This is a genomic window from Streptomyces actinomycinicus, assembly GCF_016741775.1.
GTDB classification, from domain to species: domain Bacteria; phylum Actinomycetota; class Actinomycetes; order Streptomycetales; family Streptomycetaceae; genus Streptomyces; species Streptomyces actinomycinicus.
Genome location: NZ_JAERRK010000002.1, coordinates 511,988 through 567,046 on the forward strand (window position 1 = coordinate 511,988; position 55,059 = coordinate 567,046).

General features: G+C 70.6%; 57 protein-coding genes and 4 pseudogenes (2 of these 61 only partly in view). 18 read left to right on the top strand and 43 right to left on the bottom strand.

Going from position 1 to position 55,059, the window contains the following annotated elements; genetic code table 11:
* The 12 genes in view from nuoL to JK359_RS06420 are tightly spaced (at most 15 nt apart) and all read right to left on the bottom strand, a layout consistent with a single transcriptional unit that may run on beyond the window.
* Positions 1–467, bottom strand: the start of a protein-coding gene (nuoL, locus tag JK359_RS06365; protein ID WP_201832449.1) for an NADH-quinone oxidoreductase subunit L. Its footprint begins 1,480 nt before the window's first position; 467 of the gene's 1,947 nt are visible here — the first part of the coding sequence; its start codon is at positions 465–467; its stop codon lies beyond the left edge, outside the window.
* A 15-nt stretch (positions 468–482) separates the two neighbouring features.
* Positions 483–782, bottom strand: a complete 300-nt coding sequence (gene nuoK / locus JK359_RS06370) for an NADH-quinone oxidoreductase subunit NuoK (protein ID WP_028420845.1) — start codon at positions 780–782, stop codon at positions 483–485.
* Positions 779–1,621 carry an NADH-quinone oxidoreductase subunit J gene (locus JK359_RS06375; RefSeq protein ID WP_201832451.1) on the bottom strand — a complete coding sequence of 281 codons (843 nt, stop codon included), beginning with the start codon at positions 1,619–1,621 and terminating at the stop codon, positions 779–781. The genes nuoK and JK359_RS06375 overlap by 4 nt, the downstream gene beginning before the upstream one ends.
* On the bottom strand, positions 1,618–2,268 hold the full coding sequence (gene nuoI, locus JK359_RS06380; RefSeq protein WP_201832452.1) for an NADH-quinone oxidoreductase subunit NuoI: 651 nt from the start codon (positions 2,266–2,268) through the stop codon (positions 1,618–1,620). The genes JK359_RS06375 and nuoI overlap by 4 nt, the downstream gene beginning before the upstream one ends.
* Positions 2,261–3,625: an NADH-quinone oxidoreductase subunit NuoH gene (nuoH, locus tag JK359_RS06385; protein ID WP_201832454.1), complete on the bottom strand. Its 1,365-nt coding sequence runs from the start codon at positions 3,623–3,625 to the stop codon at positions 2,261–2,263. Before nuoH ends, nuoI begins: the two co-directional genes overlap by 8 nt.
* Entirely contained in the window at positions 3,622–6,126 is a 2,505-nt protein-coding gene (locus tag JK359_RS06390) for an NADH-quinone oxidoreductase subunit G (RefSeq protein WP_201832457.1), read from the bottom strand. Before JK359_RS06390 ends, nuoH begins: the two co-directional genes overlap by 4 nt.
* Positions 6,123–7,472 (bottom strand): NADH-quinone oxidoreductase subunit NuoF, encoded by a 1,350-nt coding sequence (gene nuoF / locus JK359_RS06395; protein WP_201832459.1) that lies wholly within the window; start codon positions 7,470–7,472, stop codon positions 6,123–6,125. Before nuoF ends, JK359_RS06390 begins: the two co-directional genes overlap by 4 nt.
* Positions 7,469–8,338, bottom strand: a complete 870-nt coding sequence (gene nuoE / locus JK359_RS06400; protein WP_201832460.1) for an NADH-quinone oxidoreductase subunit NuoE — start codon at positions 8,336–8,338, stop codon at positions 7,469–7,471. Before nuoE ends, nuoF begins: the two co-directional genes overlap by 4 nt.
* A complete protein-coding gene (locus tag JK359_RS06405; RefSeq protein WP_201832461.1) occupies positions 8,335–9,675 on the bottom strand; it encodes an NADH-quinone oxidoreductase subunit D in 1,341 nt (446 codons plus the stop codon). Before JK359_RS06405 ends, nuoE begins: the two co-directional genes overlap by 4 nt.
* On the bottom strand, positions 9,672–10,445 hold the full coding sequence (locus JK359_RS06410) for an NADH-quinone oxidoreductase subunit C (protein WP_201832462.1): 774 nt from the start codon (positions 10,443–10,445) through the stop codon (positions 9,672–9,674). Before JK359_RS06410 ends, JK359_RS06405 begins: the two co-directional genes overlap by 4 nt.
* A complete protein-coding gene (locus JK359_RS06415; protein ID WP_007383964.1) occupies positions 10,442–10,996 on the bottom strand; it encodes a NuoB/complex I 20 kDa subunit family protein in 555 nt (184 codons plus the stop codon). Before JK359_RS06415 ends, JK359_RS06410 begins: the two co-directional genes overlap by 4 nt.
* Positions 10,997–11,011: 15 nt before the next feature.
* Positions 11,012–11,371, bottom strand: a complete 360-nt coding sequence (locus tag JK359_RS06420) for an NADH-quinone oxidoreductase subunit A (protein WP_003992243.1) — start codon at positions 11,369–11,371, stop codon at positions 11,012–11,014.
* Between the two features lie 744 nt (positions 11,372–12,115).
* Between JK359_RS06420 and JK359_RS06425 the strand changes: the two genes are divergently transcribed.
* Entirely contained in the window at positions 12,116–12,940 is an 825-nt protein-coding gene (locus JK359_RS06425) for a C40 family peptidase (RefSeq protein WP_201832463.1), read from the top strand.
* 322 nt (positions 12,941–13,262) lie between these two features.
* On the opposite strand, the gene JK359_RS06430 is transcribed toward JK359_RS06425, so the two are convergent.
* Positions 13,263–14,597 carry a geranylgeranyl reductase family protein gene (locus tag JK359_RS06430; RefSeq protein ID WP_201832464.1) on the bottom strand — a complete coding sequence of 445 codons (1,335 nt, stop codon included), beginning with the start codon at positions 14,595–14,597 and terminating at the stop codon, positions 13,263–13,265.
* 47 nt (positions 14,598–14,644) lie between these two features.
* Between JK359_RS06430 and JK359_RS06435 the strand changes: the two genes are divergently transcribed.
* Together JK359_RS06435 and JK359_RS06440 are read left to right on the top strand one after the other, a co-directional pair.
* The gene (locus JK359_RS06435) at positions 14,645–15,163 is read left to right on the top strand and encodes a GNAT family N-acetyltransferase (protein WP_201832466.1); all 519 of its coding nucleotides are present in this window, start codon (positions 14,645–14,647) and stop codon (positions 15,161–15,163) included.
* Positions 15,164–15,272: 109 nt separating this feature from the next.
* Positions 15,273–15,590 carry a PASTA domain-containing protein gene (locus tag JK359_RS06440; RefSeq protein WP_201832467.1) on the top strand — a complete coding sequence of 106 codons (318 nt, stop codon included), beginning with the start codon at positions 15,273–15,275 and terminating at the stop codon, positions 15,588–15,590.
* A 40-nt stretch (positions 15,591–15,630) separates the two neighbouring features.
* Here the strand turns inward: JK359_RS06440 and JK359_RS06445 are convergent, their stop codons facing one another.
* Positions 15,631–16,326, bottom strand: coding sequence for a demethylmenaquinone methyltransferase (locus JK359_RS06445; RefSeq protein ID WP_201832469.1), 696 nt, complete (start codon positions 16,324–16,326; stop codon positions 15,631–15,633).
* Positions 16,327–16,541: 215 nt separating this feature from the next.
* Between JK359_RS06445 and JK359_RS06450 the strand changes: the two are divergent.
* A pseudogene (locus JK359_RS06450) lies at positions 16,542–16,685 on the top strand (hydrolase); the annotation flags it as partial.
* 71 nt (positions 16,686–16,756) lie between these two features.
* On the opposite strand, the gene JK359_RS06455 reads toward JK359_RS06450, so the two are convergent.
* From JK359_RS06455 to JK359_RS06470, 4 genes are all read right to left on the bottom strand, one after another.
* A complete protein-coding gene (locus JK359_RS06455) occupies positions 16,757–17,206 on the bottom strand; it encodes an imidazolonepropionase-like domain-containing protein (RefSeq protein ID WP_201832471.1) in 450 nt (149 codons plus the stop codon).
* A 7-nt stretch (positions 17,207–17,213) separates the two neighbouring features.
* Positions 17,214–18,413 carry a cyclic dehypoxanthinyl futalosine synthase gene (mqnC, locus tag JK359_RS06460; RefSeq protein WP_201832478.1) on the bottom strand — a complete coding sequence of 400 codons (1,200 nt, stop codon included), beginning with the start codon at positions 18,411–18,413 and terminating at the stop codon, positions 17,214–17,216.
* A gap of 71 nt (positions 18,414–18,484) precedes the next feature.
* Positions 18,485–19,231 carry a prepilin peptidase gene (locus JK359_RS06465; protein ID WP_307787985.1) on the bottom strand — a complete coding sequence of 249 codons (747 nt, stop codon included), beginning with the start codon at positions 19,229–19,231 and terminating at the stop codon, positions 18,485–18,487.
* 102 nt (positions 19,232–19,333) lie between these two features.
* Positions 19,334–20,182, bottom strand: coding sequence for a menaquinone biosynthetic enzyme MqnA/MqnD family protein (locus tag JK359_RS06470; protein WP_201832480.1), 849 nt, complete (start codon positions 20,180–20,182; stop codon positions 19,334–19,336).
* Positions 20,183–20,469: 287 nt separating this feature from the next.
* Between JK359_RS06470 and JK359_RS06475 the strand changes: the two genes are divergently transcribed.
* The 4 genes from JK359_RS06475 to JK359_RS06490 all read left to right on the top strand — a co-directional run bounded on the left by JK359_RS06475 (position 20,470) and on the right by JK359_RS06490 (position 22,478).
* Positions 20,470–20,673, top strand: coding sequence for a cold-shock protein (locus JK359_RS06475; RefSeq protein ID WP_003974443.1), 204 nt, complete (start codon positions 20,470–20,472; stop codon positions 20,671–20,673).
* 343 nt (positions 20,674–21,016) lie between these two features.
* Positions 21,017–21,298 carry a hypothetical protein gene (locus tag JK359_RS06480; RefSeq protein WP_201832482.1) on the top strand — a complete coding sequence of 94 codons (282 nt, stop codon included), beginning with the start codon at positions 21,017–21,019 and terminating at the stop codon, positions 21,296–21,298.
* 11 nt (positions 21,299–21,309) lie between these two features.
* Positions 21,310–22,161 carry a DUF2637 domain-containing protein gene (locus JK359_RS06485; protein ID WP_201832484.1) on the top strand — a complete coding sequence of 284 codons (852 nt, stop codon included), beginning with the start codon at positions 21,310–21,312 and terminating at the stop codon, positions 22,159–22,161.
* Positions 22,158–22,478, top strand: coding sequence for a hypothetical protein (locus JK359_RS06490; RefSeq protein WP_201832492.1), 321 nt, complete (start codon positions 22,158–22,160; stop codon positions 22,476–22,478). Before JK359_RS06485 ends, JK359_RS06490 begins: the two co-directional genes overlap by 4 nt.
* Here JK359_RS06490 and JK359_RS06495 read toward each other — a convergent pair.
* Positions 22,438–24,125: pseudogene (locus JK359_RS06495) on the bottom strand (serine/threonine-protein kinase). The gene JK359_RS06490 and the pseudogene JK359_RS06495 overlap by 41 nt on opposite strands.
* Positions 24,126–24,211: 86 nt before the next feature.
* Here JK359_RS06495 and JK359_RS06500 point away from each other — a divergent pair.
* Positions 24,212–24,862, top strand: coding sequence for a class I SAM-dependent methyltransferase (locus JK359_RS06500; RefSeq protein WP_201832494.1), 651 nt, complete (start codon positions 24,212–24,214; stop codon positions 24,860–24,862).
* A gap of 185 nt (positions 24,863–25,047) precedes the next feature.
* Here JK359_RS06500 and JK359_RS06505 read toward each other — a convergent pair whose 3' ends face one another.
* Positions 25,048–25,950, bottom strand: coding sequence for a LysR family transcriptional regulator (locus JK359_RS06505; RefSeq protein ID WP_201832496.1), 903 nt, complete (start codon positions 25,948–25,950; stop codon positions 25,048–25,050).
* Positions 25,951–26,130: 180 nt separating this feature from the next.
* Positions 26,131–28,071 (bottom strand): AMP-dependent synthetase/ligase, encoded by a 1,941-nt coding sequence (locus JK359_RS06510; RefSeq protein WP_201832498.1) that lies wholly within the window; start codon positions 28,069–28,071, stop codon positions 26,131–26,133.
* Positions 28,072–28,358: 287 nt separating this feature from the next.
* Here JK359_RS06510 and JK359_RS06515 point away from each other — a divergent pair, with 287 nt between their 5' ends.
* Positions 28,359–29,345, top strand: a complete 987-nt coding sequence (locus JK359_RS06515) for a MaoC family dehydratase (RefSeq protein ID WP_201832500.1) — start codon at positions 28,359–28,361, stop codon at positions 29,343–29,345.
* Positions 29,346–29,371: 26 nt separating this feature from the next.
* Here the strand turns inward: JK359_RS06515 and JK359_RS06520 are convergent, their stop codons facing one another.
* From JK359_RS06520 to JK359_RS06560, 9 genes are all read right to left on the bottom strand, one after another.
* Positions 29,372–30,013 carry a TetR/AcrR family transcriptional regulator gene (locus tag JK359_RS06520; RefSeq protein WP_201832509.1) on the bottom strand — a complete coding sequence of 214 codons (642 nt, stop codon included), beginning with the start codon at positions 30,011–30,013 and terminating at the stop codon, positions 29,372–29,374.
* 68 nt (positions 30,014–30,081) lie between these two features.
* Complete coding sequence (locus JK359_RS06525) at positions 30,082–30,381, bottom strand: DUF4229 domain-containing protein (protein ID WP_201832511.1); 300 nt, start codon at positions 30,379–30,381, stop codon at positions 30,082–30,084.
* Between the two features lie 237 nt (positions 30,382–30,618).
* Positions 30,619–31,143: a GNAT family N-acetyltransferase gene (locus JK359_RS06530; protein ID WP_201832513.1), complete on the bottom strand. Its 525-nt coding sequence runs from the start codon at positions 31,141–31,143 to the stop codon at positions 30,619–30,621.
* 16 nt (positions 31,144–31,159) lie between these two features.
* The gene (locus tag JK359_RS06535) at positions 31,160–31,810 is read right to left on the bottom strand and encodes a UdgX family uracil-DNA binding protein (RefSeq protein ID WP_201832521.1); all 651 of its coding nucleotides are present in this window, start codon (positions 31,808–31,810) and stop codon (positions 31,160–31,162) included.
* Positions 31,811–31,874: 64 nt separating this feature from the next.
* The gene (mqnE, locus tag JK359_RS06540; protein WP_201832529.1) at positions 31,875–33,038 is read right to left on the bottom strand and encodes an aminofutalosine synthase MqnE; all 1,164 of its coding nucleotides are present in this window, start codon (positions 33,036–33,038) and stop codon (positions 31,875–31,877) included.
* Between the two features lie 38 nt (positions 33,039–33,076).
* Entirely contained in the window at positions 33,077–33,532 is a 456-nt protein-coding gene (locus tag JK359_RS06545) for an Lrp/AsnC family transcriptional regulator (protein ID WP_061928809.1), read from the bottom strand.
* A gap of 64 nt (positions 33,533–33,596) precedes the next feature.
* Positions 33,597–34,247, bottom strand: coding sequence for a UbiX family flavin prenyltransferase (locus tag JK359_RS06550; RefSeq protein ID WP_201832825.1), 651 nt, complete (start codon positions 34,245–34,247; stop codon positions 33,597–33,599).
* Between the two features lie 80 nt (positions 34,248–34,327).
* Positions 34,328–35,230, bottom strand: a complete 903-nt coding sequence (gene mqnP, locus JK359_RS06555) for a menaquinone biosynthesis prenyltransferase MqnP (protein WP_201832531.1) — start codon at positions 35,228–35,230, stop codon at positions 34,328–34,330.
* Positions 35,227–36,678: a menaquinone biosynthesis decarboxylase gene (locus tag JK359_RS06560; protein ID WP_201832546.1), complete on the bottom strand. Its 1,452-nt coding sequence runs from the start codon at positions 36,676–36,678 to the stop codon at positions 35,227–35,229. The genes mqnP and JK359_RS06560 overlap by 4 nt, the downstream gene beginning before the upstream one ends.
* Positions 36,679–36,754: 76 nt before the next feature.
* Here JK359_RS06560 and JK359_RS06565 point away from each other — a divergent pair.
* From JK359_RS06565 to JK359_RS06575, 4 genes and pseudogenes are all read left to right on the top strand, one after another.
* Positions 36,755–37,060 (top strand): annotated as a pseudogene (locus JK359_RS06565) (PLD nuclease N-terminal domain-containing protein); the annotation flags it as partial.
* 143 nt (positions 37,061–37,203) lie between these two features.
* The gene (locus tag JK359_RS39785) at positions 37,204–37,338 is read left to right on the top strand and encodes a hypothetical protein (protein ID WP_269138963.1); all 135 of its coding nucleotides are present in this window, start codon (positions 37,204–37,206) and stop codon (positions 37,336–37,338) included.
* Entirely contained in the window at positions 37,331–38,296 is a 966-nt protein-coding gene (locus JK359_RS06570) for an isopenicillin N synthase family dioxygenase (RefSeq protein WP_201832550.1), read from the top strand. The genes JK359_RS39785 and JK359_RS06570 overlap by 8 nt, the downstream gene beginning before the upstream one ends.
* A 266-nt stretch (positions 38,297–38,562) precedes the next feature.
* Positions 38,563–39,978: a condensation domain-containing protein gene (locus JK359_RS06575; protein ID WP_201832552.1), complete on the top strand. Its 1,416-nt coding sequence runs from the start codon at positions 38,563–38,565 to the stop codon at positions 39,976–39,978.
* A gap of 32 nt (positions 39,979–40,010) precedes the next feature.
* Here the strand turns inward: JK359_RS06575 and JK359_RS06580 are convergent, their stop codons facing one another.
* The 8 genes from JK359_RS06580 to hemL all read right to left on the bottom strand — a co-directional run bounded on the left by JK359_RS06580 (position 40,011) and on the right by hemL (position 48,212).
* Positions 40,011–40,418: an SRPBCC domain-containing protein gene (locus JK359_RS06580; RefSeq protein ID WP_201832554.1), complete on the bottom strand. Its 408-nt coding sequence runs from the start codon at positions 40,416–40,418 to the stop codon at positions 40,011–40,013.
* A gap of 61 nt (positions 40,419–40,479) precedes the next feature.
* Complete coding sequence (gene ccsB / locus JK359_RS06585; RefSeq protein WP_201832556.1) at positions 40,480–41,580, bottom strand: c-type cytochrome biogenesis protein CcsB; 1,101 nt, start codon at positions 41,578–41,580, stop codon at positions 40,480–40,482.
* Positions 41,577–43,286: a cytochrome c biogenesis protein ResB gene (gene resB / locus JK359_RS06590; protein ID WP_201832558.1), complete on the bottom strand. Its 1,710-nt coding sequence runs from the start codon at positions 43,284–43,286 to the stop codon at positions 41,577–41,579. The genes ccsB and resB overlap by 4 nt, the downstream gene beginning before the upstream one ends.
* A 3-nt stretch (positions 43,287–43,289) precedes the next feature.
* Positions 43,290–44,054, bottom strand: coding sequence for a cytochrome c biogenesis CcdA family protein (locus JK359_RS06595; RefSeq protein WP_201832560.1), 765 nt, complete (start codon positions 44,052–44,054; stop codon positions 43,290–43,292).
* Position 44,055: 1 nt separating this feature from the next.
* Positions 44,056–44,646: a TlpA family protein disulfide reductase gene (locus tag JK359_RS06600; RefSeq protein WP_201832562.1), complete on the bottom strand. Its 591-nt coding sequence runs from the start codon at positions 44,644–44,646 to the stop codon at positions 44,056–44,058.
* Positions 44,647–44,755: 109 nt separating this feature from the next.
* A complete protein-coding gene (locus JK359_RS06605) occupies positions 44,756–46,048 on the bottom strand; it encodes a polysaccharide deacetylase family protein (protein ID WP_201832564.1) in 1,293 nt (430 codons plus the stop codon).
* A gap of 152 nt (positions 46,049–46,200) precedes the next feature.
* The gene (locus JK359_RS06610; protein WP_201832566.1) at positions 46,201–46,896 is read right to left on the bottom strand and encodes a histidine phosphatase family protein; all 696 of its coding nucleotides are present in this window, start codon (positions 46,894–46,896) and stop codon (positions 46,201–46,203) included.
* Positions 46,893–48,212 (bottom strand): glutamate-1-semialdehyde 2,1-aminomutase, encoded by a 1,320-nt coding sequence (hemL, locus tag JK359_RS06615; protein WP_201832567.1) that lies wholly within the window; start codon positions 48,210–48,212, stop codon positions 46,893–46,895. Before hemL ends, JK359_RS06610 begins: the two co-directional genes overlap by 4 nt.
* A 664-nt stretch (positions 48,213–48,876) precedes the next feature.
* Between hemL and JK359_RS06620 the strand changes: the two genes are divergently transcribed.
* A complete protein-coding gene (locus tag JK359_RS06620; RefSeq protein ID WP_003974483.1) occupies positions 48,877–49,314 on the top strand; it encodes a hypothetical protein in 438 nt (145 codons plus the stop codon).
* A 51-nt stretch (positions 49,315–49,365) separates the two neighbouring features.
* Here JK359_RS06620 and JK359_RS06625 read toward each other — a convergent pair whose 3' ends face one another.
* From JK359_RS06625 to JK359_RS06640, 4 genes are all read right to left on the bottom strand, one after another.
* On the bottom strand, positions 49,366–49,989 hold the full coding sequence (locus tag JK359_RS06625; RefSeq protein ID WP_201832569.1) for a hypothetical protein: 624 nt from the start codon (positions 49,987–49,989) through the stop codon (positions 49,366–49,368).
* Positions 49,990–50,045: 56 nt separating this feature from the next.
* On the bottom strand, positions 50,046–50,750 hold the full coding sequence (locus tag JK359_RS06630; RefSeq protein ID WP_201832576.1) for a hypothetical protein: 705 nt from the start codon (positions 50,748–50,750) through the stop codon (positions 50,046–50,048).
* The gene (locus tag JK359_RS06635; RefSeq protein ID WP_201832578.1) at positions 50,747–51,268 is read right to left on the bottom strand and encodes a sigma-70 family RNA polymerase sigma factor; all 522 of its coding nucleotides are present in this window, start codon (positions 51,266–51,268) and stop codon (positions 50,747–50,749) included. The genes JK359_RS06630 and JK359_RS06635 overlap by 4 nt, the downstream gene beginning before the upstream one ends.
* Before the next feature lie 301 nt (positions 51,269–51,569).
* Positions 51,570–52,004, bottom strand: a complete 435-nt coding sequence (locus JK359_RS06640; protein ID WP_201832580.1) for a hypothetical protein — start codon at positions 52,002–52,004, stop codon at positions 51,570–51,572.
* A gap of 246 nt (positions 52,005–52,250) precedes the next feature.
* Here JK359_RS06640 and JK359_RS06645 point away from each other — a divergent pair.
* Positions 52,251–52,535 (top strand): annotated as a pseudogene (locus JK359_RS06645) (phosphorothioated DNA-binding restriction endonuclease family protein); the annotation flags it as partial.
* A gap of 112 nt (positions 52,536–52,647) precedes the next feature.
* On the opposite strand, the gene JK359_RS06650 reads toward JK359_RS06645, so the two are convergent.
* Positions 52,648–53,397: an MBL fold metallo-hydrolase gene (locus tag JK359_RS06650; protein ID WP_201832581.1), complete on the bottom strand. Its 750-nt coding sequence runs from the start codon at positions 53,395–53,397 to the stop codon at positions 52,648–52,650.
* Between the two features lie 88 nt (positions 53,398–53,485).
* Here JK359_RS06650 and JK359_RS06655 point away from each other — a divergent pair, with 88 nt between their 5' ends.
* Both JK359_RS06655 and pstC read left to right on the top strand, forming a co-directional pair.
* Positions 53,486–54,124 carry a CGNR zinc finger domain-containing protein gene (locus JK359_RS06655; RefSeq protein ID WP_372445358.1) on the top strand — a complete coding sequence of 213 codons (639 nt, stop codon included), beginning with the start codon at positions 53,486–53,488 and terminating at the stop codon, positions 54,122–54,124.
* Positions 54,125–54,407: 283 nt separating this feature from the next.
* Positions 54,408–55,059: the 5' portion of a phosphate ABC transporter permease subunit PstC gene (pstC, locus tag JK359_RS06660; protein WP_269138964.1), read on the top strand. Its footprint extends 410 nt past the window's final position; 652 of the gene's 1,062 nt are visible here — the first part of the coding sequence; the start codon lies at positions 54,408–54,410; the stop codon falls past the right edge of the window.

Genomic DNA, 55,059 nt, shown 5'->3' on the forward strand with positions numbered 1-55,059 from the left:
ATGAGCAGGTACGAGGCGAGACCGACGCCCTCCCAGCCGACGTACAGCAGCAGGTAGTTGTCGGCGAGGACGAGCAGCAGCATCGCCGCGAGGAACAGGTTCAGGTAGCCGAAGAAGCGGCGACGCCGCTCGTCGTGCTCCATGTACCCGACCGAGTACAGGTGGATGAGTGAGCCGACGCCCGTGATGAGCAGGACGAACGTCATCGACAGCTGGTCGAGGCGGAAGGTGACGTCCGCCTGGAAGCTGCCGACCGAGATCCACGTCCACAGGTGCTGGGTCAGCGTGCGGTGTTCGGCGTCCTTGCCGAGCAGGTCGGCGAAGAGGATCAGGCCGAACACGAAGGAAGTGGCCGACAGGAGCGTGCCGACCCAGTGGCCGACGCGGTCGAGCCGCCGGCCGCCGAGCAGGAGGACGGCCGCTCCGAGCAGGGGCGCCGCGATGAGCGGCGCGATCAGGTTCTCCACGATTCTTCCGACCCCTTACAGCTTCATCAGGCTGGCGTCGTCGACCGAGGCCGAGTGGCGGGTACGGAACAGCGACACGATGATCGCGAGGCCCACCACGACCTCTGCGGCGGCGACGACCATCGTGAAGAAGGCGATGATCTGGCCGTCGAGATTGCCGTGCATCCGGGAGAAGGCGACGAACGCGAGGTTGCAGGCGTTCAGCATCAGCTCGATACACATGAAGACCACGATGGCGTTGCGCCGGATGAGTACGCCGGTCGCGCCGATGGTGAACAGCAAGGCGGCGAGGTAGAGGTAGTTGACCGGGTTCACTTCGACGCCTCCTCGGGCCGCTTGAACGTCTCCGGTTCGATGGCCGTGCGCTCCAGGCGTTCCTCCGCGCGCTGTTCCAGCGCCCGCAGGTCGTTGAGCGCCTCGGTGGACACGTCGCGGATCTGGCCGCGCTCGCGCAGCGTCTTGCTGACGGTCAGCTCCGACGGGGTGCCGTCGGGCAGCAGGCCCGCGATGTCCACGGCGTTGTGCCGGGCGTAGACACCGGGGGCGGGCAGCGGCGGGATGTGCGCGCCCTCGCGGATGCGCTGCTCGGACAGCTCGCGCTGCGTTTTGGCGCGCTCGGTGCGCTCGCGGTGGGTGAGCACCATCGCGCCGACGGCGGCCGTGATGAGCAGGGCGCCGGTGATTTCGAAGGCGAAGACGTACTTGGTGAAGATGAGGGCCGCGAGGCCCTCCACGTTGCCGTTGGCGTTGGCCTGGCCGGTGCCGTTGAACTCCTTGAGGGAGGCGTTGCCGATGCCGGCGAGGAGCAGGGCGCCGAAGCCGAGCCCACACAGAAGGGCCAGCCAGCGCTGGCCCTTGATGGTCTCCTTCAGGGAGTCCGCGGCCGTGACACCGACGAGCATCACCACGAAGAGGAACAGCATCATGATCGCGCCGGTGTAGACGACGATCTGCACGATCCCGAGGAAGTAGGCGCCGTTGGCGAGGTAGAACACCGCCAGGACGATCATGGTGCCGGCGAGGCAGAGCGCGCTGTGCACGGCCTTCTTCATGAAGACGGTGCACAGGGCGCCGATCACCGCGACCGTGCCCAGGACCCAGAACTGGAAGGCCTCACCGGTGGAGGTGGTGTAGGCGGCGAGGTGCGTCATCATCGGCCGATCACCTTCTCCGAGGCCGGTTCCTCCTCGCCGAAGGTGGACGCGGCCTCCTGCGGCACCTCGCCCCGGGAGACGGCGACCTGCGGGACCGTGCCGGGCGCGGCCTGGGTCACCAGGCCCCGGTAGTAGTCCTGTTCGTCGGTGCCGGGGAAGATCGCGTGCGGTGTGTCGACCATGCCCTCCTCGAGACCGGCGAGCAGCTGCTCCTTGGTGTAGATGAGGTTGGCGCGGCTGGAGTCGGCCAGTTCGAACTCGTTGGTCATCGTCAGCGCGCGCGTGGGGCACGCCTCGATGCACAGCCCGCACAGGATGCAGCGGGCGTAGTTGATCTGGTAGACGCGGCCGTACCGCTCGCCCGGCGAGTAGCGTTCCTCGTCGGTGTTGTCGGCGCCCTCCACGTAGATGGCGTCGGCGGGGCAGGCCCAGGCGCACAGCTCGCAGCCGACGCACTTCTCCAGGCCGTCCGGATGGCGGTTGAGCTGGTGCCGTCCGTGGAACCGCGGAGCCGTGGTCTTCTTCTGCTCCGGGTACTGCTCGGTCAGCCGCTTCTTGAACATGGCCTTGAAGGTCACGCCGAAGCCGGCCACGGGGTTCTGGAAGCCGGGCGTGCTCTGCCCGGACTCCTGAGGCTCCTCAGCCATCGGACGCCTCCTTTCCATCCGAAGATCCGTCACTGACAGTGTCCGGTCCACCACTGACAATCAGCTCCCGGTCGCGGCGCGAGCGGCGCCTCGGCACCGCCGGAAGCTCCTGTCCGGGCAGCGGCGGTACGGGGAATCCGCCTGCCGTCGCGTCGAAGGCCGCCTGCCCGCCGGCGGGCTCCTCGGCCGTCTTCGCCTTCTCGCGGAACATGTCGGCGATGAAGGAGATCAGCAGCAGGGCGAGGACGCCGCCGCCGACGTAGAGGGCGATGTCGGCGAAGTCGTAGTTCTCGTTGCGCAGGGCTCGTACGGTCGCGACGAGCATCAGCCAGGTCACGGAGACCGGGATGAGGACCTTCCAGCCGAGCTTCATCAGCTGGTCGTAGCGGACGCGGGGCAGCGTGCCGCGCAGCCAGATGAAGAAGAACAACAGCAGCTGGACCTTGATGACGAACCAGAGCAGCGGCCACCAGCCGTGGTTCGCGCCCTCCCAGAAGGTGCTGATCGGCCAGGGGGCGCGCCAGCCGCCGAGGAACAGGGTGGTCGAGACGGCCGAGACGGTCACCATGTTGACGTACTCGGCGAGCATGAACATCGCGAACTTGATCGACGAGTACTCGGTGTTGAAGCCGCCTACCAGGTCGCCCTCGGACTCCGGCATGTCGAAGGGGGCGCGGTTCGTCTCGCCGACCATGGTGACGATGTAGATGATGAAGGAGACCGGCAGGAGCAGGATGTACCAGCGGTCGTGCTGCTGCTCGACGATCGTAGACGTCGACATCGACCCCGAGTACAGGAACACGGAGGCGAACGCGGCGCCCATGGCGATCTCGTACGAGATCATCTGCGCGCAGGAGCGCAGGCCGCCCAGCAGCGGGTAGGTGGATCCGGAACTCCAGCCCGCCAGGACGATGCCGTAGATGCCGACGGAGGCGACCGCGAGGATGTAGAGCATCGCGATCGGCAGGTCGGTCAGCTGCATCGTGGTGCGGTGGCCGAAGATCGAGATCTCGTTGCCGGCCGGGCCGAAGGGGATCACCGCGATCGCCATGAACGCGGGGATGGCCGCGACGATCGGCGCGAGGATGTAGACCACCTTGTCCGCGCGCTTGACGACGAGGTCTTCCTTGAGCATGAGCTTCACGCCGTCGGCGAGCGACTGGAGCATTCCCCAGGGGCCGTGCCGGTTGGGGCCGATGCGCAGCTGCATCCAGGCGACGACCTTGCGCTCCCAGACGATGGAGAACAGCACGGTCACCATCAGGAAGGCGAAGCAGAAGACGGCCTTGACGACCACCAGCCACCACGGGTCGCGGCCGAACAGCGAGAGGTCTTCAGCGGCGAGGTACGTGGTCATGCCTCCACCTCCTTGGGGGTCTCTTCGGCGAGTGCCGCCGGGCCGATGCGGACGAGGGAGCCGGGCCGTGCCCCGGTGTCGGAGGCGACGCCGGTACCGACGGAGTTCAGCGGGAGCCAGACCACCCGGTCGGGCATCTCGGTGATCTGGACGGGGAGTCCGACGGAGCCTGCGGGTCCGGTGACGGCGAGGATTCCGCCGTCCCGGACGCCCACTTCGGCGGCGGTCGCCGCGGACACGCGCGCGCGTGCGGCGTGCCGGGTGCCGGCGAGCGCTTCGTCGCCCTCCTGGAGGACGCCCTGGTCGAGCAGCAGCCGGTGCCCGGCGAGCACGGCCTCGCCGGCGGCCGGGCGGGGCAGTACGCCCGCCAACTCCGCGGGTGCGCCGGCCCGCGGGCCGTCCCAGGGGCCGAGCCGGTCGATCTCCGCGCGCGCGGTGCGCAGATCCGGCAGGCCCAGGTGTACGTCCATGGCGTCGGCGAGCATCTGCAGCACGCGCGTGTCGGTCGGTGCCAGCCGGCGGGTCATCTGGTCGGGCTTGAGCGCGGCCTCGAAGAAGCGGACGCGTCCTTCCCAGTTGAGGAAGGTGCCCGCCTTCTCGGCGACCGCGGCGACCGGCAGGACGACGTCGGCGTGCTCGGTGACCTCGCTGGGCCGCAGTTCCAGCGAGACCAGGAAGCCGACGTTCTCCAGTGCCTCGCGCGCGCGTGCCGGTTCGGGGAGGTCGCCGACCTCCACGCCGGCGACCACGAGTGCCGACAGTTCGCCGTTGCCGGCGGCCTCGACGATCTGGTTCGTGTCACGGCCGTAGCGGAGCGGGAGTTCGGCGAGGCCCCAGACGGCGGCGACCTCTTCCCGCGCGCGCGGGTCGGTCGCCGGGCGCCCGCCCGGCAGCAGCGAGGGCAGCGCGCCCGCCTCGACGGCGCCGCGTTCCCCGGCCCGGCGCGGGATCCACACCAGCGCGGCACCGGTCGAGGTGGCGGCGCGCAGGGCTGCGGTGAGACCGCCCGGGACGCCGGCCAGCCGCTCGCCGACGACGATGACCGCGCCCTCGGCGCGCAGCGCCTCCGCGGCCCGCGTACCGGGGTCCTCCAGGCCGACGCCGCTCGCGAGGGCGTCCAGCCACTCCGTCTCGGTGCCCGGCGCGGCCGGCAGCAGGATGCCGCCCGCCTTCTCCAGACCCCGGGTGGCGTGCGTGGCCAGCGCGAACACCTGCTGCTTGTGCTTGCGCCAGGCCTTGCGCAGCCGCAGGAAGACGCCGGGGGCCTCCTCCTCCGACTCGAAGCCGACGAGCAGCACGGCGGGTGCCTTCTCCAGGGAGGTGTACGTGACGCCCGTACCGTCGAGGTCACGTCCGCGGCCGGCCACCTGGGCGGCCAGGAAGTCGGCCTCCTCGCCGCTGTGCACGCGCGCGCGGAAGTCGATGTCGTTGGTGTCGAGGGCCACGCGCGCGAACTTGCTGTACGCGTAGGCGTCCTCGACGGTGAGCCGGCCGCCGACCAGGACGCCGGCCCGGGAGCGGGCGGCGGTCAGGCCGCGTGCGGCCGCCTCGAGGGCCTCGGGCCAGGAGGCGGGCTCCAGGACTCCGTCGGCGTTGCGCACCAGGGGTGTGCCGAGTCGGTCCTTCGTCTGTGCGTACCGGAACGCGAAGCGTCCCTTGTCGCAGATCCACTCCTCGTTGACCTCGGGGTCCTCGGCGGCGAGCCGCCGCATGACCTTGCCGCGCCGGTGGTCGGTGCGGGTGGCGCAGCCGCCCGAGCAGTGCTCGCACACCGACGGCGAGGAGACGAGGTCGAAGGGACGGGAGCGGAAGCGGTAGGCGGCCGAGGTGAGGGCGCCGACCGGGCAGATCTGGATGGTGTTACCGGAGAAGTACGACTCGAACGGGTCGCCCTCCCCGGTGCCGACCTGCTGCAGTGCGCCCCGCTCGAGCAGCTCGATCATCGGGTCGCCCGCGACCTGGTTGGAGAAGCGGGTGCAGCGGGCGCACAGGACGCACCGCTCGCGGTCGAGGAGCACCTGGGTGGAGATCGGTACGGGCTTCTCGTAGGTGCGCTTCTTGCCGTCGAAGCGGGACTCGGCGTTGCCGTGCGACATCGCCTGGTTCTGCAGCGGGCACTCGCCGCCCTTGTCGCAGACCGGGCAGTCCAGCGGGTGGTTGATGAGCAGCAGCTCCATCACGCCGTGCTGGGCTTTCTCTGCGACGGGCGAGGTGAGCTGGGTCTTGACGACCATGCCGTCCGTGCAGGTGATCGTGCAGGACGCCATCGGCTTGCGCTGGCCCTCGACCTCGACGATGCACTGGCGGCAGGCACCGGCCGGGTCCAGGAGGGGATGGTCGCAGAACCGCGGGATCTCGATGCCGAGCTGTTCGGCGGCCCGGATGACCAGGGTGCCCTTGGGCACGCTGATCTCGATGCCGTCGATCGTCAGCGTGACGAGGTCCTCCGGCGGGACCGCCGCCTGCCCCCCTCCGGTGGGGGCGCTGGTGGTCACGGTCATGCGTTCACCTCCGGGCGGTCCGCCCAGGCCGTCGACTTGGCCGGGTCGAAGGGGCAGCCCCGGCCCGTGATGTGCTGCTCGTACTCCTCACGGAAGTACTTCAGCGAGGAGAAGATCGGGGATGCGGCGCCGTCACCGAGGGCGCAGAAGGACTTGCCGTTGATGTTGTCGGCGATGTCGTTCAGCTTGTCGAGGTCGGACATGACGCCCTTGCCGGCCTCGATGTCCCGCAGCAACTGCACCAGCCAGTACGTTCCTTCACGACAGGGCGTGCACTTGCCGCAGGACTCGTGGGCGTAGAACTCGGTCCAGCGGGTCACGGCGCGCACCACGCAGGTCGTCTCGTCGAAGCACTGCAGCGCCTTGGTGCCGAGCATGGAACCGGCGGCACCGACGCCTTCGTAGTCGAGGGGGACGTCGAGGTGTTCGTCGGTGAACATCGGTGTGGAGGAGCCGCCCGGGGTCCAGAACTTGAGGCGGTGCCCGGGCCGCATGCCGCCGCTCATGTCGAGGAGCTGGCGCAGGGTGATGCCGAGCGGGGCCTCGTACTGGCCGGGGCTGGCGACATGGCCGCTGAGCGAGTACAGCGTGAAGCCCGGGGACTTCTCGCTGCCCATCGACCTGAACCAGTCTTTGCCGTTTTTCAGGATGGCGGGAACTGACGCGATCGACTCGACGTTATTCACCACAGTCGGGCAGGCGTAGAGGCCTTCCACCGCAGGGAAAGGGGGACGGAGCCGCGGTTGACCACGGCGGCCTTCGAGCGAGTCCAGGAGTGCGGTCTCCTCACCGCAGATGTACGCGCCGGCGCCCGCGTGCACGGTGAGCTGGAGGTCGAGTCCGCTGCCCAGGATGTTCTCGCCGAGGTAGCCCGCCGCGTAGGCCTCGCGCACGGCCTCGTGCAACCGCCGCAGAACGGGGACGACTTCACCACGCAGATAGATGAAGGCATGAGACGACCGGATGGCATAGCACGCGATCACAATGCCCTCGATGAGGCTGTGCGGGTTCGCGAAGAGGAGCGGGATGTCCTTGCAGGTGCCCGGCTCCGACTCGTCGGCGTTGACAACTAGATAGTGCGGTTTTCCATCACCCTGAGGAATGAACTGCCATTTCATTCCCGTCGGGAATCCCGCGCCGCCGCGGCCGCGCAGCCCGGAGTCCTTGACGTACGCGATCAGGTCGTCCGGTGACATGGCGAGCGCCTTGCGGAGCCCCTCGTACCCTTCGTGCCTCCGGTAGACGTCCAGGGTCCAGGACCGGTCCTCGTCCCAGAAGGCCGACAGCACGGGTGCGAGCAGCTTCTCGGGGCTCGTGTCCTTGAGTTCGGCTGCCACGGTCATCACTCCCCCTCCTCGGCGGTAGGCCCTGCTGGGTGGGACGGGTCGGAGGCCGATGTCTCCTGCGGCGCGTCATGAGAGCTGAGGTGCTCGGCCGGGGACGGCTCGTGCACCCGGTCCTGCGGTTCGTCTTGCGGACCGCCGTCGCGCGGATGGACCACGCGCGCGGGTGCGGCCTCTCCCCTTGCCAGGCGAAGGCCCACCAGCGACGCGGGTCCCGCACTGCCGCTCTCCTCGACGGCCCCGGGCCGCTCGTCGGGGAAGCCGGCCAGAATCCGCGCGGTCTCCTTGAACGTGCACAGGCGCGCGCCGCGCGTGGGCTCCACGGGGCGTCCCGCACGCAGGTCGTCGACCAGGCGCTTGGCGCTGCCCGGCGTCTGGTTGTCGAAGAACTCCCAGTTGACCATCACGACCGGCGCGAAGTCGCAGGCCGCGTTGCACTCGATGTGCTCCAGGGTGATCGTGCCGTCGTCGGTGGTCTCGCCGTTGCCGACGCCGAGGTGTTCCTGGAGGGTCTCGAAGATCGCGTCGCCGCCCATCACCGCGCACAGCGTGTTGGTGCAGACGCCGACCTGGTAGTCACCGGAGGGCTTGCGCCGGTACATGGTGTAGAAGGTGGCGACGGCGGTGACCTCGGCCGTGGTCAGGTCCAGCATGTCCGCGCAGAACTGCATGCCGGTGCGCGTGACGTGGCCCTCCTCCGACTGCACGAGGTGGAGCAGCGGCAGCAGGGCGGAGCGGGAGTCCGGGTAGCGCGCGATCACCTCGCGCGCGTCCGCCTCCAGCCGGGCCCGGACCTCGTCCGGGTACGCGGGGGCGGGCAGTGCGGGCATGCCCAGGCTGACGCCCCGCTCCGAAGAAGAGGTGGTCACCGGTCGACGCCTCCCATCACGGGGTCGATGGACGCGACGGCGACGATGACGTCGGCGACCTGGCCGCCTTCGCACATCGCCGCCATGGCCTGCAGGTTGGTGAAGGACGGGTCGCGGAAGTGGACCCGGTAGGGGCGGGTGCCGCCGTCGGAGACGGCGTGCACGCCTAGTTCGCCCTTGGGGGACTCGACGGCCGCGTAGGCCTGTCCCGGCGGGACGCGGAAGCCCTCGGTGACCAGCTTGAAGTGGTGGATCAGGGCCTCCATGGAGGTACCCATGATCTTCTTGATGTGGTCGAGGGAGTTGCCGAGCCCGTCCGGTCCCAGGGCGAGCTGGGCGGGCCAGGCGATCTTCTTGTCGGCGACCATCACCGGGCCGGGCTGGAGCCGGTCCAGGCACTGCTCGACGATCCTGAGCGACTGGCGCATCTCCTCCAGGCGGACCAGGAAGCGGCCGTAGGCGTCGCAGGTGTCGGCGGTCGGGACGTCGAAGTCGTACGTCTCGTAGTCGCAGTACGGCTGGGTCTTGCGCAGGTCGTGCGGCAGACCGGTGGAGCGCAGGATCGGGCCGGTGGCGCCGAGGGCCATGCAGCCGGCCAGGTCGAGGTAGCCGATGTTCTGCATGCGGGCTTTGAAGATGGGGTTCCCGGTGGCGAGCTTGTCGTACTCCGGGAGGTTCTTCTTCATCTTCTTCACGAACTCGCGGATCTGGTCCACCGCACCGGGGGGCAGGTCCTGGGCGAGTCCGCCGGGCCGGATGTACGCGTGGTTCATGCGCAGGCCGGTGATCAGCTCGTAGAGGTCGAGAATCATTTCACGATCACGGAATCCGTAGATCATGATCGTGGTGGCGCCCAGCTCCATACCGCCGGTGGCGATGCACACCAGGTGGGAGGACATCCGGTTCAGCTCCATCAGGAGCACCCGGATGATCTTGGCCCGCTCGGTGATCTGTTCCTCCAGGCCGAGGAGCTTCTCGACGGCCAGGCAGTAGGCGGTCTCGTTGAAGAAGGACGTCAGGTAGTCCATGCGCGTGACGAAGGTGGTGCCCTGCGTCCACGTGCGGTACTCGAGGTTCTTCTCGATGCCGGTGTGCAGGTAGCCGATGCCGCAGCGGGCCTCGGTGACCGTCTCGCCCTCGATCTCCAGGATCAGGCGGAGCACTCCATGGGTGGACGGGTGCTGAGGACCCATGTTGACGACGATGCGTTCGTCGTCGGCGCGGGCCGCGGTCTGGACGACCTCGTCCCAGTCGCCACCGGTGACCGTGTACACGGTGCCCTCGGTGGTCTCGCGCGCGGATGCGGCCGACGCGGCGGATGCTGACTGCGTGCTCACGAGTACGACCTCCGCTGGTCCGGAGCCGGGATCTGGGCGCCCTTGTACTCGACGGGGATGCCGCCGAGGGGGTAGTCCTTGCGCTGCGGGTGGCCCTGCCAGTCGTCCGGCATCATGATCCGCGTCAGGGCCGGGTGACCGTCGAAGACGATCCCGAAGAAGTCGTAGGTCTCGCGCTCGTGCCAGTCGTTGGTCGGGTAGACGGAGACCAGGGACGGGATGCGCGGGTCGCCGTCGGGGGCGCTCACCTCGAGGCGGATCAGCCGGTTGTGGGTGATCGAGCGCAGGTGGTAGACGGCGTGCAGCTCGCGGCCCTTGTCGTGCGGGTAGTGGACACCGCTGACGCCGGTGCACAGCTCGAAGCGCAGGGCCGGGTCGTCGCGCAGGGTGCGGGCGACGCGGAGCAGGTGCTCGCGTTCGATGTGGAAGGTCAGCTCGTCGCGGTCGACGACCGTCTTCTCGATGGCGTTCTCGGGGAGGAGTCCCTGTTCCTCCAGGGCGCCTTCCAGTTCGTCTGCGACCTCGTCGAACCAGCCGCCGTAGGGGCGGGTGGCGGGTCCGGGGAGCCGGACCGAGCGGACCAGGCCGCCGTAGCCGGAGGTGTCGCCGCCGTTGGCGGCGCCGAACATGCCGCGCTGGACGCGGATCTCCTCGCCGCCCTGGCCGCGCTGGCCGGGGAGGTTGGAGGCGGAGAGGTCCTTCTCGGGGTTCACCCCGTTCGAGGATCCGTTCGCCCCGTTGACGCCGTGGGTGCCGTTCGCGTCGCTCACCGCAGCAGCCCCTTCATCTCGATCGTGGGCAGGGCCTTGAGCGCCGCCTCCTCCGCCTCGCGGGCCGCTTCCTCGGCGTTCACGCCGAGCTTGGAGGACTGGATCTTCTGGTGGAGCTTGAGGATCGCGTCCATCAGCATCTCGGGGCGCGGCGGGCAGCCGGGCAGGTAGATGTCGACCGGGACGATGTGGTCGACGCCCTGGACGATCGCGTAGTTGTTGAACATGCCGCCCGAGGAGGCGCAGACGCCCATGGAGATCACCCATTTCGGGTTGGGCATCTGGTCGTAGACCTGCCTCAGGACCGGCGCCATCTTCTGGCTGACCCGGCCGGCGACGATCATGAGGTCGGCCTGGCGCGGTGAGCCGCGGAAGACCTCCATGCCGAAGCGGGCCAGGTCGTAGCGGCCCGCGCCGGTGGTCATCATCTCGATGGCGCAGCAGGCCAGGCCGAAGGTGGCCGGGAAGACGGACGCCTTGCGCACCCAGCCCGCGGCCTGCTCGACGGTGGTGAGCAGGAAACCGCTCGGCAGCTTTTCTTCGAGTCCCATGTCTTTAAAGGCCCCTCAGTCCCATTCCAGGCCGCCGCGCCGCCATACGTACGCGTACGCGACGAAGACGGTGAGCACGAAGAGCAGCATCTCCACGAGCCCGAAGATCCCCAGGGCGTCGAAGGTGACGGCCCAGGGGTAGAGGAAGACGATCTCGATGTCGAAGACGATGAAGAGCATCGCCGTCAGGTAGTACTTGATGGGGAAGCGCCCGCCGCCGGCCGGCGTGGGGGTCGGCTCGATACCGCACTCGTAGGCCTCGAGCTTGGCGCGGTTGTACCGCTTCGGACCGATCAGCGTGGCCATGACCACGGAGAAGATCGCAAAGCCTGCCCCGAGGGCTCCCAGTACGAGGATGGGCGCATACGCGTTCACCGCTCCTCGCTCCTCTCAGTCGGCACTGACTGCTGGCGGTTGCACTGGGCTCACACCCGCCTCACCGGTTCCGCGAGCCCCGCTCGTCCCGGGCGAAGATCGAGAACATGTGAAGCAGGTCACAAGCCCAACTGCCTCGCATCTTATGCCCGCCGCTCTGTGATCTGCGACACGGGGTATTGCACAAGCTTTGTGATCTCCACCACCTGACGAAGGATCATGAAGTCGGATGATGAGTGATCTTCATACGCGAAGCGTTCAGTTGATCACCAGAAGTGACAATCTTGTTCGTCTTCGCAGGCCGGAGGGGGCGTCTCAATATCAAGAGAGTTCCGTTGCATGCAAATTGGTGCTGGGCACCGGGGCCTGATAGTGGCTCGCGTTCACACATGAGGGGGAGCCCCGGGCGGGATGTGGACGCGCCCCGGGGTGCGTGCGCGCGTTCACGAACTCCGCGCCCGGGGGACGCGACGGTTCCGGCAATCGTTCCGTGACCTCCGCCACATCCATGAGAGGTCCATGAGAACCGGGCTTGGCCAACGAACCCAACCAGTGGTAGGTGGGGGGCAATTCGGACGTAATGATCAAAGACCGTGATCAAGGGCTTGATCACGGTCGTCCACTATGTCCGTTACGGCGTCAATAAAGAGCAACACGCCCGGGATTCTGGGGCTCGATTGAGCAACTGTGGCGCAGCACACGTTTCTTGAAGATATGAAGGAGCCCCTGGTACCGGTTATTCCCATGTCCCACACCGCTCACATACGCAGCCACCGGAAGCCCCGCCGCAACGCGTCGACCCTCGCGATGCGGGCCGGAGTTGCCGGTGGCGTCCTCAGCACCCTGGCAGTCGCCGGGGCGTCGGGTTCGGCGAACGCTGCCGAGCCGGTGACGCAGACCCTCGAACTGCCCACCCTGACGGCCGACCTGGCCGCTCAGGCGGCCCAGTCCGCGGACGCCACCCAGCAGGCCGCCGCGAACTACCAGCTGCAGGCCGAGCGTGACGCGGCTGCCGCAAAGGCCGCGAAGCTGGCCAAGGCGGACCTCGCCGAGGCCAAGCACAAGGCGGCGGAGGCCAAGAAGAAGGCCGAAGAGGCCGCGCGCAAGGAAGCCGCCGCACGCGCCTCCCGCAACGCGGAGCGGACCACCCTGTCCACCAAGGCGGAGAGCGGCGGCACCAGCACGTCCACCTCCACCAGCACCTCGACGGCCACCGGTTCGGCCGCCGCCGTCATCAGCTTCGTCAAGGCGCAGGTCGGCAAGGCCTACGTCTCCGGCGCCACCGGCCCCTCCGCCTACGACTGCTCCGGCCTGGTGCAGACGGCCTTCAAGCAGGTCGGCATCAGCCTGCCGCGCGTCTCCCAGGACCAGTCGACCGCCGGCACCCAGGTCTCGCTGAGCAACCTGCAGCCGGGCGACATCCTGTACTGGGGCAGCGCGGGCAGCGCGTACCACGTGGCGGTGTACGTCGGGGACGGCATGTTCGTCGGTGCGCAGAACCCCTCCAGCGGCGTCGTGGAGCGCTCGCTGTCGTACGACCCGCCCACCGGCGCCGTGCGCGTGCTCTGAGCGCACTGAGCACTTCTCACAGGCAAAAGGGCCGCAGCCGCTCGGGGGCAGCGGCCCTTGCGCCTTTTCCCGGGCTCCGGTCCCGTTGATCGCGCGCGTGCCCCCGAGTACCCGTCAGGCTTGCCCAGGTTCAGCCTTGATGCACGCGAGAAGTCCGTTCTGCTCTAGATTCCGGCGTGTGGGCATGAGTTCAGGCGATTGAGGCGATATCCGCACGGGCTCTCCCGAGCCCTGGCGCGGCTGTGCACCGGGGTGACGACGGTCGGCCCGCAGCGGCTGGGCGGCGGGCCGACGGGTGGGTGGGGGCGCTCGGCCCGCGGGGTCAGGCCTTCGGGGCCACCTTGGTCAGGCCGTTGATGATGCGGTCCATCGCGTCGCCGCCCGTGGGGTCGGTGAGGTTCGCGAGGAGCTTGAGGGTGAACTTCATCAGCATCGGGTGGGTCAGGCCGCGCTGGGCGGCGATCTGCATGACCTTCGGGTTGCCGATGAGCTTCACGAACGCGCGGCCGAGGGAGTAGTAGCCGCCGTAGGTGTCCTTGAGGATGCGCGGATAGCGTTGCAGGGCGATCTCGCGCTGGGCGGGCGTCGCGCGCGCGTGGGCCTGCACGATGACGTCGGCGGCGATCTGGCCGGACTCCATGGCGTAGGCGATGCCCTCGCCGTTGAAGGGGTTCACCAGGCCGCCCGCGTCGCCCACCAGAAGGAGTCCGCGCGTGTAGTGCGGCTGGCGGTTGAAGGCCATGGGGAGGGCGGCGCCGCGGATCGGGCCGGTCATGTTGTCGGGGGTGTAGCCCCAGTCCTCGGGCATGGAGGCGCACCACGCCTTGAGGACCTCGCGCCAGTCCAGCTCCTTGAAGGAGGCGGAGGTGTTGAGGACGCCGAGTCCGACGTTCGAGGTGCCGTCGCCCATGCCGAAGATCCAGCCGTAGCCGGGCAGGAGACGGTCCTGGGGGCCGCGGCGGTCCCAGAGTTCCAGCCAGGACTCCAGGTAGTCGTCGTCGTGGCGCGGGGAGGTGAAGTAGGTGCGCACCGCGACGCCCATCGGGCGGTCCTCGCGGCGGTGCAGGCCCATAGCGAGGGACAGGCGGGTGGAGTTGCCGTCGGCGGCGACGACGAGCGGCGCGCGGAAGGTGACCTCGCGCTTCTCCTCACCGAGTTTGGCGGTGACGCCGGTGATGCGGCCGGTGCGTTCGTCCACGACCGGACCGGTGACGTTGCAGTGCTCGAAGAGGCGGGCGCCGGCTTTCTGGGCGTTGCGGGCGAGCTGCTCGTCGAAGTCGTCGCGCTTGCGGACCAGGCCGTAGTTCGGGAAGGAGGCGAGATCCGGCCAGTCGAGCTGGAGACGGCTGCCGCCGCCGATGATGCGCAGACCCTTGTTGCGCAGCCAGCCGGCCTCCTCGGAGATGTCGATGCCCATGGCGACGAGTTGCTTGACCGCGCGCGGGGTGAGGCCGTCACCGCAGACCTTCTCGCGCGGGAACTCGGTCTTCTCCAGGAGCAGGACGTCGAGACCGGCCTTGGCGAGGTGGTACGCGGTCGTGGAGCCGGCTGGCCCCGCGCCGACGACGATCACATCGGCGGTGTTGTCGGAGAGGGGCTCGGTCACGGCGGGATCTCCCCAAGGTTCAGAATCTGCGTGCCGACCGGCACTGGACATGGGCAGTCTATTCAGCAGAATTGATCACCCGGCTGAAGGGCTGCCCTGTGAACCGACCTCTCCCCGCGGTACGGCTGCGCGTTCCCACCCACGAGGACGCGGTCGCCTGGCACCGGGTCTTCGACGATCCGGAGGTCATGGAGTTCTACGGCGGCCGGCCGGCGGGACTGTCGGTGTACGAGGAGCTGACCGCGCGACAGCGGCGGCACGATGCCGAACTGGGCTTCTGTCTGTGGACCCTGCTCGACGAGTCGGGAGAGGTCATCGGGTTCACCGGGGCGCAGCCCTGGCGGCCGGACTGGGGGCCGGTCGGCGAGACGGAGATCGGCTGGCGGCTCGGCCGGGAGCACTGGGGCAAGGGCTACGCCACCGCGGCGGCGCGGGAGACCCTCAGGCGGGTGCGCGCGGCCGGGGTGCCGGAGGTGGTGGCGATGGTCCGGACGGGAAACGAGCGGTCGATCGCGGTGACCCGTCGGCTCGGCATGGAGCCGGCGGAGACCTACGCGCACCCCACACTGGACGAGCCGGCGCTCTGCTTCCGACTCCCGCTCAATTACGCACAGTAGCCGTCTGTTACAGATAGACACCGGCGCCTTCCGGGTGGACGGTGCGAGAGTTACCCTGCCAGTACCGCTGGGGGTGACATCTGTGCGTATAACACCCAAAACACCCGACGTGCGCGTCCCGCGGCTGGTCGGTCTGATGGCCGTGGACGCGCGCGAAACGGCCCGGGCGCAGGGTCTGTTCCTCAATGCGCCCGACCGCCCGGACTTCCACCTCGCGGTGGTCGACTACGTCGTACGCCAGTATCCGCAGCCCGGTGCCGAGGTGCCGCGCGAGTCGATGGTGTACGTGTGGTTCGACTTCGGTGAGGGCGAGGGCGGCGGTGGCGTGCGTGAGCCGCGCATTCCGGGGCCGCCCGGAGGTGGACTGCAGCGGGAACTGGACCAGCCCGGCGATCCCTACGCGGTGGCCGGCCTCGGCCCTCCCTGAAGCCCGCCGTACTCGGCTCCCCTGCCCGGCACCCCTGTGCTCAGTCCTCCTTGAAGCCCCGGTGCAGGGCGACCACGCCGCCGGTGAGGTTGCGCCACGCCACCTTGGACCAGCCCGCCTTGCGCAGCCGTTCCGCGAGGGCCGGCTGGTCGGGCCAGGCACGGATGGACTCGGCGAGGTAGACGTACGCGTCGGGGTTCGAGGACACCGCGCGGGCGACCGGCGGCAGGGCCCGCATCAGGTACTCGGTGTAGACCGTGCGGAACGGCGTCCAGGTCGGGTGCGAGAACTCGCAGATGACCACGCGCCCGCCGGGCCGGGTCACCCGGTACATCTCCCGCAGGGCCGCGTCCGTGTCCTGGACGTTGCGCAGCCCGAAGGAGATCGTCACCGCGTCGAAGGTGTCGTCCTTGAAGGGGAGCTTCGTCGCGTCGCCGGCGGTGAACGGCAGCCAGGTGTGCTTGCGCTTGCCGACCTGGAGCATCCCGAGCGAGAAGTCGCACGGGACGACGTACGCGCCGCACTGCGCGAAGGGCAGCGAGGAGGTGGCGGTGCCGGCGGCGAGGTCCAGGATCTTCTGCGCGGGCCGAGCGTCGACCGCCTTGGCCACCTCCTTGCGCCAGCGCCGGTCCTGCCCGAGCGACAGCACGTCGTTCGTCAGGTCGTACCGTTCCGCCACGTCGTCGAACATCGAGGCGACTTCGTGCGGCTGCTTGTTCAGGGAAGCGCGGGTCACCCGCCCATTCTTGCAGCCCGCTCGCACGGCAGGAGGGTGGGCTTCCCGCGGCCCCTTTCCGGAACTCCCGTGAGCCGCCGGACGCAGTGGTGAGCCGCCCTCGAAGGCGCGGGCGCGTCCAGCCTGTTGCCTCCCCGGGCGAGCCGCGGAACCCGGTCGGCTTCCTGGTCTCGCTGGAACTGCGCCCCAGCGAGGTCACCGAGCACGCCGACGTCGGCGTCACGTTCACGCTCCCGGTGATGCCCTCGGGTCTGGACTCCGAGGGGGTCGCGCTGCTGGAGTCCGCGAACGAGTACGACGTGCAGGTCTCCACGGTCAACCTGATGACCATGAACCACGGCGAGTCGTACGACGGGGACAACTGCAGTGGGGTCGCCCAGGATGCGGGGGCGTTCGGGGAGGCCTTCTCGCGGACCGCGGAGACCGCCCACTACCTCCGCCGGTGAACCAGCCGCCCGGCGCACACCGTCGCGATGCACGCCCCCGCCTCGTCGAAGACGGCCAGGTCGGCCCGGCCGGTCTGCACGAGTGCCGGCGTGCGGGCCGTGCTCGGGAACACCACGACGTCGTTGCGCTCGGCGGCGGCCCTGAGTTCGGGGGTGTCGGCGTACTGCTCCAGGACCGCGACCGCTCCCAGCTTGAGCACGGCGTGCACGCGCTCGCGCGGGCTGGGGGCGTCCGGAAGAGGCCCGTCGTGGATGCGGGCGGGGCCGAGGGAGCCCGGCCAGGTACGCACCCGCGCCTGCGGGAACCGCTCGCGCAGCTCCTCGTACGTGCCGACCGCGCCGATCCGGTCCCGGCCGACCACCACGGCACCGTTCGCGATCGGCTCGGCGTCCCAGGTGACGAAGACCCTGTCCGCTGCGTGAATCGTCTCCACGACCGCGTCAGTTGGAAGCGAGCAGCTTCAGCTCGGGGTGGGCGGTGCCGCCCTCGATGGCCGTCGAGGAGATGTGGGAGACCACGCGGTCGTCGACGGGGTCGTTCGCCGGGTCGTCGTGGACGACGAGGTGCTCGTACGTCGTGGAGCGCTGCGCCGGGACGCGGCCCGCCTTGCGGATCAGGTCGATGATCTCCAGGCGGTTGGAGCGGTGCTTGGCGCCGGCCGAGGAGACCACGTTCTCCTCCAGCATGATCGAGCCGAGGTCGTCCGCGCCGTAGTGCAGGGACAGCTGGCCGACCTCCTTGCCGGTGGTGAGCCAGGAACCCTGGATGTGCTGGATGTTGTCCATGAACAGGCGGGCGATCGCGATCATCCGCAGGTACTCGAAGAGCGTGGCCTGCGTGCGGCCCTTCAGGTGGTTGTTCTCGGGCTGGTAGGTGTACGGGATGAACGCGCGGAAGCCGCCCGTACGGTCCTGGACGTCCCGGATCATCCGCAGGTGCTCGATCCGCTCGGCGTTGGTCTCGCCGGTGCCCATCAGCATGGTGGAGGTGGACTCCACGCCCAGCCGGTGCGCGGCCTCCATGATCTCCAGCCAGCGCTCGCCGCTCTCCTTGAGCGGCGCGATGGCCTTGCGGGGGCGCTCGGGAAGGAGTTCGGCGCCGGCGCCGGCGAAGGAGTCCAGGCCCGCCTCGTGGATGCGGGTGATGGCTTCCTCGACCGGCACACCGGAGATCCGGGCCATGTGCTCGACCTCGGAGGCGCCCAGCGAGTGGATCACGAGCTGCGGGAAGGCGTCCTTGATGGCCTTGAAGTGCTTCTCGTAGTACTCGACGCCGTAGTCGGGGTGGTGGCCGCCCTGGAACATGATCTGGGTGCCGCCCAGCTCGACGGTCTCCGCGCAGCGGCGCAGGATGTCGTCGAGGTCGCGGGTCCAGCCCTTGTCCTTGTCCTTGGGGGCCGCGTAGAAGGCGCAGAACTTGCACGCCGTGACACACACGTTCGTGTAGTTGATGTTGCGCTCGATGATGTACGTGGCAATGTGCTCGACGCCCGCGTACTTGCGGCGGCGGACGGCGTCGGCGGCGGCGCCCAGGGCGTGCAGGGGCGCGTCGCGGTAGAGGTCGAGCGCCTCCTCGGGCGTGATGCGTCCGCCCGCTGCGGCTCGGTCGAGCACGGACTGGAGGTCGGCCTTCTCGGTCACCGGGCGTCCCTTTCGTCAAGCAGAGGGGGCAGACCGAACCAGCCTACGCCAGCTGTTTCGGGCTGAAGACGTCAGGCCGCGTACGCACCGATCAGCAGTCCGGTGAGGGTGCCCGCGAGGAGGAACGGGCCGAACGGTACGGCCGTCTTCCGGTCCGCACGCCGGGTCAGGACGAGGGCTCCGCCGTACAACGCGCCCAGCAGGAACCCGGCGAAGGTACCGAGCAGCACGGTGGACCAGCCGTACCAGCCGAGTACGGCGCCCGCCCCCACGGCCAGCTTCACGTCGCCGAAGCCCATGCCGCCCGGGTTGATGAGGTACAGCAGGTAGTAGCCGGCGCCGAGGGCGAGGGCGGCGTAGAGGGCGGTCGTCCAGTGGCCGGCGTGCTCGGGGAGCAGGGCGGCGAGGCCGAGCAGGGTGAGGGCACCGGCGGCGAGCGGGAGGGTCAGCGGGTCGGGCAGCCGCTGCACCCGGAAGTCGACGGCGGCGAGCAGGACGCCGACGGGCGCGAGCAGCAGCCAGGCCGCCAGCTCGGGCCGGGTGCCGGTGGCGGCGGCCAGGGCGGCGCAGACGGGGGCGGTGGCGGCGGCGAGGAGCACGGCGGACGGCCTGGGCGGGGCCGTGGCTGGGAGGCACTTCGCGCAGCCCGCGCCGCCCAGCCATCCCCGGATCGGGTGACGGCCGGCTGGGCACCGGTCGCGCCAGGGCTCGCCGGTGGGAACGGCGAAGCGGTAGGCGGCGCGGGGCAGCAGCGTGCCCGCGAACGCGCCCCACACCGCGGCGACCAGTGCCAGTACTCCCGTGGCCGGACTGCCCACGCTTCCCCCCATCACCACGCCCGCCCCCGTGCTCCCCGGTCTCTACCCGCTCGGGACGGCCGGCATCGCGTGGCCGTGGACGGTCTCGTCAGCAGACGGTCGTCACGGCTGGAGCAGTTCCACCTTCACGTCCGCCGGGAAGCCGGTGGTCGGCCCGACGCGACGGGCGAACTCGGCGACGGCCGCGAGCTGTGGGGCGCCGAAACTGAAGTCGAGGGTGGTGAAGTACTGCTCCAGGGTCACCTCGTCGAAGGCCTCCCAGCGGGCCGCCTGTTCGGCGACCTTGCCGACCTCTTCGAGGGAGAGGTTGCGGGAGTCGAGGAAGGCCTCGTGGACCTTGCGGGTGATGGACGGCTCGCGTTCCACGTAGTCCCGGCGGGCCGCCCACACCGCGAAGACGAACGGCAGGCCGGTCCACTCCTTCCACAGCGCGCCGAGGTCGTGCACCTCCAGGCCGTAGCGCGGGCCGTCGAGGAGGTTGGCGCGCAGGGCGGCGTCGCCGATGAGGACGGCTGCGTCGGCCTCCTGCATCATCAGGCTGAGGTCGGGCGGGCAGGTGTAGTAGTCGGGCTGGACCCCGTAGCGCTCGGCCAGCAGCAGCTGCGCGAGCCGGACCGAGGTGCGGGAGGTCGAGCCGAGGGCGACCCGGGCGCCGTCGAGCCGGTCGAGGGGGACCTGGGAGACGATCACGCACGACATCACCGGGCCGTCGCAGCCGACGGCGATGTCCGGGAAGGCGACGAGGTCGTCGGCGTTGCGCAGGAACTCGACCAGGGTGACGGGCCCGATGTCGAGGTCGCCGCGCACGATCTGCTCGCTGAGCTTCTCCGGGGTGTCCTTCGTCAGCTCGAAGTCGAGGAGCGTGCCGGTTCTCGCGAGCCCCCAGTAGAGGGGCAGGCAGTTCAGGAACTGGATGTGGCCGACGCGCGGCCGGGTGCGAGAATTGTCCACATCGCGAGACTAGACCCCGTGCTGTACCGTGCCGGGACCACCCCCGCCCTCGAACGGCCCTCCGGACGTTCAAACATCCGGGTGACGTGATCTTGACCTCTATTGCTTTCGGGTGCCCGCGTGCTAGGCTCGCCGCAAGTTGCAGTTTGGTTTCCCTTGCAGTACAGAGCCTGCGGAGCATGTGACCGCGGGCTCTCGTCGTTTTCAGAGTTATGCAGTTGTGCAGCACCGTTTCACACTTGCAGGTTCTGGAGCAGGGCAACCCTTTGTGAGCCCAAGGAGGGCTTATGGCTACCGGAACCGTGAAGTGGTTCAACGCCGAAAAGGGCTTTGGCTTCATCGCCCAGGAGGGCGGCGGCCCCGACGTCTTCGTCCACTACTCCGCGATCAACGCGCAGGGTTTCCGTTCTCTGGAGGAGAACCAGCAGGTCTCCTTCGACGTGACCCAGGGCCCGAAGGGTCCGCAGGCGGAGAACGTCACCCCCGTCTGATCGCTGCCTGACCGCAGAACCTGATAGCAGTACCCAAGGAGCCCCGCGCCATCCGGCGACGGGGCTCCTGCCTTTTGCCGTTCACTTTCCGTTCACGACGCTCGGACGTGCCGCGCGACCAGGACGGACCCGGTCCCGTCGGCGAGCGCCCCACGCGAGTGAGGCACGTCAGCGTGGTACGCCGGCCGGTCTGCGAAGACGATGAACGCACCGACAGGCGGATCATGCTTCTTATCTACAGCTGCACATAGGCCCTACCGATACAGAAACAAGGTGTTTGTCCGGCTAATCCTTCACTCGTTCGCCGCGCATCCATCATCGAATGGCGGAGGTTATCCGCAGCATGACGAAGCAAACGCGGGGGCGGGGAGTTGAACCTTTGTCAGAGCAGCTCTATTCGACCGCACGGCGATCCACGCGGCTGGGCTCTCACACCTACCTGCCCGCACCCCACAACGCCGGCACCAGCAAGGGCACCCTGGCGAAGGGCGGCCTCCTCGTCACGCTCGAGGTGACCGAGGAGATTCTCCAGGAATTCATGGACACGATGAACTCCCTGGAGAGACAGATCTCGGAACGCTGGGCGAGTTCGGAAATGTGGTTCCATGGCTCACCGGCGGAATGAGCGAAGCGGTCATGCATCCCGAGTACCTGGAATATTATCCGGATCCACCCGTCGAGTACCCGGGCGGCTACCCGGGCGGCGAGGGGCGTCACCGGGCGCCCGCCGAGGCCTTCTACCCGCCCCTCACGCCTCCCGACTCGGCCTGGGACCCCGCGGAAGAGCTGGCCTTCATGCTGCGGGACACCATCGAGCAGCAGGCGAAGATCCCGTCCGCCCGCACCGAGGACGACCTCGCGAGTCCGAACGTGAAGAGCCACCGGGACGCCCTGGTGGAAATCACCTCGGAGTTACCCCCGGTGCAGGCGCCCCCGCGGGGCCACCGCAAGGTCCGGAAACGACAGCAGGCGGATGTTATTCATATCGCCAGCTATTCGGTCGCGGCGATGGTGACCGTCATCGCTTCCGCCGTCAGTATTTTCGGCGGCCTGATCGCTTATGACCCGCTGCGGTTCGTGGCGGCGACACGCACCCACAGCACCACGGTGTCCTGGTGGCCTCTTCTTGTATTCGGCCCGTGGCTGGTGGCGTCACTCTCCATTCTCCGGGCGTCGCTGCACCAGCGCCGGGCCTTCCATTCCTGGAGCGTGCTGCTCGTCTTCTCCGCGATCGCCATGACACTGTGTGTCGCGCAAGCACCGAGAAATATCGTCGACACCGCCGCCGCGGCCCTGCCGAGTTTCGCCTCGCTGGCCTGCTTCCAGCAGGTGGTACGGCAGATCACCCTCACCAGACCGCCCCGGCGGACGCTGCCCCGGCACCGGGGCCGGCCCGCCGAGGCGCCCGCCGACGGCGCGAACAGCGGCCGGCCGTGGAACGGCACACCGTCGGCCAGTGGCCCGCAGGATCGGGCGAGGGTGGTATGACGCCGACCGAGAGCCTCCTCACGGTGCCGCTGCCCGACGTCGGCCGGCTCCTGCCCCGCCAGCAGATGGCCATCGACTGCGCCCTGTGCGCCCGGCCGCTCGGAGGGAGCGGCCGGGTACTGGGGGAGGTGCGGCACCGGGGACTGCTGTTCCGGCTCTGGGTGTGCGCCGCCGGCTGCCGGCCGACGGCGTCGGCCGTCGCGGCCACCTGGGACGGGAAGGGCCGCACCTATGAGGGGCGGCTCGTGACGTCGTCGCCCCTGCCCGTCCCGGACGCTACCGGGCCGCGTCGCGCCAGACCGTCAGGTCGCCCCTGAGGAATGCGATGTCCGGGAGCGCAGTGGACTTCGTCTCGATCACGAACAGCCCGATGTCGCCGTCGGTGTCCTTCACACAGAACTCGGTGCCGGCCGCCGCCCCGGCCAGCGTCCAGCTGTGCTTCGTGGCACTCCTGAGAATGAGACGGCACTCGTCGAGGGTGGTGCCGTGCGCGCCCACATCTGCACGAACACAGCACCGTCGCTCTTCAGTTCGCAGCTCGGCTCCTGGCAGTCGAAGCGGATGTCGCCCTTGCGGCTCTTCAGCTGGGCGCCCCCGTCCTCAAGGCTCAGCGAGTTCTTCGCGTCGAGCCACAGGCCGGCGTGCCCCTCGGGCCGGGGGTCCCGCGGCGAGGCGGAGCCCGCGCCGTCACCGGCCCCCGGTCCCGGGGCATCCGCCGCGCCTGAGGAGCCCGACGCAGAATTCCGTGAGGGATCCGACGCCGAGCCGGCCGCCGACGCCGACGCCGACGAGGAGGAGCGTGCGGCGGGTCCTGTCGCCGGCGTCCCGGAGCCGGCCGTGTCCCGGCCGCCGAGCCGGCCCCCGGTGTCCATGAGCGACCAGGCCGTGGCCGCCACCAGCAGCGCGCCGCCGACCACACCGGCGACCGTGATCAGCGCCGTTCGCCGTCTGCGGGCCTTCCGCTCCTCCACCGTCGGCTGCGGCCACCCGTACGGCGGCTGCGGGTACGTCCGGGCGGTCCCGGGCACCGGCGCCTGCGGGTAGGCCGGGGTCGGCTCGGGCACCGGCGGCGGGACCACGACCTCCGGCCCGGTGATCTCCCGCCACACGGCAGGTCCCCCGCCCGCGTCGGCCTGCGCACCCAGCCGCTGCCGGCACCACTCCACGATCTCCGCCGGGGTGGCCCGCTCCGCCGGGTCAGCGGCCAGGCAGCGGGCGAACAGCGGACGCAGCGGCTCGGGCAGCAGGGACAACTCCGGCTCGGAGTGCACGATCCGGTACAGCACGTTTACGCCCGGGCCCTCGCCGTACAGGGGCCGGCCCAGTGCCGCGAACGCGGCCGTCTGGCCGAGCGCGAAGACGTCGGTCGCCGCCGTGACCTCGACCCCGGCCGCCTGTTCCGGCGCCATGAACGAGGGCGTGCCGATCGTGCCGCCGGTCGCCGTGTACGACGTCCCGTCGGCGGCCAGCGCGATACCGAAGTCGATCACCCGCGGCCCGTCGGCGGCCAGCAGCACGTTCGACGGCTTCAGGTCGCGGTGGACGATGTCCTCGGCGTGGATGGCCTGCAGGGCCTCGGCCACTCCCGCCATCAGCCACAGCAGCGCAGGCACCGGCAGCGGCCCGCGCCGGGACACGGCCTCCGCCAGCGACGGACCGGGCACGTACAGGGTGGCCAGCCAGGGCGGTACGCCGTCCGCGTCCGCGTCGATCAGCTCGGCGGTGTACGCGCCCCGCACCCGCCGGGCCGCCGCGATCTCCCGCCCGAACCGCCGCCGGAAGTCCGGGTCGTCGGCCAGCTCCGGCCGTACGACCTTGATCGCGACCGGCCGGCCGCCCTGCGTGTGCGACAGGTACACCCGCCCCATGCCACCCGCGCCCAGCCGCGCGGCGAGCCGGTACCCGGCCACCGCCTCGGGGTCCTCCGCCTGAAGTGGCTGGAAGACCTCTGTCGCACGGTTCATCGGCCCTGTACCCCCCTGAGTGATGCTTTGGCCAAGGGAAGCAGCCTAAAGGGCACTGTCAGAGGGGTCCGCTACGGTCCCTCCCCATGACCGGGACCGAGGACTTCCTGACCGCCACCCGCACCTTCTACGACACCGTCGCCGAGGACTACGCCGACCACTTCCGCGACCCCCTCGCCGAGAGGCCGCTGGAGCGGGCGCTGCTCGCCGCGTACGCCGAGCAGGTCGGCCCCGAGGGCACGGTCGCCGACCTCGGCTGCGGCCCCGGCGCGATCACGGCGCACCTGGCCTCGCTGGGCCTCACCGTCTTCGGCCTGGACCTCTCCGAGTCCATGATCGCTGTCGCCCGCCGCGAGAACCCCGGCCTGCGCTTCGAACAGGGCTCCATGCTGGAACTTCCCGTGGCCGACGGCTCCCTGGCCGGTGCCGTCTCCTGGTACTCCAGCATCCACACGCCCGCGGACCGGCTCCCCGCGCTCCTCGCCGAGTTCCACCGCGCGCTGGCCCCCGGGGGTCTGCTCCTGCTCGCCTTCCAGACGGGTGACGTGCCGCTCCGCCTCGACCGCCCCTGGGGACGCCCGGTGGTACTGGACTTCCACCGGCGCCGCCCCGAACAGATGGCGGAACTGCTGTCCGGGGCCGGGTTCACGCTTCGTTCCAGCACCGTGCGCGAGCGCGAGGAGGCGCACGGCGAGTCAGCCCCGCAGGCGTTCCTTCTCGCCCGCAAGAAAGGCTGACCAGGCGACGGGCCGACGGTGACCTGGGCGGCGGCCGGTCGCTTCGAGTCGCGGATGCGAACGGCGGCGCCTGGGCAAGAGGGTGTCCCCGCGCGGCCGGTCGCTCGGAGTCGCGGATGTGAACGGCGGCCCGGGTGGGCGGCGACCTCCAGACACTGACAAGACGGTCTGGGGCGAGCCGCCGCTCACCGCGGAGCGGGCGGGGCGACGCGGTGCTCCACGACCGTGTCCGCGAAGGCCCTCGCCGGAGGGCTGAGCGCGTCCCAGCGACGGACGGCCCAGCCGACCGGGAGGGGACGCAGGCCGGGGAGGGGGACCAGGCGCACGCGGCTCTCGCCGGGGACGGGGAGGCCCGGTACGGCGGGTACGACGGCCCGGCCCAGTCCCAGCTCGGCCAGCAGCAGGGCCGTGTCCCAGTCGGCCACGCTCGGCTCGTACGCGAACCGTACGCCCCGCTCGGCGCACGCCGCTTCGAGGTGGGCGGCGGACGTGGAGTTCGGTGGGAGCCGGATGAGCCGGGTGCCGGCCAGCTCCGCGGGGTCCAGGTGCGGGCGGTCGGCCAGTGGGTCGTCCGCGCGGACGGCGAGGAGCCAGGGCAGATCCACGACCGTGCGCTGCTCGATGCCGCGGACCGGTGGGCCGACGGTGATCCAGGCCAGGTCCAGCGTGCCGTCGGCGAGGGCGTCGAAGCTGCCGCGGCCCGAACTGACCGTGCGGAACTCCAGGTTGACCTTGGGGTGCCGGCGGCGGAACGTGACGACCGCGTCGGACATGAAGTGCCGGACGGTGGTGGCGCCGGTGGCCACGCGGACGTAGCCGCTGTGGCCGTCGACCAGGTCGCGCAGCTGTCGTACGACCAGGTCCAGGCCGTTGATGCCCTCGGCCGCCGCGGTCTCCAGGAGGCGGCCGGCCTGGGTCGGGACGACTCCGCGCGGCTGGCGTTCGAGCAGCGCCACCCCGGTCTCCCGCTCCAGCCGTCTGACGTGCTGGCTGACGGCGGACTGGGTGCAGCCGAGGTCGCGCGCGACCGAACTCAGGCTGCCCGCACGGCACACGGCCACGAACACACGGAGGTCGTCCAAGGTCACAACACCCAAGCTAACACTTGGGTTTGGCGAGCGAACCCAAGGATTGACTGGCTGCTGGGGGCGTACGAGGATCGTTCCCGGGCCGCGACCGACCCAGGCGGCAACCCGCTCCCCGCCCCCACCGAGTCCGGACGACGTGGGATCAGTGCGGAGCGGGTGCCGACCCCCTCGGGCCGGCGCTCATCGCACGTACAGGCTCTCCACCTCGTGGGAGAAGTCCCGCATGATCTGTTCCCGCCGCAGCTTCATGGAGGGGGTGAGGTGTCCGGCCTCCTCGGTGAAGTCCACCGGCAGTACGGTGAAGCGGCGGATGGACTCGGGGCGGGACACCAGCTTGTTCGCCTCGTCCATCGCCCGCTGCAGGACCTCGGTCAACTCCTCGTCGGAGGCCAGGAGTTCCGGCGGCACCGGGTGCTTGCCGATCATCTGGCGCCAGTGCGTGATGCCGTCGGGGTCGAGGGTGACGAGGGCCGCGACGTACGGGCGGCCGTCCCCGACCAGCATCACCTGGGAGATCAGCGGGTGCTGACGCAGCCAGTTCTCCAGCGGCGCCGGGGCCACCGACTTGCCGCCCGCGGTGATCAGCAGTTCCTTCTTGCGGCCGGTGATGGTCAGGTAGCCCTCGTCGTCCAGCTCGCCGATGTCGCCCGTCGGCAGCCAGCCGTCGAGGGTCGCGGGGACCACACCGCCTGCCTGCGGGTCCCAGTAGCCGCGCAGCACATGGTCGCCGGCGACGAGGATCTCGCCGTCCGCCGCGATCCGTACCCGCGTGCCGGGCATCGGCCAGCCGACCGTGCCGAGGCGGGGCTTCAGCGGCGGGGTGACCGTCGACGCTCCGGTCGTCTCCGTGAGGCCGTAGCCCTCGAAGATCTCGATGCCCGCGCCCGCGTAGAACGCGGCGAGGCGCCGGCCGAGGGGGGAGCCGCCGCAGATGACGTACCGCACCCGGCCGCCCATGGCGGTGCGGATGCGGCGGTAGACCAGGGGGTCGTAGAAGGTGCGCTGCGTCTTCAGGGCGCGGCCCGGACCGCTGCCGGTGCCGGTCTGACGGGCCTCCAGCGCCTCGCCGTAGCGCTGGGCCACGGTCGCCGCCCGGTCGAAGGCCGCCACCCGGCCGCCCGCCTCCGCCTTGGCGCGGGCGGAGTTGTAGATCTTCTCCAGCATGTACGGGATGGTCAGCAGGCAGGTCGGTCTGAACGCGGCCAGGTCCGGGAGGAGGTCGTCCGGGGCCAGGCTGGGCGCGTGGCCGAGGCGGACGCGGGCGCGGACGCAGGCGATGGCCACCATCCGGCCGAACACGTGGGACATGGGCAGGAAGAGGAGGACCGACGGCTCCTCGCCCTGCGCCTTGAACACCGGGTGGAGGAGTTCGATCGCGTTGTCGACCTCGGCGAAGAAGTTGCCGTGCGAGAGGGCGCAGCCCTTCGGCCGGCCGGTGGTGCCCGAGGTGTAGATCAGCGTGGCGAGCGTGTCGGGGCCCAGCATGCCCCGGCGTACGGCCACCTCCCCGTCCGGTACCTGCGCGCCCGCGTCGGCGAGCCGGGCCACGTGCTCCTTCTCCATCACCCACAGGTGGCGTACGTCGGGCAGGCGCGCGAGTTCGGGGCCGATGGCGGCGGCCTGCGCGGCGGTCTCCGTGATCAGGGCGACCGCGCCGGAGTCGTGCAGGATCCAGCGGGTCTGGAAGACGGAGGAGGTCGGGTAGACGGGGACGGTGACCAGGCCGGCCGCCCAGGCGGCGAAGTCGAGCAGGGTCCACTCGTAGGTCGTACGGGCCATGACGGCGATCCGGTCGCCCGGCAGCAGGCCCTCGGCGATCAGTCCCCTGGCCACGGCCTGTACCTCGGCGGCGAACCGGGTCGCCGTCACGTCCGTCCAGCGGCCGTCGGGGCGCTTGCGGCTCAGCACGGCCGCGTCGGGGGCCGCCTGGGCGTTGTCGTACGGCAGGTCGGCGAGGGAGCCGTGGGTGACCGGGGGCGCGAACGGCGGTACGTGCGCCTCCCGTACGGCGCCGTCCAGCCGCCGTGTCTCCGGCTCGACGAGGACCGGGCGGCCGTCGTAGTCGGTGGCGGAGACGGGGGCGCCGGAGGAGGCGGGCGCGTTCGGGAAGGGGGTGGACACGGGCGGCTCCTCGGGCGTGCGTGCACCGGTGGCGCCCCGGAAAGGGGTTACCGCCGGTCAGGCAGGTGATCGTACGGGTCCGCTGTGAGGGGGTTGTGCGGGTGCGGGGGTGGTCCGGGGCCGGGGATGTGCAGCCTCGGAGGTTGTGTGAGGGGTGTTCAGCTTTGCCTGCGCGCGAGGTGGACGGTGGCTTCGGGATCGCCGTCACGCCGTGTCCGCCTTGGCATTACCTCCGGTAACCTTACTTCAGAGTAAGCAATGTGGACCTAGCCGCGCGGGAGTTGCACATGGCCGACCGCCACCTCGGCTTCACCGGCACGACCCAGGGGCGTTCCCGGGCGCCGCTGAACGCCGTTCCCCTGACCGGCACCCCCGCGCTCGGCCCGCTGCTGCTTCGCGGGGCCCTGAGTTCGCCCTTCAAGCGCCGCCCCGACCCGGACGCGGACGTGCCGCGCACACGGCTGGTACTGCCCGGGGTGCGCGTCGCCCCGGAGGGACTGGCCGCGTACGAGCGGGTGTGCGGCTTCGGTGCCGGCGACGCGGACCTTCCGGTGACGTACCCGCACGTCCTCGGATTTCCGCTGGCCATGCGGCTGATGAGCGGGCGGGACTTTCCGCTGCCGTTGCCGGGGCTGGTCCATACGTCGGTCGAGATCGTGCGGGTGGGGGCGCTGCCCGTCGATGCGGCGTACGAGGTGGGTGTGTGGGTGGAGGGGCTGACCGCGCACCGGCGTGGGGTCGAGGTGGCGGTGGTGACGGAGTTGGGGATGGGGGGTGAGGTGGTGTGGGGGTCGCGCAGTACGTATCTGGCGCGGGGCCGTGGGGGTGGTGGCGGGGCTGCGCCGCGGACCCCGTCCCCCGTCCACCCGCCCGGCCGACTCGCTCGGCCGGGAAGCGAGACGTGCGAGAAGCCGCCTCGCGATGCGGAGGAGGCGCTGCCCGTTGTCGGGGAGTGGCGGCTCGGGGCGGATGTGGGGCGGCGGTACGGGGGTGCCTCGGGGGACCGGAACCCGATCCACCTGTATCCCCTCACCGCTCGCCTCTTCGGCTTTCCCCGGGCCGTCGCGCACGGCATGTGGACCGTGGCCCGCTGCCTGGCCGCGCACGGCACGCCCGACGCCGTCGAGGTCCGGGCCCGGTTCCGGGCGCCCGTACTGCTGCCGGGGACGGTGGCGTACGGGGCGGACGGCACCGGGCGGTTCGAGCTTCGGGCGGGGCGGGACGGGCGGGTGCATGTGACCGGAGAGGTGAGCAGGAAGGCCGAGTGGAGCTGATCACCGGCGGGCCGGGGCCCGGTCGGCTACGCCGGCGGGGTCCAGACGTGGCCCGACAGCAGATTGCCCAGGCCTGACCAGGCGAAGTTCATCAGGGTGGCCGCTGCCTGGCGGGCGGTGACGCCGGGGGTGACGTTGGCCCAGGCGGCGAGGGACTCCGCGGCTCCCACCAGGGCCTCGGCCAGGCCGGCCACCTCTCCTTCGGGGAGGTCCGGGTCCCGGTGGGCCGCCCGCGCCGCCACCGCGACCAGCCGGGTCACGAAGGCGACGATCTCCGCGCGCATCGCGGCGACCTCGGCCGCGAAGGGCTCCCCGTGCGTACGCGCCTGGAGGTGCAGCACCGACCAGCCGTCGGGGTGCTCGGCGGTGTGCGCGAAGAACGCCTGCAGCCCGTCCCAGAGCTGGCGGTCGGCGGGCAGCCCCGGCCGGACGCCCGCGCGGACGGCCTCCGTGAGCGCGGTCGCCTCACGGCGGATGCAGGCGATGAAGAGGTCTTCCTTCGAGTTCAGGTACAGGTACACCAACGGCTTCGAGACGCCCGCGAGTTCGGCTATCTCGTCCATGGAGGCGGCCATGTACCCGCGTTGCCCGAAAATCCGCACGGCAGCGTCGAGCATCTGCTGCTCCCGCACCGCCCTCGGCATCCGTTTGGTCTTCACGGCACCCATGGGGCAAGCCTAGTTGGGGCCGGGGTGGCGAGCCGCGGCTCGGCGGACACCGGCCGGTACCGCTCGGTTCAGGAAGGCTGGCCCTGGGCCCGGGCGCTGTCGTCGGCGACGTCCTCCTGGCTGCGGTTCGCGTCCAGGTTGGCCTTCATCCGGTCGACCTTGCCCACGATCTGCACCGAGGCCCGGTCCCGTTCCTTGCGCAGCGCCACCCAGCTGATCGGCGCCGAGAGGATCAGGGCGAGCAGCAGGACCCACAGGCCGTTGGAGTTGCCGAAGCCGCGCGGGAAGATGCCGGAGTAGACGGCTCCCCAGACGACCGCGAGGCAGCCCGCGAAGATACCGAGGCGCATCAGCGTGTAGCGGAGCATCTCAATCCACTCGTCCGATTCCAAAAGGGGTCATCGTCCAGTGAAGCACGCCGCACAGGCGATCATGCAGCGGGGTCCGTGCGGCGGGGTAGTACGGCGGGACCCGTTCGGCGGGGAGGCGCGGCGGGACCCGTTCGGCGGGGAGGCGCGGCAGGACCCGTTCGGCGGGGAGGCGCGGCGGGATCCGTTCCGCGGGGCGGCGCGGCGGGATCCGTTGCTGCGCGGCGGCGCGGCGGGTCAGTGCAGGGGCAGGAGCATGAGGACGTCGTCGCGGTCGTCGTCGGGGGCCACTCGGATGGCGCCGGGGACCCGGCCGACCTCCTTGTAGCCGCAGGAGGCGTAGAAGCGCTCCAGACCGAGACCGCCGCGGCAGGTGAGCCGGATCGCCTCGATGCCCTCCATCCCGCGGACCGCGTCGGCCGCGGCGGCCAGCAGGTCGCGGCCGTAACCCTTGCCCTGGTGCCGGGGGTGGACCATCACCGTGTAGAGCCACACCCAGTGGGTCATCAGCCGGTGCGTGTTGTGGGTGACGAAGGCGGTCGCGGCGACCTCACCGTCCTCGTCGTGCCCGACGAGCAGCCGGGTGCGTCCCTCGGCCATCTGCACGAAGTGCCGCACCAGCTCGGGGCGTACCTCCTCGCGGTTCACCGGGGCCACGAAGCCGACGGCGCCGCCCGCGTTCGAGACGTCCGTCCACAGGCCGAGGATGCCGTCGCGCAGGGCCGGGGTGACAGCGGGATCCAGGGTGAAAGTAAGGGGCATGCGCGCATGCTATCTATTACCCGAGCGCGCGTGCAGCCACCTTCAGGTCGGCGACCAGTCCCTGGTACGCCTGCTCCCGGTCGTCCGCCCGCAGCACGGACGACGGATGCACGGTCGGCACCAGCCGCTCCGGGCGCCCGTGGATCTCCTCCTCCAGCACCGTGCCACGGACCTGGCCGACCCGGAACGACGAACCCAGCAGCGCCTTTCCGGCCGTCGCCCCCAGTACCACGATCAGCTCCGGCTCCACCAGCGCCAGCTCCGCCGCGAGCCAGGGGCCGCACGCCGTCATCTCCCGCAGGCTCGGGGACTTGTGGATCCGGCGCTTGCGGGGTTCGGCCTGGGTGAACTTGAAGTGCTTGACCGCGTTGGTGACGTAGGTGTCCGCCGGATCCACACCGGCTTCCGCCAGGGCCCGGTCGAGGAGCTTGCCGGCGGGACCCACGAAGGGCTTGCCCTGGCGGTCCTCCTGGTCGCCGGGCTGCTCCCCCACGAGCATGACGCGGGCGTGGGTGTTCCCGGTGCCGAAGACCGTCTGGGTGGCGGGGCGGTGGAGGGGGCAGCCGCGGCAGCCGGCCGCCGCGCGGCGCAGGTCGTCGAGGGTGCCGTGGTCCGGCACGAAGGGTTTCGCCGTGTAGGCGTCCTCGGGGGCCTTCGTTGCTGGCATGCCGGGCGGGTACCCCCCGTCCGGCCGGGGAACCGGGCGAGGGGGCGGGGTGGCGGTGGCGGGGTCAGACCCGCATCGGCTGGGGGGACTCCCGGCGGGCCGGGTCGGGGCCCTCGTACTCGCGGATGATCTCGTAGCGCGTGTTGCGCTCCACGGGACGGAAGCCCGCGTCGCGGATCAGTTCCAGCAGGTCGTCACGGGTCAGCTTGTTCGGCGTGCCGTAGTTGTCCGCGTCGTGAGTGATCTTGTACTCGACGACCGAGCCGTCCATGTCGTCGGCGCCGTGCTGGAGGGCCAGCTGGGCGGTCTGCACGCCGTGCATCACCCAGAAGACCTTGACGTGCGGGACGTTGTCGAACAGGAGGCGGGAGACGGCGAACGTCTTCAGGGCCTCCGCGCCGGTCGCCATCTGCGTGCGGGCCTGAAGGCGGTTGCGGATCTTGCCGTCCTTCATGTCCACGAAGTCGTGCTGGTAGCGCAGCGGGATGAAGACCTGGAAGCCGTTCGTCTCGTCCTGCAGCTCGCGCAGGCGCAGCACGTGGTCGACCCGGTGCCTGGGCTCCTCGATGTGGCCGTACAGCATGGTGCACGGGGTCTTCAGACCCTTCTCGTGCGCCAGGCGGTGGATGCGGGACCAGTCCTCCCAGTGGGTGCGGTGGTCCACGATGTGCTGCCGGACCTCCCAGTCGAAGATCTCCGCGCCGCCACCGGTGAGCGACTCCAGGCCCGCGTCGATCAGCTCGTCCAGGATCTCGGACGCCGACAGACCGGAGATCGTCTCGAAGTGGTGGATCTCCGTCGCCGTGAAGGCCTTGAGGGAGACGTCCGGGAGGGCGGCCTTCAGTTCCCGCAGGGAGCGCGGGTAGTAGCGCCACGGCAGGTTCGGGTGCAGGCCGTTGACGATGTGCAGCTCGGTGAGGTTCTCCGACTCCATCGCCTTGGCGAGCTTGACGGCCTCCTCGATGCGCATCGTGTACGCGTCCTTCTCCCCCGGCTTGCGCTGGAAGGAGCAGTACGCGCAGGAGGCCGTGCACACGTTCGTCATGTTCAGGTGCCGGTTGACGTTGAAGTGGACGACGTCACCGTTCTTGCGGGTGCGCACCTCGTGGGCGAGCCCGCCCAGCCAGGCCAGGTCGTCCGACTCGTACAGCGCGATGCCGTCCTCGCGGGTCAGCCGCTCACCGGAGCGGACCTTTTCCTCCAGCTCGCGCTTGAGCCCGACGTCCATGCCAACACCTTTCTACGACAGCCCGACCAACGGTATCCCTACACCTCTTCGGGCAGCTCCCCGACCCGGTTCTCCCACTTCGTGGAGAGCACGATGGTCGTACGGGTGCGGGAGACGCCCTTGGTGCCGCTCAGCCGCCGGATGGTCCGCTCCAGGCCGTCGACGTCGGTCGAGCGCACCTTGAGCATGTAGGAGTCGTCGCCGGCGATGAACCAGCAGTCCTCGATCTCCGGCAGGTCCCGCAGGCGCTGCGCCACGTCCTCGTGGTCGGCGGCGTCGGAGAGCGAGATGCCGATCAGCGCGGTGACGCCGAGGCCGAGCGAGGCCGCGTTCACCGTGGCGCGGTAGCCGGTGATGACACCGGCCGCCTCCAGCCGGTTGATGCGGTCGGTGACGCTCGGGCCCGACAGGCCGACAAGGCGTCCCAGCTCCGCGTACGAGGCCCGGCCGTTCTCCCTCAGGGCCTGGATGAGCTGCCTGTCCACCGCGTCCATGCGATCGAAGCCTTCCGGTGAAAGTTCCTGAAGTGATGAGAGGTACTGCTGGTTGCGCGCGGTGCTAGCCGCCCGCCGTGCCGCCGCCCAGTTCGCCCCGCCACCGCCGGTACAGGCCGTGCCCGACGCCCGCCGCGTCCAGCACCCGGCCGGCGACGAAGTCCACCAGGTCCTGGATGTGGGTGGCGCCCGCGTAGAAGGCGGGCGAGGCCGGTACGACGGTGGCGCCGGCGTCGTCCAGGGCCACGAGGTGCCGCAGCGTCTGCCCGTTCAGGGGGGTCTCCCGTACGGCCACGACGAGGGTCCGGCGCTCCTTCAGTGTGACGCTCGCGGCCCGCTGCAGCAGATCCTTGGACAGGCCCAGCGCGACACCGGCCACACAGGCGGTGGAGGCGGGCACGATGAGCATGCCCTTGACCGCGTACGAGCCCGAGGACGGGCCGGCGGCGAGATCGCCCGCGCTCCAGTACCGCACCCCGCTCACGTCCACGTCGAACGTGCCGGGCTTGCCGTCGGCGCCCCGGGACAGCCATGCGCGCAGGTCGTCCTGCCAGTGGGCGTCGCGGAACGAGATCCCCGTCTCGTCCAGCAGCGTCAGCCGCGAGGCCCGGCTGACCACCAGGTCGACCGTCTCCCCCGCCGTCAGCAGCGCCCGCAGCACGGCAGCCGCGTACGGCGTCCCGGAAGCTCCGGACACCCCCACGATCCAAGGCACGCGCTGCGTTTCTCCTGCGTTCACACCTTGAGCGTACCGGCGGACGGAAAGGTGCTCAGGCCGGGTCGCCCTGGACCTGGTCAGACGGTCAGACCGCGGACGAGGAGATCAAGCAGCGCACACACGAACAGGGCAATGCCGATGAACCCGTTGACGCTGAAGAACGCCCGGTTCACACGGGACAGGTCGTGCGGCCGGACGATGCGGTGTTCGTAGAGGAAGGCACCGGCGACGATCAGCAGGCCCAGCCAGAAGAAGGCGCCCGCGTGGGTGGCCAGCGCGTACCAGACGAACAGGGCCGTCGTGACCGTGTGGCAGGCCCGGGCGCCCCAGATCGCGGCCGGGACGCCGAAGCGCGCCGGGACCGACATGACACCGATCTCGCGGTCGGTCTCGACGTCCTGGCAGGCGTAGATGAGGTCGAATCCGCCGATCCAGACGCCGACCGCGAGGCCGAGGATCACCGCGTCCCAGGACCAGCTCCCGGAGATCGCGAGCCAGCCGCCGACCGGTCCCATCGCCTGTGCGAGGCCGAGGATGGCCTGCGGGAAGTTGGTGAAGCGTTTCCCGTACGGGTAGACCACCATCGGGATCACCGCGACCGGGGCCAGCGCCAGGCAGAGCGGGTTCAGCAGGGCCGCGGCGCCGAGGAAGACCACCAGGGCGACCAGCGCACCCGTCCAGGCGTGCTTCACCGACATCGCGCCGGTCACCAGCTCGCGGTGGGCCGTGCGCGGGTTCCGGGCGTCGATCTCGCGGTCGATGATCCGGTTGACCGCCATCGCGAACGTGCGCAGGCCGACCATGCAGACCGTGACCAGCAGCAGCCGGGCCCAGTGGATGTTCCTGTCCCACTGGAACATCGCCGTGAGGGAGGCGATGTAGGCGAAGGGCAACGCGAAGACCGAGTGCTCGATCATCACCAGGCGCAGGAAGGCCTTGGTGCGTCCCGGCTGGGGGATCGCGGCAGAGGCGCTGCTCACAGCCCGTACTCCTTCCAGCGGCGGTCCACCAGGGCCGCCGTGTCCGGGTCCGACAGGACCATGTCCGGCCACCCGCCGTCCCTCGTGTACCCCTCCTCGGGCCACTTCTTCGTCGCGTCGATGCCCGCCTTGCCGCCCCAGAACTGCTGGTAGGAGGCGTGGTCGAGGTGGTCGACGGGGCCTTCCACGACCGTGAGGTCACGGGCGTAGTCGGTGTTGCCGAGGGCCCTCCAGGCGACCTCGTGCAGGTCGTGGACGTCGCAGTCGGAGTCGACGACCACGATCAGCTTGGTGAGGGACATCATGTGGGCCCCCCAGATCGCGTGCATCACCTTCTGCGCGTGCTTCGGGTACTTCTTGTCGATCGAGACGATCGCGCAGTTGTGGAAGCCGCCGGCCTCGGGCAGGTGGTAGTCCACGATGTCCGGGACGATGATCTTGAGGAGGGGCAGGAAGAAGCGTTCCGTGGCTCGGCCGAGCGGGCCGTCCTCCGTCGGGGGCCTGCCGACCACGATCGACTGCAGCAGCGGGCGCTTCCGCATGGTCACGCAGTCGATCTTCAGCGCCGGGAAGGGCTCCTGAGGCGTGTAGAAGCCGGTGTGGTCGCCGAAGGGGCCCTCGGGCAGCATCTCGCCGGGCTCCAGCCAGCCCTCCAGGACCACCTCGGCGTTCGCCGGGACCTGGAGCGGGACCGTCTTGCAGTCGACCATCTCGGTCCGCTTGCCCGCGATGAAGCCGGCGAAGAGGTACTCGTCGATGTCACCGGGGAGGGGGGCCGTGGAGGCGTACGTCACCGCCGGCGGACAGCCGAAGGCGATGGCGACCGGGAGCCGCTCGCCCCGCCGCGCCGCCACCTGGTAGTGGTTCCGGCTGTCCTTGTGGATCTGCCAGTGCATGCCGATGGTGCGCTTGTCGTGGCGCTGCAGCCGGTACAGGCCGAGGTTGCGGATGCCGGTCTCGGGGTCCTTGGTGTGGGTCAGGCCCAGGTTGAAGAAGGAGCCGCCGTCCTGGGGCCAGGTGAACAGGGCGGGGAGCCGGTCGAGGTCGACGTCGTCGCCGTGCAGGACGACCTCCTGCACCGGGGCGTCCTTGACCTTCTTCGGCGGGACGTGCGTCATCGCGCCCAGCTTGCCGAAGGCCTCGCGCACACCGACGAAGCCGTGCGGCAGTTCGGGCCGCAGCAGGCCGCCGATCTTCTCGGAGATGTCGCCGTACGACTTCAGGCCCAGCGCCTTCAGCAGCCGCCGGTCGGTCCCGAAGACGTTCATCGCGAGGGGCATCGCCGAGCCCTTCACGTTCTCGAAGAGAAGCGCCGGGCCGCCGGATTTCTGCACCCGGTCGACGATCTCCCCGACCTCCAGGTACGGGTCGACCTCGGCCTTGATGCGCTTGAGGTCCCCCTCGCGCTCCAGCGCCCGCAGCAGGGAGCGAAGATCGTCGTAAGCCATGCCCCCCAGTATCCGCCACCGGCTAGGCTGGCCCGGTCACCAGGGTCGTCTCACGGCGTGGGGAGTACGCGCGGCCATGCTGAGGTATCTGCCGTTCCTGCTGGTCCTGGCGTTGTGGATCTACGCCTTCGTGGACTGTCTGAACACCCCCGAGGAAGAGGTTCGGCACCTGCCCAAGGTGGTGTGGGTGATCATCGTGCTGCTGTTCGGCGAGGTGCTGGTCGGACCGGTCGCCTGGCTGATCACCGGCAAGGTGCGGCGGGGGCCGGCGGGCGGCTCGTCGCCGTCGGAGCGGCACCGCGGCGCCGCCGCGAACTGGGTCGCCCCGGACGACAACCCGGAGTTCCTGAAGTCCCTGAACAAGGACGACCCCCGCAACGACTAGCGGCGGACACGGCCGACGGGCCCCGCGCCGACGGAATGTGAAGGTTCGTCAGGCATCTCGGCGGTCCCGTCCATATCCGCTTGCCCGCGTCGGCCCCCGCTGTGGTTGATGGTCGTCACCGAGACCGGCACCGCGCGCTGATGGCGATCGCCGGCATCGCGGCCACCGTCGGCGCGGTCGGCCGGCCCGTGGCCCAGGCGGTGCAGGCGGTCATCGGCATGCTGGCCGGCCAACCCGGGAACCCGGCTCTCTGGAACGAGGACATCGATGAGTGATTCACGCATTCCGGTCATCGATCTGCGGCTCTGGACCGAGGGGGACGCGCCGGCCCGCGCCGCCCTCGCCCGTACCGTCGACGAAGCCCTGCAGACCGCCGGGTTCCTGCTGGTCACCGGGCACGGGGTGGAGCCCGGGCTGCGCGCCGGGATCCGGTCGGCCGCACGGGAGTTCTTCCTGCTGCCCGCCGAGGTCAAGCGGCGGTACGAGGTGAAGGTCGGCGGACGCGGCTGGCTCGGGCGGGGTGCGGAGGCCAACGGGTACGCGGAGGGCACCGAGACCCCGCCGGACCTGAAGGAGTCGCTCACCTTCGCGACCGACGAGCCGTTCGAGGACCCGGTGGTCAACGCCGAGTGGTACGCGCCCAACGTGTGGCCCGCCGAGGTGCCGGCGCTGCGCGGGCTGTGCGAGGAGTACCTGGGCCGGATGGCCGCGCTGGAGAAGGAGCTGCTGTCCCTGCTGGGATACGCCCTCGGGCAGGCCCCCGACTTCTTCGCGCGGCACATGGACCATCCCACGTACGGCTTCAACATCAACTGGTATCCGGGCACGGAGGTCGTCGGGGAACCGGAGCCCGGGCAGTTCCGGATCGGGCCGCACACCGACTTCGGGACCGTCACCGTCCTCGACCGGCAGGCCGGCAAGGGGGGACTGCAGGTCTACACGGACGAGGGCGGGTGGGAGGACGCGCCGTACGACCCGGCCGCCTTCACGATCAACGTGGGCGATCTGCTGTCCCGGTGGACCGGGGCGCGGTGGCGGTCGGGGCGGCACCGGGTGCTGCCGCCGCCGTCGGACGCGCCGGCCGAGGAGCTGATGTCCCTCGTCTACTTCGGCGAGTGCACGCCGGGCACGCTGGTGGAGTCCCTGCCGGCGCCGGTGGGCCGGGTGGCGTATCCGCCCGTCGACTCGCACGTGTACCTCCGCGAGAAGCTCGACTCGATCACCGTGGGCTGACCGCCCCCGCCCCGGGGCGGCACCAGGGCCGGCCACAGGGGGTGCGAGTCGTCGCCGTGGGCTGACCGCGCGCGCCCCGGCTCGTCACCGTCGGCGCAGTCCGGGACAAGCCCGGGAGCCGTGAGTCAACGCCGGTTGTCCACTTCCGCGTTCGGCCTGCCACCCGTTCCGTTGAAATGGCCCGGGCGGGCATGTCCCGGCCGCCTCCCGCGTCATTGCCTTGAAGGGGGCCCGCATCCAGGGGCCCCTTCTGCGATCGGAGACGCGTGCGAATCACTGACATCCAGCGCTGCGAGGTCCGGCCGGGACGGCTCGTCGAGTGGACGCTGAGTCCGGCGACCGTGGCGGCGGCGACGGCGCTCCCGGAGGACTCCCGGCCCCCCGCCTACATCCAGGAGTCGCACATCAGGACCGCCAAGTGCGTACGGGACGACGGATTGTTCGTGCCGACCTGGCTCGGCGGCGCCTTCGACCTGCCCGGGCCGGTCGACCTCGATGTGCTGCAGGAGGCGCTGCGCGCCTGGACGGTGCGGCACGAGACGCTGCGCAGCGGCTTCCGCTGGGCGGGCAGCGAGGGCGACGAGCTGCGCCGGTTCACGCTCGACGCGGCCGACGTGTCCCTGCGCAGGGAGGTGGTCGGCGACTTCCCGGACGCCGGCCGGCTGGTCGAGCACCTGCAGAACCGCTTCGACACCGTCGCGGACGCGCTGCGCTGGCCGAACCTCATCTACACGGCGGTCGTCCGGGACGACGGCGTCAGCGTCTACATGGCCTTCGACCACAGCAACGTGGACGCCTACTCCGTGCACCGGATCCCGGCCGAGATCACCGAGCTGTACGCGGCCGGGACCGCGGGCGGCGCACCCGAGGCGGCGGCGCCGGCCGCCAGCTACGTCGACTTCTGCGAGATCGAGCGGGCGGACGCGGACCGGCTCGACGGCGGGCACCAGATCGTCGCGCGCTGGCGGGAGTTCATCCGCCGCTGCGACGGGACGCTGCCCGGCTTCCCCGTGGACCTCGGCCTGGATCCGGACGGCCCGCTGCCGCGGCAGCAGATGCTGTGCGAACCGCTGGCCGACGCGGACGCGGCGGCGGCGTTCGAGGCGTACTGCCGGCCCTACGGGGGCAGCATGGTCGGACTGCTGGCCGCGACCGGGCTCACCGTGCACGAACTCGGCGGGCAGCCGGTGTACCGGACGGTGGTGCCGTTCCACACCCGGGTGAAGTCACGGTGGAGCGAGTCGGTGGGCTGGTACGTGGGCGGTGCCCCGATCGAGGTGCCGGTGGGCCGCACCCGCGGTTTCCCGGAGACCCTGCGGACGGTCCGTGCCGAGCTGCAGGCGAACCGGTCGCTGGCCCGGATGCCGCTGGCCCGGGTGCTGGCCCTGCTCGGCGCGGACTTCCGCCCGACCTCCCCGGACCTGTACTCGATCGTGTCCTACCTGGACACCCGCGGCATCCCGGGTGCCGAGCGGTGGGCCGAACAGCGTGCCCACGGGCTGATCCGGGTCTCGTACGGGGACCAGGTGTGCGTCTGGGTGAACCGGCTGCACGAAGGACTGTGGCTGGCGAGCCGCTACCCGGACACGGACGTGGCGGCGAAGAACATGCGGCTGTACGTCGAGCGGCTGCGCGACCGGATCGCCTGGGTGGCCCACGCGGGCCTCGCGGCGGTCTCGTGACCGCTCGGACGACCCGGGGCCGGGCCCGCCGGCTAGGCCTGGGGCCGACCCAGCACCTCGATCAGGCGCTCGAACCGCGACCGCCAGCGCTGCTCCGTCTCCTCCTCGCCCTGGAACTCGTGGGTGAAACGGAGCGCGCTGCCGTCCTCCCCCTCCCGTTCGAGGTGGAAACGGATCCGGCCGCCGCCCTCGACCGTGTACTCCGCGACCCGGTCCACGTCCCAGGCAGTGACCTCCCCGCTGCCCATACCGCGCAGCGCGACCGCGCCGCCGAGCCTGGGTTCGAGCACGTCGGCGGGGGTGAACCAGTCCCCCAGACCCTCGGACGTGGCCACCGCGGGCCAGACGTCCTCCATGCGCTGCGGGAGCCGCACCACGAAATGCAGGATGTGCATGTTCCCGTGGGTCTGGCTGGTGCCCTGTGCGATGGAACCGCTCATGACACCAGCCTGACCCCTGGGCCGGGGTTGCGCACGCGGCACGAACCCCGGCCGGCCGGCGTCAGACGCCCGCGTAGGAGTGCTTGCCGCTCACGAAGATGTTGACGCCGTAGTAGTTGAACAGCCAGCAGCCGAAGGCGATCAGTGCCAGGTAGGCGGCCTTGCGGCCCTTCCAGCCGGCCGTCGCCCGGGCGTGCAGGTAGCAGGCGTAGGCGATCCAGGTGATGAAGGACCAGGTCTCCTTCGGGTCCCAGTTCCAGTACCGGCCCCAGGCGTCGCCCGCCCAGATCGCGCCCGCGATGATCGTGAACGTCCACAGCGGGAAGACGGCCGCGTTGACCCGGTAGGCGAACTTGTCCAGGGACGCGGAGGCGGGCAGCCGCTCCAGCACCGACGCGGCGAACTTGCCGGGCCTGCCGCCGGTCTGCAGCTTGTTCTCGTACGAGTCCTTGAACAGGTACAGGATCGTGGCGACCGCGCCGACGTAGAACACGGCGCCGCAGAAGATCGCGGTGGAGACGTGGATGTACAGCCAGTACGAGTGCAGGGCCGGCACCAGCTGGTCGCTGGCCGTGTACAGGACGGTGACCGCGAGGCCCAGGTCGAGCAGGACCGTGGTGATGAGGAACAGGCCCATCCAGCGGACGTTCTTCTTCAGGGCCAGCAGGGCGAGGTACACGCCGACGGCGACCGTGGAGAAGGTGATGTTGAACTCGTACATGTTGCCCCACGGCGCCCGCTCCACGGAGGCCGCGCGGGTGACGACGCCGCCCAGCTCCACCAGGAACGCGAGCACGGTGAGGGAGACGGCGATCCGCCCGTAGAGGTCGCCCTGCACGTCGCCGCCGTGCGCGCCGGGCCCGTCCGGCACGTCCCGGGCGCCGGAGGCCGAGCGGACGACGACCTTGGGCCGCTCCAGCACGGCGGTACCCCCGGCCCGCTGCACCGTGACGGCGGGGGCGCCCGCCTGCTGCTCGGCGCCGGCGGTGAGCGCGGCGGCCGTACGGGCGACCTTGCTGCGGCTGCCGAAGAGCCACTCGGCGATGTAGGCGAAGAAGGCCAGGGTGTAGACGGCCATCGACGAGTAGATCAGCGTGTTGCTGATGCTCGCGAGGTGTTCGTTGGTCGCGGCGGCGAGATCGGTTGCGGCGGCGAGAGTCACTTCTCAGCCCCTTCGGCAGGTACGGCTGGGGGTTCGGGGGTGGGTGAGGGGTCGTCGTCGGGGCTGGATGCCCCCGGCGCCTGGTCGTAGAGGGTTGCGGCGAGGTCGCCCAGCTCGTCGGGCACCTTCGCGGACTCGCTGCGGCCGAGCCCGGCCATCTCCACGACCGTGACGCCGTCGGCACCGCGCACCGCCCGCACCCACACGCGGCGGCGCTGGATGAACAGGGACCCGGCCAGACCGAAGATCGCGGCGAGGGCGCCGGCGAGCGCCCAGCCGCCACCCGGCTCCTGGACGATCTCGAAGCCGGCCCACTCCTTGACGTCCTTCTCGAAGGTGATGGTCCCGGCGCCGTCGGGCAGCTTCAGGGAGTCGCCCGGCCGGAGCAGCTTCTTCAGCAGCTGGCCCTTGCCGTCCTTGAACGCCTTCATGTGCTTCTTGTCGAGCTGGTACACGCTCTGCGCGAGGCCCGAGTTCACACCCAGCGAGCCGTGGTAGGCGTTCACCGCGAGCAGCGGGTTCACCAGCGCCGGGTACTGCGAGAGCATCGTGCCGCTCTTCGGGTCGAAGGTCGGCACGAAGAAGGCCTGGAAGCCGAGCTGGTCCTTCTTGCCCCGGCCGTCGCGGTAGTCGTCCATCACCTTGATCACGCCGTTGGAGGTGATGTTGCCGTCGAGCGGCAGCAGCGGAACGGCGTCCTGGAAGACGACCTTGCCCCGGCCGTCGCGGACGGTGACGACGGGCGCGTAGCCGTGGCTGACCAGGTAGACCTTGGCGTCGCCGATCTTCAGCGGCTCGTTGACCTTGACGGTGGTCGCCTTCTCCTTGCCGTACGCGCCCTCGCTGTAGCGGATCTTCGCCTCGAAGGTGCGCGGGGTGCCCTTGTTCGGGCCGCTGACCTCGTAGGTGGCCCGGAAGTCCTTGAGGTCGAAGCTGAAGGGGACCAGGTCGTCGGTCCGGAAGAGGCTGCCGGACTTGATGTCGTCGTACATCGGCAGCGCGTTCGAGAAGCCGTCGCCCTCCACCATCAGCTTGGTGCCGTCCGACTTGTACAGCTGGCCGGAGGCGAAGGCGACCAGCAGCACGATCAGCGCGATGTGGAAGACCAGATTGCCGACCTCGCGCAGATAGCCCTTCTCGGCGGCGACGGCGTCACCGGCGACGTGGGCGCGGAAGCGGCGCTTCTTCAGCAGCGCGAGCGCGGCCTCACGGACCTGCTCCGGGTCGGCGTCCGTACGCCACGTCGTGTACGCGGGCAGCCGGGTGAGCCGCTTGGGCGCGCCCGGCGGACGGCCGCGCAGCTGGCCGACGAACTGCCAGGTGCGCGGGACGATGCAGCCGATGAGGGAGACGAACAGCAGGATGTAGATCGCGGAGAACCACACCGAGCTGTAGACGTGGAACAGACCGAGCTTGTCGTAGACCGGCGCGAGTGTGCCGTGGGCCTTGCGGAACTCCTCCACCTTGGCGGCGTCGACCCCGTTCTGCGGGATCAGCGAGCCGGGGATGGCGCCGAGCGAGAGCAGCAGGAGCAGCAGCAGCGCGACCCGCATGGAGGTCAGCTGCCGCCAGAACCAGCGGGCCCAGCCCGTGACGCCGAGTCCGGGCAGGCCCGTCTGCTCCTCCTGCGGCGCGGTGGACAGCTGGGAGCCGGCCGCCCCCAGGTCCTCCTGGTCCCGGCTCTTGTCGGTTTCGGTTGCGCTCATCGATCAGATCCCCACAGTGAAGCCGTCGGACCAGCCCTGCATCTCCCGCACGAGACTGTCCCACGCCCCGGTCAGCAGCAGCACACCGGTGACGATCATCATCGTGCCGCCGACGCGCATCACCCAGACGTAGTGGCGCTTGACCCAGCCGAAGGCACCGAGCGCCTTGCGGAAGGCCACGGCCGCCAGCACGAAGGGCACGCCGAGGCCCAGACAGTAGGCGACCATCAGCAGGGTGCCGCGTCCGGCGCTCGACTCGTGCATGGCGAGGAAGTTGACCGCGCCGAGGGTCGGACCGATGCAGGGCGTCCAGCCGATGCCGAACAGGGCGCCCAGTACGGGAGCGCCCACCAGGCCGGTCGTCGGCCGCTTGTGGAAGCGGAACTCGCGCTGGGTGAACCAGGGCATCAGGCCCATGAAGAACACACCCATGGCGATCATCAGCACTCCGAGCACGTGGGACAGGGTGTCCTTGTGCTCCTGGAGGGTCGAGCCGAAGTACCCGAAGAGCGCGCCGCCCGAGATGAACACGACGCTGAAGCCGAGTACGAACAGGGAGGCCCCGGTGACCATCCGACCCCGTCTGGCCTCGGCCAGGTCGGTGCCGGCGACCCCGGTGACGTAGGAGAGGTAGCCGGGGACCAGGGGGAGCACGCAGGGCGAGAAGAAGGAGACGAGGCCGCCGAGCAGCGCGACGGGCAGGGCGATCAGCAGGGCGCCGCTCTTCACCGTCTGGTTCTCCGCGGCCAGCGTCAGCAGTGCGCTCACGTCACTTCTCCGCGAGGACGGGCTTGAGCATCTTCAGCAGGGTCGTGTCGTCGAGCGCCTCCAGGGCACGCGCGGCGACCTTGCCGTTGCGGTCGACGATGAGCGTCGAGGGGATGAGCTGCGGGTTGAGCGTGCCCTTCTTGAAGCGGAGCATCAGCTTGCCCGTGGGGTCGTACAGGCTCGGGTACTGGACCCCGTGCTCCTTCTCGAAGGCGAGGGCGGGGGTGGTGCTGGTGTCCCGGGTGTTGATGCCGACGAACTGGACGCCCTTGTCCGCGTACTGCTTGGAGACCTTGGCGAAGTACTGCGCTTCCTCCCGGCACGGACCGCACCAGGAGCCCCAGACGTTGAGGACGACGACCTTGCCCTTGTAGTCGGCGACGTCGAGGCTCTTGCCGTCGACGGTCTTGCCGGACAGGTCCGGGGCCGCGGCGCGCTTGCCGGCCGGCACGGTGTCGATGCCGTTCTTGCCGGTGACGAAGTTGGTGTCGCCACCGCCACCGGAGATGCCGCCCTTTCCGCACGCGGACAGGGTGAGGGCCGCGGCGGCGGCCACAGCGGTGAGCAGGACGGCGCGGCTACGGGTACTCATGTGAAAAGTTTCGCATGCCCGTTCCGGGGCTCTCGCGCACCCCCCTGCCGGGTGGAAAACCCCATTTCAGGGCGTATTTACACAGGACATAAGGTGCATTACACCCAGCTCAGGCGGCGTCGGACGAGGCCGACCTGGAGTCCCGCAGGAACTCCTTCCAGCCGCCCGCGGGCCGCTGTCCGACCTCCAGCGTGCGCAGCTTGGCGAGCACCTCGGGCTTCTGCGCGTCCATCCAGTCCACGAACTGCCGGAAGGAGACCAGTCGCACGTCGGCACCCTTCTCCTTCTCGCGCGCGATGTGCTTGAAGGCCTCCTCGACGGAGTCCATGTAGATGCCGCCGTTCCACTGCTCGAAGTGGTTCCCGACGAAGAACGGTGCCCGGTTTGTCTTGTATGCCCGCTCGAATCCCTGGATGTACGCCTGCGCGGACTGCTTGCGCCAGCCCGGGTAGTTGCAGGAGGGCGCCTTGGTGGAGTTCACGGACTGGTTGGCGAGCATGTTGTAGTCCATCGACAGGACCTCGAAGGACCGCCCGGGGAAAGGTATCTGCTGCAACGGCAGGTCCCAGATGCCCAGCTTCTTCACCGGCCACGTCTGACGGCCGCCCGGCGAGGAGGCGTCGTAGCGCCAGCCCAGCTTCTTGGCGGTGGGCAGCAGGTTGCCCTGGCCGAGCAGACAGGGCGTACGGCCGCCGACCAGCTCCTTGTCGTAGTCGAACGGCAGCGACGGCAGGTCCGACCAGCCGGTGTTGGTCCGCCACTCCTTCACGAACGCCTTGGCCTGCCGGATCTCGCTCTCCCACTGCTGCGGGGTCCAGTTGCCGACCGTGCCGGTGCCGGCGCAGAAGTGCCCGTTGAAGTGGGTGCCGATCTCGTGCCCCTCCAGCCAGGCCCGGTGCACGTTCTTCAGCGTGGCCTTGATGTGGTCGTCGGTGAGGTAGCCGATGTCGGAGGCGCCGCGCGGGTTGTTCGGGGGCTCGTACAGCCGCTTCTTCGACTCGGGCAGCAGGTACAGCCCCGAGAGGAAGAAGGTCATGCTCGCACCGTGCTCCTTGGCCAGGTCCAGGAAGCGCGGGAAGAGGCCGTTGCCGACCTCGCCGGCGCCGTCCCAGGAGAAGACCACGAACTGCGGCGGGGTCTGGCCCGGCTCCAGCGGCTCCGGCTTGGCCGGCTGGTGCGGCTGCCTGCCGGTGAAGGAGGTCGAGCCGTCACCGATGCGCCGCGCCGGACGCGCACCGCTCCCGTCCCCGGCCCCCGGCCGGCCCTGGCCGGAACCGTTCGGGTGCCGCTTGCCGTCCGAGGACGTGAGGCTCCCGCAGCCGGCGAGCGAGGCGGCGGCCGCCGCGCCCGCGCCGAGGCCGAGTACTCCCCTCCGGGAGAGGGTCCGGGAGAAGGTGCGCATGGAAATCCCCGATCGTCGCTGCCTGCTGGTCACCCAGTCAGAGGGCATGACGAACGGGGAGGTTCCGCTGATTTTTATGTTTTTCGCAAGGTTTCCGGCAAATGCACCCTAAGGCACGTCAAACGGGCCGCCAGGCACGGGTGTTGGGCCGGTCAGGCACCGAAGGCCTTCCCCTGGGCCGTGCCCTTGCCCTTCTGCGGCTTGGCACCGGCGCGCAGATGGACCGGGACGAGGTCGATGGCGGGCTCGCTGTAGCCCACGGACACGATCCTGTCGCCCTGATATGTGAAAGTCGTCAGGGAGGCCAGCGTGCACTGCCGCTTGCGCGGGTCGTGCCACAGCCGCCGCCGCTCGACGTACGACCGCACGATCCAGATCGGCAGCTGATGGCTCACCAGCACCGCCTCGTGCCCGCGCGCCTTGTCCTTCGCCGCGTTCAGCGCGCCCATCATCCGCACGACCTGGTCGACGTACGGCTCGCCCCAGGACGGCCGGAACGGGTTGACGAGGTGCTTCCAGTTCTCCGGCTTGCGCAGCGCACCGTCACCGACGCCGAAGGTCTTGCCCTGGAAGACGTTGTCGGCCTCGATCAGCCGCTCGTCGGTGTCGAGGTCCAGGCCGTGCGCCTTGGCGATGGGAGTGGCGGTCTCCTGCGCCCGCTCCAGCGGCGACGCGCAGACATGGGTGACGTCCCGCGAGGCGAGGTGCTCGGCGACCCGGTCGGCCATCTGCCGGCCCAGCTCGGACAGGTGGTAGCCGGACAGCCGCCCGTACAGGATCCCGTCCGGGTTCTCGACCTCACCGTGCCGCATCAGGTGGACGACGGTGATGTCCTTGGTGTCGCTCATTCTGCCGTGGCCTCCGCAGCCGCACGGGCCGCCGCCGGAAGGGCGTCGGCGATCTTCTGGATGGCCCGCTCGTCGTGGGCCGTGGACACGAACCAGGACTCGAACGACGACGGCGGCAGGTAGACGCCGTTCGCCAGCAACGAGTGGAAGAACGCGGTGAAGCGGTACGACTCCTGCCGCTTGGCGTCCTCGTAGTCGCGCACCTGCCGGTCCGTGAAGAACACCGAGAACATGTTGGAGGCCGTCTGCAGCCGGTGTGCCACGCCCTCCTTGCTCAGCGCCTCGGTGACCAGACCCTGGATCTGCCGCGAGACGGCGTCGACGGTGTCGTACGCGGCGTCGTCCAGCAGCCGCAGCTGGGCCAGGCCGGCGGCGGTGGCGACGGGGTTACCGGAGAGGGTGCCGGCCTGGTAGACCGGCCCGGCGGGAGCGAGGTGGGCCATGACGTCGGCGCGACCGCCGAAGGCCGCGGCCGGGAACCCGCCGCCCATCACCTTGCCGAAGGTCATGAGGTCGGGCTTGACGCCCTCCACGCCGTACCACCCGGCGCGGCTGGTGCGGAAGCCGGTCATCACCTCGTCGGAGATGAAGAGCGCGCCGTTCTTCCGGCAGGCGTCCTTCAGTCCCTGGTTGAACCCGGGGGCCGGCGGCACGACGCCCATGTTGCCCGGCGAGGCCTCGGTGATCACGCACGCGATCTCGCCCGGGTGCCGGTGGAAGGCCTCCTGCACGGCCTCCAGGTCGTTGTACGGCAGCACGATCGTGTCGCCCGCCTGCGCACCGGTGACCCCGGGCGTGTCCGGCAGCGCGAAGGTGGCGACGCCACTGCCGGCCGCGGCGAGCAGCGAGTCCACGTGCCCGTGGTAGCAGCCGGCGAACTTGATCACCTTCGAGCGCCGGGTGAACCCGCGGGCGAGCCGGATGGCCGACATGGTGGCCTCGGTGCCGCTGCTGACGAGCCGGACCTGCTCGACGGGCTCGACCCGGGCGACGATCTCCTCGGCCAGGGCCACCTCGCCCTCACCGGGCGTACCGAAGGACGTACCGCGGGCGACGGCCTCCTGCACGGCGGCGATGACCTCGGGGTGGGAGTGTCCGAGGATCATGGGACCCCAGGAGCACACGAGGTCGACGTACTCGCGCCCGTCGGCGTCGGTGAGATAGGCGCCCTTGCCCGACACCATGAACCGGGGGGTGCCGCCGACGGCACGGAAGGCGCGCACCGGGGAGTTCACCCCGCCCGGCGTGACGGCGGAGGCGCGGTCGAAGAGCGCCTGTGAGACGGGCGCGTCGTAGGGATATGGCGTTTCGCTCATGGCACTCATGACGTGCGACTTCTCCGGCTTCTCGGACTCCGGTTGCGGGGTGACCTCCTCAGGGTAGGCCGCGCCCCGGCCGGACCGTGGCCGACCTCAAGATCAAAGCGCCGCCGTCCGGCATGCATCTGCGAGACTGACACCTGATACACAAAGCTCCCGCGCACGTAATCATCAGGAGCCGGATGATCAGGGGCTGGAAAGATCCCCGTGGACTGTTGTTCCACCGCACGTTTCGGCGGGCGGCCGTGGGGGAGGTCACTGACACGATGATCGGGTTGCGCGGCGGGGGCCACGCGTCCTAGAAAAGCAGTCGGGTGGAGATATGCATCGCGGTGGCGGACTGGGCGAGGGGACTGATGACCTGGGTCCTCGACGTGCCCGGCGGGGAAGGCACCGGCGCGACGCGGAGGAAACGACCGAGGCACGGCAGGAAGCACGGCAGTCCGAGGCACGGCAGTCCGACGGCCGCCAGGCCGAGGCGCGACAGCCGGACGGACGTCAGGGCGAGGCACGACAGCCGGACGGACGCCCGGGCGACGCGCGTCAGGCCGAGGCGCGCCAGGCGGACGGCCGCCAGGCCGAGGCACGACACGGTGACGCACGCGAGGTGCAGGGGCTACGCGCCGACCGCCTCCGGGCGGGGAGCAGGAATGGTGGTCGAGTGGGGGTGACGTACAAATACTTCGGCGCGCCGGACGGCGCGACCGCGGCCCGTGTTCCCATCTCGATGCGCCCCGAGGAACTCGGCGGTGACGAGCTGGGCATGAACGGCATGTTCACCAAGATCAAGCCGGAGACGATGGCCGCGATGGTCCTGACCGGCATCGAGGGCGTCCCCCTGCACAAGGTCCCGCCCCTGGAACTGGTCGTCCTGCACCCCGACTACGCGGTCGTGAAACTCCCCATGACGGTCGTCGACCCCCTTCGCGGCATCGGCGAGGAGGCGGTGGGCGCGGCGGCGTTCATCTGGTCCACGGTCCCGGACCGCGGTGGCCCCCGGGACGCGTTCAACGTGTACCAGCTGCTGCACGAGTGGCAGGACTTCTCGCACCGGTTGCATGAGGCGGGGCATCAGCCGTACTGCCTTGTGTGGCCCTGAGCTGTGGTGTCAAGGCACGCCGCCGGATCCGGCCCGCCCTCGAGCGTGGCCTCACCCCATCCGGCGGATGTCCCGGGTGGCTTCGAGGAGGGGCCGCGGGTGGACACCGTCCTCCGGCCGGCCGTCGGAGGGCTTTCCCGGTGACTGCACCGACATGACGACGACCACCTGGTAGTCGCCGGGGTGCTCGTCCACGTCGGACCACGTGGTGCCGGGGCAGAGGCGGTCGACCGTCAGGGTCTTGGTGTAGGGGCGTCGGCCGACGGGGTACAGGAGGGCCGACGTATTGACCGGACCGGTGTCGGCGGCGGGCTTCTCGCGGCCGACGATGACACCGTGCTTGATCAGGAGGGCGGTGGGCGGGACATCGTTGATCGGCAGGCTGAGTGCCTCTGTCCGGTCGCGGGAGGTGATCCTGTAGCTGGTCCGCAGCGTGGAGCCCTGGCGCCGCAGGGACGTGACCGTCAGTCGCAGGGACTCATCGGGGCCGCTGAGGACGACCGGGGGTTCGACGGTGCCGCCGCAGGGCAGGGAGCGGTCCTGGAATTTCAGTGGCGGGGAGGTCGTGGTCGGGGCGGAGTGGACCGGACCACCGGCCAGGGTGCCGGAATCGGCCCCGCATCCGGTGAGGGCGAGCAGCAGGACGGGGACGGCGGGCAGCAGAAGGCGACGCATGAGTTCCTCCATGACGTGTCTGGAGCGGTGTGAGTCGGGCCGGCCGGAGGCGCGGGTCATCCGGCCAGGGGGGTGCGGGTGACGATCACTGCGTCGGGGGCCCGGGTGCCGGAGGACGCGGGATGCTGGGTGACGAGGACGACGGCCACTTCGTAGCCGCCCTTCCACACCGGACTCCAGGACGTTCCCCCGCACGGCCGGCCCTGCACCGGTGCGAGCCGGGCGCGGTGTGGACGGTCGGGGGTGATGGTCAGCCGGTGCGTGGTGTCCCCGGTGTTCCCGGACGCCGGTGCGGTCGGATCCTGACCGGCCACGACCCGGCCGTCCTTCAGGACGAGAATCCATGGCCCGCCGGACAGGACCGCCGGGGCAGTGGTGGAGTTGACCGAATAGGTGACCTGCGGTGTTCCGTCCGGGGCCGCGCGGACGTCAAGGACGCGTACGGTCACGGCTCCCCGGCCGGTGTCCGCCGGGATTCTCGCGCCGCAGGTGAGAGGGGGGAACGCCGGAACCGTGCCACTCGTCGCCGCGGGCGGTCTGATCACCGAGTCCGCCGGGGTCTTGATCTCCGGAGCGGAGGCGGACGGCAGCGAGTGCAGCACCACCGCGGCTGCCACGGCCAGACCTGCCCCGGCCACGGCGGCGTACCGGGCGCGCCGGCGTCGGCGCACCCGGGTCCGGACGCGGTCGGTGTCGATCTCCGGCGGCGGTGCGTGTTCCGCGGCGGCCAGCAACTGTTCGCGCAGATCCTGTGGCTTCACGTCTCCAGCCTTTCCGCAGCGGTGTGCTGCGCGGGTGGCCGCAACCGGGCACCCAGCCGAGCCAGCGCGTCACTCAGGTGACGCTTGACCGTGCCTTCCCCGCAGCCGAGCCGCGCCGCGATGTCCGCGGTGGACATGTCCTCGTAGTAACGGAGCACCACGCAGGCCCGCTGCCTCGGCGACAGGTCTCGCATGGCGTCCACGACGTCGATCCGGTGCATGACGGCTGCGCTGTGGTCGGCGGCCGGCGCCGTGGACACGAGCCGCGGAAGCGCACGGAGCCAACGGGCGCGGCGCCGGTGCAGGTCCAGGTAGCGGTTGAGCATCGTGCGGCGTACGTATGCCTCCGCCTCCCCCAGTTCCCACGCGCGGCGGGGCCGGGAGAAGACCCGTACCAGTGCCTCCTGAACCAGGTCGGCGGCCTCTGCGCGGTCGCCGCACAGCAGGAAGCCGTACCGGTTCAGTTCCGCGCCGCGCTCTTGCGCAAGCTCGGACAGCAGCGTCGACCATTCGGCCACGTTCCCTCCGATCCCCTCACCCGGTACCACGAACAACTCGCCCACCGGGTTGGGGGCTTGCGGCCAGGTTTTCCGACGGCCGCCGCGGACGGCGCGGCACGGGACGCCGCCCACACGCACGAAGGGCACCACGGGCTACGGGTGAAGCCCTGTGGTGCCCTTCATGGCGGCGCCGGGTCACTGATGCGGGTTCGGCTTCCGGCCGGAGTGACGGAGGACGCGGAGGTGCCGCGTGTCGGGGCCGGGGCGTGGCGAGCGTCCCGCCGTGGCAGGCGCTCGATCGCCGGGCGGGTTCCGGCTGTCAGGCCGCTACGGGCAGGGCGGCCGCTATCACGTTCCGGTCCTTGCGGCCGACCAGCGGGAACACGATCTTCAGGCCCTGCTCGTTGTCCGGCGAGGACACGATGAAGGACGAGTTGAGCAGGCGCTCCTTGATCTCCGTGCGGACGAGGCCGGCGCGCGGAATCGTCATCACGTGCTCTTCCGGCCGGGCGAATGTCGGGTTCGCCCGGAAGACGAAGATACGACGGTCGGTCATGGCCAGGTACATGGGCGCCGGTGCGGGGATGACGGCCATCGCACCGCCGCTCATGATCGCCGAGGCGGCCGCGAACACAGCGGTCCGGCGCACCGAGACCGACCTCAGGTTCACGATGGTCGTCACCTCGACCTGCTCACCGGACTCGAGCATGGGATCTATGGCGGCCAGCAGCAGTCGGCGGCGCTTTGCGTTCACGGGTGTAACTCCTGCGTTCGTACGGGAACCGGACGGGGGGACGCTTCCGCCCGGCAGGCAGCGGTCCGGATTCCGGGCCTCGCCACAGGATGCCGTGGCTCCGCAGGCGGCCGCGGGCCGGGCTCCCTCGCGAGGCACGGCCGGCGTGAGCTGTCGGCATACCTTGCCACACAGGTGCAAAGGGTTCCCGTCGAGGCGAACGGGTGCACGTCACCGGTCAGGGACAGCCGTCTACGATCAGCCGCCATGGACTGGCTGGAGCGGGCGGCGAAGCTGAGGCAGTGGACCAGGAGCGGAACGCGCGCTCCGCACAAGCCGCTGCTGCTCCTGTACGCCCTCGGCCGGTTCCAGGAGGACGCGGAGAGCGGGCTGCGGTACAGCGCCGTGGAAGAGGATCTGCAGCGCCTGCTGACCGAGTACGGGCCGCCGAACAGGACGACGCCGGCCTATCCCTTCCACCACCTGGTCAGCGACGGTGTCTGGGAGGTGCGTACCGATCGCGGGCCCGGCGGCCCGCAGCCCGGGGCGCGCCCGGTCGCGGCCGGTCACCGCGACTGGCACGCCCGCCAGGTGTTCCACGGCGAGCCGCGCCCCACCACGCCGGCCTGACCGCCCATGCCGGCGGCCGGCTGGACGCGGCCTGTCAGACCGGCTGGAGGCGGTCCGTCAGGCCTGCCTCCTCGAACGCCCGGACCACGTCATCGCGCGACTCCGTGAAGTGGGCCCAGCTGTCGCAGTGCGCGGCGACCACCCGGCGGGCCTCGAGGAGTTGCGCGGCGGCCGCCGTGCCGCGGCCGTCGAGGACGAGGAGGGCGTCGTCCAGCGCGGGCATGCGGGGCGCGCCGGCGAAGAGGACGGCGGTGTCGACCGGGGCGTACCGGGCGGCGATCTCCTTGACGAGGTCCAGGGACGCGTTGTCGCCGCTGACGTAGACGCTGGGCAGGCCGGCGGAGGTCAGCACGAAGCCGGTGACGTCGCCGACGAGCGGCTCGGAGCCCTCGGGGCCGTGCAGGGCGGGGGCCGCGGTCACGGTGACCGTGCCGCCGTCGGGGCGGGGCAGGTCCACCGACTGCCACGGGGTGAGCGGCTCGGTGGTGCCGCCGAGGCGTCCGGCCGCCGCGGGGGTGGTGAAGGTGCGCGGTACGGCGGCGAGCAGGGCGCGGCCGGAGTGGTCGAGGTTGTCGGCGTGCTGGTCGTGGGAGAGCAGGACCACGTCGACGGGGCCCAGTTCGGCGAGGGGGGTGCGGGGCGGGGCGGTCTTGACGAGGGTGCGGCCGCCGCTGGGCGAGGGGTAGTCGCCGGGGTCGTCGAAGGTCGGGTCGGTGAGGAAGCGGAGGCCGCCGTACTCGATGAGGACGGTGGGGCCGCCGAGGACTTTGACCGGTATCTGCATGCCGACTCACCTCACGGATAGAATGAATGTCATCCGTGAGAAACGCTAGACCTTCTCACGGATGGAAGCAAGGCCTAACATGAGGAACATGGAGAACGAGGGACAGAGCCCGCAGCCGCTCACGGGCGGGAGGGACGATCAGTGCGGGCCGCCCCTGCCCCCGGCCCCCGGCGCCGGGCAACACCTCGCCCTCGATCTCGCCAACACCGCGATCGCCCTGCCGGGCGGCCAGTCGGCGGACCTGCTCGACACGCCGGCCGCGGCTCAGCACTGGCTGACGGTCCGCGGCCTCGCTCCGGCCGGCGCAGACCTGCGGGAGACCTGCGCGAGCCGGCTGCGTGCCCTGCGCGAGGAGATCCGCCTGCTGCTCGCCGCCCGGGTCGCCGGTGAGCCCGCCCCCGCCGGCGCTCTCACCGCCCTCAACGACGCGCTCACTCTCGCCCCGGCCGCCTCGCTGCTGCACTGGTCCCCGGACCGGGGGCTGTACCGGGCCGCCGCCCACCCCACCACCCAGATCGTCGAGCACGCCCTGGCCGCCCTCGCCGCCGACGCCGCCGACCTGCTCACCGGGCCGGACGCCGAGCGGCTGACCGCCTGCGGCTCCGCTCCGTGCAACCGCTACCTGCTCCGGCACGGCCGGCGCCACTGGTGCTCCACCCGCTGCGGCGACCGCGCCCGCGCGGCCCGCGCCTACGCCCGCCGCACCCAGCGGGACGCGGCGGAGTAGCTGGCCGAAAACCGCCGCCCGAAGGAGAGCCTCCGCCTTCCGGAGAGCGACCGGCCCTCCCCGGAGAGCGACCGGTGCCGGCGGATGGCGAGCGATCGGCCCGTCCCGGCGGTCCCGAACCTCGAAGTGTGGCCGCTACACACACATCTCCCCCACTGAAATGACATGAACGGTTCACCGAGACGCTGTCTTCGGCGCCCGGAGCCGACAATGTCCGGCCATTGACTCTCCCCGCGCGGGGCACGCCGTTCCCGCACATGTCGCTGCATGTCCTGCACGGTGCATGAGGGGGCCATACGTGGTGTCCGCGGTAGAGGGGTCCGGCAGAACGGAGCCCAGCAGATCCGAACGGCCGGAAAAACCTGAAAGCCCACCGCCCCGGCGGACGTTCGCCGCGCGCGGCCTCGGGGACCGGATCTTCCGCTACCTGCTCACGGCCACCGGCGTGACCGTCCTCACGATCATGGCGGCGGTCGGCCTCTTCCTGCTGCTCAGGGCCGGACAGGCGCTGCGGGCCCGCGGCTTCGCCTTCCTCACCACCGCCGAATGGCAGCCGGACGTCCACCGGTTCGGCATCGCCGCGGTCCTCACCGGAACCCTGCTGATCGCCGCCGTGGCCGTCACGATCTCGGTGCCGCTGGCCGTGGGCACCGCACTGTTCATCTCCGACGTGGCCCCGCGCCCGCTGCGGCGCACGCTCGTCACGATGGTCGACCTGATGGCGGCCGTGCCGTCGGTGGTGTACGGGCTGTGGGGCCTGTTCTTCCTCCAGCAGCACGTGATCGGCCTGTCACGCTGGCTGAGCGACTGGTTCGGCTGGATCCCCCTGTTCACGGTGGACGGCACCCAGCCCGGCGAGCCGCTCGCCTCCGAGAGCGTCTACACCGCCTCCACCTTCGTCGCCGGGATCGTCGTCGCCCTCATGGTGGCGCCGA

Excerpts from the sequence above, each read along its gene's own strand:
- JK359_RS06375 (WP_201832451.1), bottom strand. The coding sequence starts at position 1,621 with ATGATGACGCACCTCGCCGCCTACACCACCTCCACCGGTGAGGCCTTC.
- nuoI (WP_201832452.1), bottom strand. The coding sequence starts at position 2,268 with ATGGCTGAGGAGCCTCAGGAGTCCGGGCAGAGCACGCCCGGCTTCCAG.
- nuoH (WP_201832454.1), bottom strand. The coding sequence starts at position 3,625 with ATGACCACGTACCTCGCCGCTGAAGACCTCTCGCTGTTCGGCCGCGAC.
- JK359_RS06390 (WP_201832457.1), bottom strand. The coding sequence starts at position 6,126 with ATGACCGTGACCACCAGCGCCCCCACCGGAGGGGGGCAGGCGGCGGTC.
- JK359_RS06415 (WP_007383964.1), bottom strand. The coding sequence starts at position 10,996 with ATGGGACTCGAAGAAAAGCTGCCGAGCGGTTTCCTGCTCACCACCGTC.
- JK359_RS06425 (WP_201832463.1), top strand. The coding sequence starts at position 12,116 with ATGTCCCACACCGCTCACATACGCAGCCACCGGAAGCCCCGCCGCAAC.
- JK359_RS06430 (WP_201832464.1), bottom strand. The coding sequence starts at position 14,597 with ATGTCCAGTGCCGGTCGGCACGCAGATTCTGAACCTTGGGGAGATCCC.
- JK359_RS06475 (WP_003974443.1), top strand. The coding sequence starts at position 20,470 with ATGGCTACCGGAACCGTGAAGTGGTTCAACGCCGAAAAGGGCTTTGGC.
- JK359_RS06480 (WP_201832482.1), top strand. The coding sequence starts at position 21,017 with ATGACGAAGCAAACGCGGGGGCGGGGAGTTGAACCTTTGTCAGAGCAG.
- JK359_RS06485 (WP_201832484.1), top strand. The coding sequence starts at position 21,310 with ATGCATCCCGAGTACCTGGAATATTATCCGGATCCACCCGTCGAGTAC.
- JK359_RS06490 (WP_201832492.1), top strand. The coding sequence starts at position 22,158 with ATGACGCCGACCGAGAGCCTCCTCACGGTGCCGCTGCCCGACGTCGGC.
- JK359_RS06500 (WP_201832494.1), top strand. The coding sequence starts at position 24,212 with ATGACCGGGACCGAGGACTTCCTGACCGCCACCCGCACCTTCTACGAC.
- JK359_RS06515 (WP_201832500.1), top strand. The coding sequence starts at position 28,359 with ATGGCCGACCGCCACCTCGGCTTCACCGGCACGACCCAGGGGCGTTCC.
- JK359_RS06520 (WP_201832509.1), bottom strand. The coding sequence starts at position 30,013 with ATGGGTGCCGTGAAGACCAAACGGATGCCGAGGGCGGTGCGGGAGCAG.
- JK359_RS06525 (WP_201832511.1), bottom strand. The coding sequence starts at position 30,381 with ATGCTCCGCTACACGCTGATGCGCCTCGGTATCTTCGCGGGCTGCCTC.
- JK359_RS06530 (WP_201832513.1), bottom strand. The coding sequence starts at position 31,143 with ATGCCCCTTACTTTCACCCTGGATCCCGCTGTCACCCCGGCCCTGCGC.
- JK359_RS06535 (WP_201832521.1), bottom strand. The coding sequence starts at position 31,810 with ATGCCAGCAACGAAGGCCCCCGAGGACGCCTACACGGCGAAACCCTTC.
- mqnE (WP_201832529.1), bottom strand. The coding sequence starts at position 33,038 with ATGGACGTCGGGCTCAAGCGCGAGCTGGAGGAAAAGGTCCGCTCCGGT.
- JK359_RS06545 (WP_061928809.1), bottom strand. The coding sequence starts at position 33,532 with ATGGACGCGGTGGACAGGCAGCTCATCCAGGCCCTGAGGGAGAACGGC.
- JK359_RS06560 (WP_201832546.1), bottom strand. The coding sequence starts at position 36,678 with ATGGCTTACGACGATCTTCGCTCCCTGCTGCGGGCGCTGGAGCGCGAG.
- JK359_RS39785 (WP_269138963.1), top strand. The coding sequence starts at position 37,204 with ATGGCGATCGCCGGCATCGCGGCCACCGTCGGCGCGGTCGGCCGGCCC.
- JK359_RS06570 (WP_201832550.1), top strand. The coding sequence starts at position 37,331 with ATGAGTGATTCACGCATTCCGGTCATCGATCTGCGGCTCTGGACCGAG.
- JK359_RS06580 (WP_201832554.1), bottom strand. The coding sequence starts at position 40,418 with ATGAGCGGTTCCATCGCACAGGGCACCAGCCAGACCCACGGGAACATG.
- resB (WP_201832558.1), bottom strand. The coding sequence starts at position 43,286 with ATGAGCGCAACCGAAACCGACAAGAGCCGGGACCAGGAGGACCTGGGG.
- JK359_RS06600 (WP_201832562.1), bottom strand. The coding sequence starts at position 44,646 with ATGAGTACCCGTAGCCGCGCCGTCCTGCTCACCGCTGTGGCCGCCGCC.
- JK359_RS06605 (WP_201832564.1), bottom strand. The coding sequence starts at position 46,048 with ATGCGCACCTTCTCCCGGACCCTCTCCCGGAGGGGAGTACTCGGCCTC.
- JK359_RS06610 (WP_201832566.1), bottom strand. The coding sequence starts at position 46,896 with ATGAGCGACACCAAGGACATCACCGTCGTCCACCTGATGCGGCACGGT.
- hemL (WP_201832567.1), bottom strand. The coding sequence starts at position 48,212 with ATGAGCGAAACGCCATATCCCTACGACGCGCCCGTCTCACAGGCGCTC.
- JK359_RS06625 (WP_201832569.1), bottom strand. The coding sequence starts at position 49,989 with ATGCGTCGCCTTCTGCTGCCCGCCGTCCCCGTCCTGCTGCTCGCCCTC.
- JK359_RS06650 (WP_201832581.1), bottom strand. The coding sequence starts at position 53,397 with ATGCAGATACCGGTCAAAGTCCTCGGCGGCCCCACCGTCCTCATCGAG.
- JK359_RS06655 (WP_372445358.1), top strand. The coding sequence starts at position 53,486 with ATGGAGAACGAGGGACAGAGCCCGCAGCCGCTCACGGGCGGGAGGGAC.